The sequence below is a fragment of the Streptomyces sp. NPDC015220 genome (genome assembly GCF_043079345.1).
Classification (GTDB): domain Bacteria; phylum Actinomycetota; class Actinomycetes; order Streptomycetales; family Streptomycetaceae; genus Streptomyces.
In genome coordinates this window covers 1-57,671 of the sequence record NZ_JBIBUK010000027.1, presented here as the reverse complement: position 1 = coordinate 57,671, position 57,671 = coordinate 1, and the positions used below count along the sequence as shown (strand labels likewise).

The following is a 57,671-nucleotide window of genomic DNA, read 5'->3' as shown; positions in this document are numbered from 1 at the left end:
GCGGACCGGAGTTGCAGGTGCGCGAAGCTGCCGTTCGAAGGTCGCACCGAGGGCATCGTACCCGTGGGGACGCCGCCCGCCGTAGGGTGCCGCAGGGGGCGTTCGGCGAGGCGGGAGCAGAGGGGGCGCACCCCTCGTGGTCACCCACTGTGAGCGAACGGCGTCACATGGCGTCCGGAAAACGGACCGAGGGCAGAACGAAGCCCCCGGTCACGGGGGAACAACCGGGGGCTTCGCGTCTGCGGGCGGTCCTCGACGACCGCACATTGAGAACGTAAGACCTGTACGGCCCCCGGGTCAAGCAGAGTTGGGCCACTGTGCCGTGTTCCCCGACGGGGATCTTCACGAGTTCAGCACTTTGCCGACGGCCCATCACGGTGAGTGACTTTCCGGTCGGTCTCCCGGGTCACGGCAGGCCCTGGCAGCACCTCGTACCCCGCTGCCGTCTGCCGCACCAGGAGATCGGCGAAGGGCCGGGACGGGTCGGCGGCGAAGTGCCGACGTTCCGCCGCCACCCACCCGGTCCAGAACTCCCGCTGCTCCGCTCCGTCCCGGGCCCGTCCCCGCGCCCAGGACTCCTCGCGCGGCAGTTCCATCCACAGCAGCCGCGCCAGGTGCGGGCGCAGTGCCCGGCGGCCGGCCCCGACGCCCTCGACGAGGATCACGGGTGCGGGCGGCAGCGCGCGCGGGCGGCCGAAGCGCCGGGTGCGCCAGTCGTAGGGGGAGTAGTGTGCGCTCGCGCCGCGGGCGAGCGGCTCGATCACCTCAGTGAGCAGCCGGCCGTCCCAGGCGAACAGCTCCTCGTGGCTCGCGACGTCGTCCAGGCGCAGCACGGGGGCGCCGTCGAGTGCCGCTGCCAGCCGCGCGGTGAACGTGGACTTCCCGGAGCCCGCGTGCCCGTCGACGCCGACCAGACGGGCGGGACCGCAGGACGGCGGCAGTCGGCGGAGCTGGGCGGCGAGGGCGCGGATGGCGGTTCCCGGAGTGCGTGTGCTGGGCTGGCGGCGTATATCGCGGGAACATTCTAGTGGCCGCCCGCGCGGGAGCACCCGACGGCCGGAATCGGTGCCGATTCGAACCATCCGGTGAGTGCCGTCGGCCCTGTCAATACCGGCGCCGTTCGGCCGGTGAACATGTCGAAATCGGCGTTCCGGTTGGGTCCGGTGCTGAGTAAAGTGCCTCGAGCGCAACCATGAGGTGCCGTACGGGGACGGACGGGGGAAGATGGCCGCCGGGTTGTTCGAAGGGCAGTACGTCTGGCATCCGGCGGCGGACGACCGGGTGCTCGGGAGCGTGTGCGTCGATGTCCGGGCCGGCCGCTGGGCGAGTGCCCGGGCGGCCCTCGCCGAGACCCGCGGCGACTTCCCGCTGCGGGCCCACCGCTCCCTGGTGCTGGCCTCGGAGGCGGCCGATTCCGACCTCGCCGAACGCTGGCTGGCCGAGGAGCCGGCGCCCGAGGCCGCGTTGCTGTGGGCCCGGGTGGCGGTGCTCCGGGCGCTGCGCGCGGCCGACGCCCACGACGGACGGGCCGAGCCGCTGGAGCGGATAGCGCTGTCCGCCTGCGAGCGCGCCTCCGCGACGGACCCCGCCGACCCCACGCCCTGGGTCGCCAAGCTGGCCATGGCCCGGCTGCACCGCCTGCGCGAGCCCGCGCCGCAGGGCCTGCTCACCGCACCGCCGGGGCCCTGGCGGCTGTTCGCGCACATCCTGTCCCTGGACCCGTGGCACCGCGAGGCCCACCATCGTTTTCTGGCCTTCTTCTTCACCCGGTACGGCGGCTCGGTCAACGCGGCCTGGGACGTCGCCGCCTTCCTCGGCCAGCGCGCGCCCGCCGACTCCGCGCTGCGGCTGTTGCCGCTGGTCGCCCTGGTGGAGAGCTACGATCCCGCGCGGCTGCTCGCCGACCGGGTCTGGGAGCAGCCCCAGTGGCGCTCCACCGCCCTCGCGATCCACCACAACTGGCTGCCCACGGTGGCCGGTTACCGCTTCACCCCGGTGCTCGACCTGGCCTACCTCGCGCACGCGCTGGTGCAGGCCGGGCGGGAGAGCGAGGCCCGTGAGGCCCTCGGCGCCATGGGGCCCTACGCCTCTCGGATGCCGTGGTGCGTCTTCGGCGACCCCGTCGAGCAGCTCTCCCGGGCCCGGCGCGCCTGCGGCCTGCCCGTGCCCCCGTCGCCCTGACTGCGCACGCCGCGCCGGGCCCCGACCACGCAGCCCCCACGAGAGAAAGGCCGAACCGTGTCGCAACGGAGACCCCTCCCGCGTGTCAAGACCCCCGCCGGAGCCCACCGGGCCCACGGTCGGACGGACCCGGGAGCGCTCGACGACGACGCGACCCTGCACGCCATGGGCTACCCGAGAAAACTGACCCGGCGCTTCAAGGCGTTCGACAACTTCGCGATCTCCTTCACCATCATCAATGTCCTCTCGGGTATTTTCTCGTCCTTCGGCTTCGGGATGAACGCGGGCGGTCCGCGCATTCTCGTCTTCGGCTGGATAGGCGTCTCAGTGATGGTCCTTTTCGTCGGGGCGGCCATGGCGGAAGTCGCCTCCGCCTATCCGACGAGCGGGGCGCTGTATTTCTCGGCGGGGAAACTCGCCAGACGGCACAAGGGCGCCTGGTCCTGGTTCACGGGCTGGCTGAACTTCGTCGGTCAGATCGGCGGCACCGCCGCCACCGGCTACGCGGCCGCCACCTTCGTCCAGGCCCTGGTCGCCCTGCAATGGCCGTCCTACCGGCCGACCGCCCATCAGACGGTGCTGATCACCGCGCTGATCATCGTGCTCCAGGGGCTGGCCAACACCTACACCGTCCAACTGGTCGCCGTCCTCAACCGGATCTCCGTGTGGTGGCTGCTGATCGGACTCGTGGTGATCGTGACCGCGCTGACCGTCATGCCCGACCAGCACCGCTCGGCCTCCTTCGTCACACATTTCGCGAACAACACCGGTTTCACCAGCGGGCTTTACGGCGGCATGCTCGGTCTGCTGGTCACCAGTTGGACCTTCACCGGGTTCGACGGCAGCTTCCACATGTCCGAGGAAACGGTCCGGGCGACCGTCAACGCGCCCAAGGGCATCACCCGTGCCATCGGCTGGTCCGCGCTCACCGGACTGGTCCTCATGCTCGCCCTCGTGGTCAGCATCCGTGACTACGACGGAGTGGCCCACTCGGCGGCGCCGCCCGTCCAGATCCTCATCGACGCCCTCGGCGAGGGCACCGCGAAGGCACTGCTGCTGATCGTGATCGGGGCCATGCTCTTCTGCGGCCTGGCCAACCTGACCAGCAACACCCGGCAGATCTTCGCCTTCTCCCGGGACGGCGCCATGCCCGGCTCCCGCTGGTGGCACTCGGTCTCCCCGCGCACCCGCACCCCCGTCAAGGCGGTTTGGCTCGCGGTGGCCTGCTCACTGGCCCTGGTGCTGCCCGGCTGGTGGTCGCACACGGCCTTCACCGCCATCGTCAGCGTCAACGTCGTCGGGCTCTTCCTCGCCTACGCGGTGCCGATCCTGCTCCGGCTGCGGCTCGGCGACGAGTTCCGGCCAGGCCCCTGGCACCTGGGCCGCTGGGGCCGGCCGGTCGGCGTGGTGGCGGTCACCTGGATCGTGCTCAGCAGCGTGCTGTTCATGCTGCCGCAGGCCGCGCCGCTCACCGTCGACTCCTTCAACTACGCCCCCGTCGCGCTGGCCGCGGTCCTGCTCGTGGCGACGGTGTGGTGGTTCGCCGCCGCCCGCCGCCGCTTCCAGGGACCGGTGAGCTACGGACGCCCGGACGAGGTCGCCGCGATGGACCTCATCTGACCCGCCGACCCCGGCGGCCCTGCCCGGGGCGCCCCCGCATGAGGGTCGCGGCGGTGGCGCAGGCGCAGGTCATGCCAGTGGTGGAGACCAATATTGGTGGGCGTGGCGTGTGTCGTAGTGCTGGCAGGAGCCGGTCGCCGCGGCCATAGTGGGCGCAGCGCCGTGCACGGACCCGCCATCCGCCCCGACTCGGACACCCGGGGGTCACCCACCCATGAGCAGATCCGAACAGCCGTCCCGCAGAACCGTCCTGACCGCCGCGGTGGCCCTCGCCGTGACGGGCAGTACGGCACCGGCGGCCGCCGCCGGCGCCCGGGGCGGGCGGACGACGCCCGCCCGCCCGGTCGACTACCGGGCCTGGACCACGTACACCGACTGGCGCGGCGGAGCCCTCCAGGGAACCCGAGCGGTCGCGGGAGCGCGTCCCGCCCTGGAGATCGCCGCACCGGCCGGCACCACCGGCTACACCGACCCGCACACCGGCGCCACCGCCGCCTGGGAGTACGCCACCTGGACCGGCCCGGTCCACCGGCTGCCCGTGCCGGCCACCGAGGCGATCGCCTCCTGGAACGCGCACACCCCGTCCGGCACCTGGCTCCAGGTGGAACTGCGGGGGACGTACTCCGACGGCACCGACTCCCCCTGGTACGTGATGGGCCGCTGGGCCGCCGGCGACGAGGACATCAGGCGCACCTCCGTCGACGGTCAGGGCGACGGCCGGAGCACGATCTGGACGGACACCTTCTCCGTCGACGATCCGGCCTCCGGCCTGCGCCTGGCCGCGTACCGGCTGCGGCTCACCCTGTACCGGCGGCCCGGCACCCGGCTCACTCCGACCGTCTGGCGGGCCGGCGCCATGGGCTCCGACGTCCCCGACCGCTTCACCGTCCCCGCCGTCCCGCCGGGCGGTCCGGGCTGGGAACTGGCCGTGCCCCGGTACTCGCAGGAGATCCACGCCGGTCAGTACCCCCAGTACGACAACGGCGGCGAGGCCTGGTGCAGCCCCACCTCCTCGCAGATGGTCATCGAGTACTGGGGCGGCCGGCTCACCTCCGAGCAGCTGTCCTGGGTCGACCCGTCCTACGCCGACCCGCAGGTGTGCCACGCGGCCCGCTCCACCTACGACCACCAGTACTCGGGCTGCGGCAACTGGCCGTTCAACGCGGCCTACGCGGCGACCTTCAAGGACCTCCAGGGCGTGGTCACCCGGCTCGGTTCGCTCACCGACCTGGAGACGCTGATCGCGGCCGGCATCCCGGTCATCACGTCCCAGTCCTTCCTCAGGACCGAGCTGACCGGCGCCGGTTACGGCACCTCCGGCCATCTGATGACGGTCATCGGCTTCACCGCGGACGGCGACGTCGTCGCGGGCGACCCGGCCTCGCCGAGCGACGAAGCGGTCCGGCGCGTGTACCCGCGCCGGGAGTTCGAGAACATCTGGCTCAGGACCAAGCGGTACAACGCCTCCGGTAAGGTCGCCTCCGGCAGCGGCGGCGTCTGCTACCTCTACTTCCCGGCGCATCCCGCGCCCCACCAGCGCCGGGCGCTCGCGGCGGTGGGCGTGCGCTGACCGGGGCCGGCCGCACGGGGCGCGGGCGGCGGTCGCACGCGGGCACCGGAGCCGCCGGTAGAGGGGCGGCCCTCCTGTGACCAAGCTCTCCGCCGCGCGCGCCCGCACCCGTGGCAGGGTGGACGGCGGGGCGCGGCGGAAGCGCCGCGGCGGGGGAGGCCGCCCCGCACATCCGGCCGGCCCGCCCGGCCCGTACGTCCGACCACTGCGAGAGACCATGACCGCTCACTCGGCCACCGCCCCCCACGCCCCCGCCCGTGTCCGCACCGGCGGCCCTCAGGACGACGGCGACGGCCCCAAGATCCTCGAGCACGTCCTCGGCTGGACCCTGGTGGTGGTGGTCGCGATGCTCGTCACCCAGCTCGGCCTGCTCTGACCTGACCCGTACCGGACCCGCCGTACCGCGGTCGTCCGGCCGCCGGCCGGGCACCGGGCCCGAACTGATGTCCAGTCAGCGGCGCGGGACCGGCATCCGAGGCGCTCCGCGTTCCCCGGCGGGGACCTGCGGCCGGGCGTGAGGCTTTCGGCGATCGGAGGCCCGCCGCGCCGAACTGGCGGTCGGTTGACGCCGGTCGCCCGCCGACGACCAGGACGGCGCGCTGTCCCCGGACGACGTCGTCCGGCTGGTCCGGGCCGCCCACCGCACCGTCGTCAGCCGCGGCGTCGGCTTCGGCGCCGAGGTCCACGCGGTCCGCGACGGTGTGCGCGGGGCGATCCTCGCGGCCGTCGCGGAGGGCGGCCGCGGACGTACCGCCGTCGCGTCCGCCCGCCCGCGCGGGCCCGCTCGCCCGAGTACGCGGCGCCGAGGGCGCCGCTCCCGACCGGAGCGCCCGCCCCGAACGCACCCGCCGGACCATGGACGATCCGCCGGCCGAGTCCCCGGAGGGACGCGCCGCGCGCAGCCGGTGCGCCGGGCCCGGCGCGTCCGGCCTCCGCACGCCCCCGGGACGGCCGGGCGAACCGGGTGAACCGGACAGTCGCCGCGGCCGTGGGCCGTGGTGGCCGGAGGTGTCGGCCCTTTCTTGAAGTAAGCGGTCGTTAACCGGTGACTCCATGCCTCCGATCGGGCATACTCACAGCGCACAGCCGCTGGTCAGCCGCTTCCGCGACCCGGGAGTGCGAGCATCGAGCGGCCCGAGGAAGACTCCGGCGGAGCCGCCCCACCCAAGGCGCACGTCCGCCAGTGCCCGACAGGGAGGAGAGCGTCGCCATGCCCGACCGCGCCCCGCAGCCGGTGGACCGGCAACTGCCCACGGACGAGGCCCGGGACCTGATCTCGCTCGTCCGCGACATCGCGCAGCACGAGATCGCCCCGAAAGCGGCCGAGGAGGAGGACGCCGGGCGCTTCCCGCGCGAGGTCTTCACCCTGCTCTCCCGCTCCGGACTGCTCGGCCTGCCCTACGACTCCGAGTGCGGCGGCGGCGACCAGCCGTACGAGGTCTACCTCCAGGTCCTGGAGGAACTGGCCGCGGCGCGTCTCACCGTCGGTCTCGGCGTCAGCGTGCACACCCTGGCCGCCTACGGCCTCGCCACCTACGGCACCAAGGAGCAGCGGCTCGAACACCTGCCGGCGATGCTCGGCGGCGGCCTGCTCGGCGCCTACGCCCTCTCCGAGCCGGCCTCCGGCTCCGACGCCGCCTCACTGCGCACCAAGGCGGTGCGGGACGGCGACGACTGGGTGATCACCGGTACCAAGTCCTGGATCACCCACGGCGGGATCGCCGACTTCTACACGGTCATGGCGCGCACCGGCGGCGAGGGACCGCGCGGGATCACCGCGTTCCTGGTACCCGGCGACGCCGAGGGGCTGAGCGCCGCGGCACCGGAGAGGAAGATGGGCCTCAAGGGCTCGCCGACCGCGCAGATCCACCTCGACGGAGTGCGGATCGCCGACGCCCGCAGGATCGGTGAGCAGGGACAGGGCTTCGCCATCGCGCTGTCCGCGCTCGACTCCGGACGGCTGGGCATCGCGGCGTGCGCGATCGGCGTCGCCCAGGCGGCGCTCGACGAGGCGACCGCCTACGCCACCGACCGGCGGCAGTTCGGGCGGCCGATCGCCGACTTCCAGGGCCTGCGCTTCATGCTCGCCGACATGGCGACGCAGATCGAGGCGGGCCGCGCCCTCTACCTGGCGGCGGCGAGGCTGCGCGACGCGGGCCGGCCGTTCGGGCGGCAGGCGGCGATGGCCAAGCTGTTCTGCACGGACACGGCGATGAAGGCGACCACCGACGCCGTCCAGATCCTCGGCGGATACGGCTACACCGCGGACTTCCCGGCCGAGCGCTACATGCGCGAGGCCAAGGTGCTGCAGATCGTCGAGGGCACCAACCAGATCCAGCGGATGGTCATCGCCCGTCACGTCGCGGGTCCCGAGACCCGCTGAACTGCCCGAGACCGAGGAAGGGCGCCGAGAGCCGGACCCACTCCGGGTCGTGGCGCCCCGGCAGGGTGCGGCCCCGGTCGGCCCAGGCCCGCACCAGATCACGGTAGATCGGCGGGTCCGCGGAGTGCGGCGGCACGGACGGAAACGCTGCCGCGGGCGGCGGCACGAAGATACGACGCCGACGCCCGGCCGCCGGCTCGATGGGGGTCATACCCGGGCAACGCGGCGCCGGGCGGGCAGGTCACCGGGCCACGGAATCGAGCGTGAGTCCAGCGGTGTCCGCCCCCCGCGCCCCTGGGGCCGCCTTCGGACGGCTTCCGCACCGGCCGCGCCACCGCAGGACCCGGACCGGGCCGGGACCCGGCGCGGGGCCGACCGGCCGCCGTACCCCGGTACCGCACCACGGCGGCCTGCGTGCCGTGGCGCGGGTGCGGCAGACGGAAGGAGCCGGTCAGGCGGCGTGCCGGCGCATCGCCGGCACGCGGATCGGGCGCGAGCCCGGGCCGCCGACGTGCGAGAAGGGCTGCATCCGCCAGTCGAGCCCCTGGGGGAGCGTCAACAGCAGGGCGGTGTCCTGCTCCTGGGGCTCCACGGACTCGTCGGCGGGCCGGGCCTCGGCGGCGCCGCGGCCCGTTCCGGCGCAGACCGTGAGCCCGAAGGGGTTCCACGGGGAGGCGCACAGCGCGTGCTCCGGCAGCACCTCCTCGTCCGCGAGCAGGGCGATGGGCTGCGCGCAGTCCGGGCAGATCACCCGGTACATCTCGAAGGTGTCGTAGGCGTCGAGTTCCTCGCCGTCGAAGTCGTCGGGTTCGACGCCCTCCGGCTCGGGTTCGAGGATCGGCTGCTGTCGCTTGGACACAGAACGACCAGGGCGCTTGAGACTCTGCATGGGATTCTCCCCCTAAGGCTGGGCCGTGAAGGCGCTGCGGCCTCGACCACAGCAAGCACTTCCCGTCCGCCCTCGGCGGTAATCACGAGAACATCACGGAGCGCCCGCTGAGAGTGTGGCGTTGGTCACACGACGTTCACAAGGGTCCGCGGCGACTGATTTGTCCCCCCGTGCCGCTCGCCCGCCGCTCCCGTCACCGGCCCGAACGGGACATGACCTGGGCCGCCGAGGTATCCGAGGAGATCACCGCACTGTAGGTTCTTGCGCCATGGAGGAGCTGGACCGACAAATCGTGCAGCTGCTCGTCAAGGACGGGCGGATGAGCTACACCGACCTGGGCAAGGCCACGGGCCTGTCCACGTCGGCCGTGCACCAGAGGGTGCGGCGGCTGGAGCAGCGCGGCGTCATCCGCGGCTACGCCGCGGTCGTCGACCCCGAGGCGGTGGGGCTGCCCATGACCGCCTTCATCTCGGTCAAACCCTTCGACCCGAGCGCGCCCGACGACATCGCCGACCGTCTGGCCGGCGTCCCCGAGATCGAGGCCTGCCACAGCGTGGCCGGCGACGAGAACTACATCCTCAAGGTGCGCGTGGCCACCCCGCACGAGCTGGAGGAACTCCTGGCCCGGCTGCGCACCCTGGCGGGAGTGTCGACCCGCACGACGGTGGTCCTGTCCACGCCGTACGAGGCCCGGCCGCCCCGCATCTGACCGGACGGCGCCGGCGCGGCGGCCGCCCCGGCCGCCGCGCGGTGCCGACGGGCGTCCGCCCGCCGGGGGAGCGGCTCGGGAGGATCGCTGCGCCGGGCCCGTCCCCGCCGCCCTGCCTGTCGGCCCGCTCGGGCGAGGCGGGAGACTGGTGTTTATGAGTGAGCGCACCGCCGAACCGCAGACCGTCCTTCTCCGCCGCGGCGAGGTCCACAGTCCCGCCGACCCGTTCGCGACCGCGATGGTCGTGGAGGCGGGGCAAGTCGCCTGGGTCGGCTCGGAGGGGGCGGCCGACGCCTTCGCGGACGGCGTCGACGAGGTGGTCGACCTGGACGGCGCCCTCGTCACCCCGGCGTTCACCGACGCGCACGTGCACGCCACCGCCACCGGCCTCGCGCTCACCGGTCTCGACCTGTCCGACGCCCCCTCCCTGGAGGCGGCCCTGGCCCGGGTACGGGAGTTCGCCGCCGCCCGTCCGGACGACAGGGTCCTGCTGGGCCACGGCTGGGACGCCGCCCGCTGGCCCGGCGGCCGCCCGCCGACCCGTGCGGAACTCGACGAGGCCACCGGCGGCCGCCCGCTCTACCTCAGCCGGATCGACGTGCACTCCGCGGTCGTCACCACGTCCCTGCTCGACCTGGTGCCCACCGTCCCGGGGGCCGGCGACGGCCCGTTGACCGCCGGCGCCCACCACGCGGTGCGCGCCGCCGCGTTCGGCGCGGTCACCGCCGCCCAGCGCGCCCGGGCCCAGCGGGCCGCGCTCGCCCACGCCGCCTCCCTGGGCATCGGCTCCCTGCACGAGTGCGGCGGTCCGGACATCTCCTCGGAGGACGACTTCACGGGCCTGCTGCGCCTGGCCGGCGCGGAGCCCGGCCCCCGGGTCGTCGGCTACTGGGCGGAGCAGGACGTCGACAAGGCCCGTGAACTGGGCGCGGTGGGCGCCGCCGGAGACCTGTTCGTCGACGGCTCCATCGGCTCGCACACCGCCTGCCTGCACACGCCGTACGCCGACGCCGAGCACACCGGCACCGCCTATCTGGACGCCGCCGCCGTCGCCGCCCACGTGGTCGCCTGCACCGAGGCGGGCCTGCAGGCCGGCTTCCACGCCATCGGCGACGCGGCCGTGACCGCCGTGGTCGAGGGTGTGCGCGCCGCCGCCGAGAAGGCCGGGCTCGCTCGCGTCCGCGCCGCCCGGCACCGCGTCGAGCACGCCGAGATGCTCACCCCGGAGACCGTCGCGGCCTTCGCCGAGCTGGGCCTGACGGCGTCCGTGCAACCGGCGTTCGACGCCCTGTGGGGCGGCGAGGACGGCATGTACGCGCGGCGTCTGGGCGCCGAGCGGGCCCGCACGCTGAACCCCTTCGCGGCCCTGCTGCGCACCGGCGTGCCGCTCGCCTTCGGCTCCGACAGCCCGGTCACGCCGCTGGACCCGTGGGGCACGGTCCGCGCCGCCGCCTTCCACCGCACCCCCGAGCACCGCGTCTCCGTCCGCGCCGCCTTCACCGCGCACACGCGCGGCGGCTGGCGGGCGGTAGGGCGGGACGACGCGGGCGTCCTCGTGCCCGGCGCGCCCGCGGACTACGCCGTGTGGCGCACCGACGAGCTCGTCGTGCAGGCCCCCGACGACCGGGTGGCCCGCTGGTCCACCGACCCGCGCTCCGGCACCCCGGGGCTGCCCGACCTCGCCCCGGGCCGTGACCTGCCCGTCTGCCTGCGGACCGTGGTGGGCGGCCGGACCGTCTTCGTACGGCCGGGCGAGTGATCTCCAGGGGCGGCACGGCGGCGGTCACCGCCCGCCGCCCCGTCGCGCGACCTGGGCATCCTCCGCGCCCGCCGGCCGGCGGTGGTCGCCGGGGCGGCTCGGCAGGCTGTTTGACAGGCGGCGGCGCAGGGCCGGTAGGTTCTGCCGGGTCCACCACCGGACGCCCGACCGGGGAACCTCCGTGCCCGCGTCGCAGCGCCGCTGGGTCAGGGACGGTGTGCCGCACCGGCGTCACCGTCGCTGGGAGCCAGGCTCAGCGTCCGCGTCGGCGGGGGAACGTTCCGGACGGTCGGCGAGGTGTGACCCGGGTGGGGCCCGGCCGCTCAGTAGACAACGGCTTCAGGCCGATCCGCAGCCAGCGGGTCCCAGGTCGGCCCGAAGGGCGCCGGGCCCCCACCCGCAGACCGGCGGCTCCCACGGCGCCTCGCGCGCACGCCGGTCTCCGCACATCCCAAAAGGGCGTTCTTACCCCGCTCTTGCCGAAACGACACCGCGGTACGCACGTAGCGTGGCGTCCCCGCAGGCGGTGGCCACTATGGTGGTCCTCTGCGTACGGACATGAAGGGGCAGTAGTGAACCACGGCGACGGCACCCCCGCTGCGGGTGCCCAGGAGAGGCGGTTCGGTCCGCTCGGCACGGCGTTGGTGATCATTCCGACCTACAACGAGGCGGAGAACATCAAGACGATCGTGGGCCGAGTGCGCGCGGCCGTCCCCGAGGCACACGTCCTCGTGGCCGACGACAACAGCCCCGACGGCACGGGCAAGCTCGCCGACGAGCTGGCCGCCGAGGACGAGCGGGTCCACGTACTGCACCGCAAGGGCAAGGAGGGCCTCGGCGCCGCCTATCTGGCGGGCTTCCGCTGGGGCCTGGAGCACGACTACGGCGTGCTGGTGGAGATGGACGCCGACGGCTCCCACCAGCCGGAGGAACTGCCCCGGCTGCTGACCGCGCTCAAGAGCGCCGACCTGGTGCTCGGCTCCCGCTGGGTGCCGGGCGGGCGCGTGGTGAACTGGCCCAAGTCCCGGGAGTTCATCTCCCGCGGCGGCAGCCTGTACTCGCGCCTCGCCCTCGACCTGCCGCTGCGCGACATCACCGGCGGCTACCGCGCCTTCCGCCGGGAGACGCTTCAGGGCCTGGGCCTGGACGAGGTCGCCTCGCAGGGCTACTGCTTCCAGGTCGACCTGGCCCGCCGCGCGGTGAAGGCCGGATACCACGTCGTCGAGGTTCCGATCACCTTCGTGGAGCGCGAACTCGGCGACTCCAAGATGAGCCGCGACATCCTCGTGGAGGCGCTGTGGCGGGTCACCGCCTGGGGCGCCGGCGAGAGGGTGACCAGGATCACCGGCCGGGGCGGCAAGCCGCAGGGGTAGCTCTTATCCGGTGCTGAGCCGCGCCCAGGCACACTGGAAGCATGACGACAGGCGCTCCGACCTCCCCGTACTCCGCCCGGCCACGGCGTTCCCGGCTCCGCAGGTTCCTGCCGCTGGGCCTCGCGGCCTGGCTGGTCCTGGAGATCTGGCTGCTGACTTGGGTCGCGGGCGCGGCCGGCGGGGGCACGGTCTTCCTGTTGCTGCTCGCCGCGCTCGTGCTGGGCGCGGTGGTGATCAAGCGGGCCGGCCGCCGCGCCTTCCAGAACCTCAACGAAGCGCTGCAGCGCGGTGGCACACCGTCCGCACGCCGCGGTGGCAACGGCCTCATGATGCTGGGCGGTCTGCTGCTGATGATCCCCGGCGTGATCTCGGACGCGGTGGGCCTGCTCCTGCTGCTCCCGCCGGTCCAGCGGGCCGTCGGCCGCTTCGCGGAGCGCAGGCTCCGTGCGGCCGTCCCCGACACGCTGGGCGACGCCTTCCAGCAGGTCCGCATCCACCGCCCCGACGGCAAGGTCGTTCCGGGCGAGGTGATCAGGGACGACGAGCCGGGCGGCGCGCCCCGCGAGCAGCGCCCGCCGCTGACCCGGTGAGCACGGCCGGCCCGTCCGGGGACGCCCCGCGGAAGGGCGCCGGGAGGGTGCCCGTACGAGGCCGACGGGGGCCGGACGGCGGTCCGGCCCCCGGCCGCCCGTGACGGCGCCCCGTGACCTGCCCGCGTACGCGGAACGGCGACCTCCCGCGTACGGAACGGCGGCCTCCCGAATACGGAAAGGGGAACGGGCGCCGTACGTGTATCACGTACGGCGCCCGTTCCCCACTCGCGTGCGCTGCGATCGGGCCGGAGCCCCGCGGGACTACGCGCTCTTGCGGCTGTCCCGAGGATGGACGGCGATGTTCATCGCACCGGAGCGCAGCACGGCGAGGCGCTCCTCGAGGACCTCTTCGAGCTCCTCACGGGTGCGCCGCTCCATCAGCATGTCCCAGTGCGTACGCGCCGGCTTGGCCTTCTTCTCCTCCGGACCGTCGCCGTCCACCAGGAGTGCCGGGGCCCCGCAGACCTTGCACTCCCACTCCGGCGGGATCTCCGCCTCGACCGAGAAGGGCATCTCGAACCGGTGCCCCTTCTCGCATGCGTACTCCACGGCCTGGCGCGGAGCCAAGTCGATACCGCGGTCCGTCTCGTAGCTGGTCACCACGAGGCGCGTGCCGCGAAGAGCTCGCTCACTCATGAATCGTGCCTCCCGGGCTTGTCGCCCACAGGACAGGTGTCGCTGTCGTCGTCATCCGGTCAACGTCCGGTCGGCGGTAAAGATTCCCGTTCCGATGTCCCGTTCCGGGTCATGTGTCGCCGTCGTAGCCGCAGCCTTGTCAACCAGTGCAGTACCCACCAGCGCCCGCTTTGTCACATCTGCAACCAGATGTCACCCAGCGTTTCGGCATCTTTGACGCGCAGTAACGGTACGCCTGGCAGGCCAAACGCGTACACTACCGCCCTTTCGCCTGGAGTGCTAAATCCGCTCGGAGGCCGGGCTGCCCGCGCCCCGGATCGCCCGCCCCGCCGGGACCCGTCCGAGCGGCGCGAAACCGATCGCGAGGACACCCGGGCGGGGGCTCAGACCCAGACGCCCCGCTCCTCCATGACCTTGCGCAAGGTGTCGATGTGATCGGTCATGATGCCGTCGACGCCGAGGTCCAGGAGCCGGTGCATCGGCTCCGGCTCGTTGATCGTCCACACGTGCACCTGCAGTCCGCGCGCGTGCGCCGCGCGGACGAACAACCGGTCGACCACCGGGATGCCCGACTGCGAGACCGGCACCTGCGCGGCGACGGCCGACCCGCGCAGCGCCGCGGGCGCCCCCCACGAGCGCAGCCGCAGCCCCAGCACCCCGCGCGTTCCGTACGACGTCGCCAGGCGCGGTCCGGCCAGCCGCTGGGCCCGGGCCGCACGGGCCTCGGAGAACGAGCCGACGCACACCCGCCCCCAGGCGTCCATGCGCTCGATCACCTCCAGCAGCGGCAGCAGCGCGGGCTCCGCCTTGACGTCGACGTTCCAGCGCACCTCGGGGAAGGTCTCCAGCAGCTCCTCGAAGAGCGGCACCGGCTCACGGCCCGCCACGCGCGCCTGCCGTACCCGCGCCCAGGGCAGATCCGCGATCCGGCCCGAGCCGTCGGTCACCCGGTCCAGGGTCGCGTCGTGGAAGGCGACGAGCCGGCCGTCCGCCGTGGCGTGCACATCGGTCTCGATGTACCGGTAGCCGAGGCCGACCGCGCGCCGGAACTGCGCCACGGTGTTCTCCGGGCCGTCGCCGGCCCCGCCGCGATGCGCGAACGGAATGGGCCCCGGATGGTCGAGGTACGGGTGCCGTACGAGCGTGGTCACGGACGCAGTATCACTCTTTCGGGTGACTCGATGGCAACGGCCGGGCCGCCGCCGGCCACCGCCGGAACGGCGAACAGGCGCAGGAAGACCTGGGCCAGCGGGCCGATCGACACGGCGTACAGCAGGGTGCCGACGCCGACGGTGCCGCCGAGGGCGAAACCGGTGACGACGACCGCCACCTCGACGGCCGTGCGCATCAGGCGGACCGAGCGTCCGGTGCGCCGGTGCAGCCCGGTCATCAGCCCGTCACGCGGCCCGGCCCCGAACCGGGCGGCTATGTAGAGGCCGGTGGCCGCCCCGTTGAGCACGACGCCCGCCAGCAGCAGCGGGACGCGGACGGCCAGGGCGCGCGCGTCGGGCAGCACCGCGAGGGCGCCGTCCATCGCGACGCCGACCACGAGGACGTTGGAGACCGTGCCGAGGCCGGGCCGCTGACGCAGCGGGATCCACAGCAGCAGCACCGCCGCGCCCACGGCGACCGACACGGCGCCGATGGTCAGCCCGGTGAGCTCCGCCAGGCCCTGGTGCAGCACGTTCCAGGGCTCCAGGCCGAGGCCCGCCTCGACCAGGAGCCCGGAACTGACGCCGTACAGCACGAGGCCGGCGTAGAGCTGGATCAGTCGCCGTCCGAGACGGTCCCGTTTGGACAAGGTGTCCCCCTGGTGGTGGAAGTGGCCTGGCCCATGACACCCTGTGGCTTGGGATGGAAAACCATCCAGGGCCAATTCGGGGAAGGTGGACTGGTAGTCATGGCGCAGTGGACCTCGGCGATGGGCGCCGCTCAGCTCGCCCGGCTGCTCAACTCCCAGCAGGGCCGCCCGGCGGGCCCCGGCACCCGCCGCCCGCCCGCGTACCGCGCGCTCGCCGACGGCATCCGGTTGCTCGTCCTGGAGGGCCGCCTCCCGGTGGCCGCCCGGCTGCCGGCGGAGCGGGAGCTGGCCCTGTCCCTGTCCGTCAGCCGCACCACGGTCGCCGCCGCCTACGAGGCGCTGCGCACCGAGGGCTTCCTGGAGTCCCGGCGCGGGGCGGGCAGCTGGACCGCGGTACCGGCCGGGAACCCGCTGCCCGCGAGGGGGCTCGAACCGCTGCCGCCGGAGGCGCTGGGCTCGATGATCGATCTCGGCACCGCAGCCCTGCCCGCCCCGGAGCCGTGGCTCACCCGGGCCGTGCAGGGGGCGCTGGAGGAGCTGCCGCCCTACGCCCACACGCACGGCGACTACCCGGCCGGCCTGCCCGCCCTGCGGTCGATGATCGCGGAGCGGTACACCGCGCGCGGTATCCCCACCATGGCCGAGCAGATCATGGTGACGACGGGTGCCATGGGCGCCATCGACGCCATCTGTCACCTCTTCGGCGGCCGTGGCGAGCGCATCGCCGTCGAGTCGCCGTCGTACGCCAACATCCTCCAGCTGATGCGGGAGGCGGGCGCCCGGCTGGTGCCGGTGGCGATGGCCGAGGGACTCGCCGGGTGGGACCTGGACCGCTGGCGCCAGGTGCTGCGGGAGGCCGCGCCCCGGATCGCCTACGTGGTGGCCGACTTCCACAACCCGACCGGTGCGCTCGCGGACGAGGACCAGCGGCGCCGCCTGGTGGAGGCGGCCAGGTCGGCCGGGACGGTGCTCGTCGTCGACGAGACGATGAGCGAGCTGTACCTGGAGCCGGACCTCGGGATGCCGAGGCGCGTGTGCGGCTTCGACCCGGCGGGCTCCACCGTCATCACCGTCGGCTCCGCGAGCAAGGCCTTCTGGGCCGGGATGCGCATCGGCTGGGTGCGGGCCGCGCCCGACGTGATCCGCAGCCTGGTCGCCGCCCGGGCCTACGCCGACCTCGGCACCCCCGTGCTGGAGCAGCTCGCCGTGAACTGGCTGTTCAGCACCGGCGGCTGGGAGCAGGCGGTGCAGGTGCGGCGGGGCCAGGCCCGCGACAACCGGGACGCGCTGGTCGCGGCCGTGCGGCGCGAGCTGCCCGACTGGGAGTTCGAGGTTCCGCGGGGCGGCCTCACTCTCTGGGTCCGCACGGGCGGGCTGTCGGGGTCCCGTATCGCGGAGGCGGGCGAGCGTGTGGGCGTGCGCGTGCCGTCCGGGCCGCGCTTCGGCGTCGACGGCGCCTTCGAGGGGTACGTCCGGCTGCCCTTCACCGTCGCCGGAGCCGTGGCCGAGGAGGCGGCGACGCGACTGGCGGCGGCGGCGCGGCTGGTGGAGAGCGGGGCGCCGGTCGGCGGCGAGTCGCCGCGCACCTTCGTCGCCTAGTAGCGGTCGCCGGCCCCGCTCAGGAGGGCTCGGCCACGGCCGCCTCCGTGGGGTCCGGCACGGCCTCCGTGGGCTCCGGCACGGTCTCCCCGTCCGCCGGAGTGGTCTTCGGCGGCAGGAGGTCCCGCACCGCCTTGCGCAGCGCGGCGCTCGTCGAGTCGTCGTACGGGTCGGGCGTCGCCGGCACCTGGAGCCGGTGCACCGCCCCGGTGCCCAGCCGGGCGTAGCCGCGGCCGACCGGGACGGCCGGGAGCGGCGTGGTGTGCGGCGGCGCCCCCAGCACCGCCTTGAGCTGCTCCGCCGTCGCGGGGCCCAGCACCACCCGGGCGCGCGTGTGCTGCCGCAGCGCGTCGCTGAGCGCGTCCGCGCAGTCGAACTGCTCGGCCACCACGACCGTCACGTTCACCGCGCGACCGTGTCGCAGCGGCACCTGGAGCAGCGCCTGCGGGTCCTTGCGGCCGTCCGCCGCGGCGAGGTGCGTGAACGCGGTCGGCCGGTCGAGCAGGAGCCACAGCGGACGCCTGGTGTCGTCCGGCGGCGGCTGGCCGGCCTGCCGCGCGCGGTTGACGGCGATCAGCCGGCGTTCGGTCTCGGTGGCCGCCCACTCCAGGCTCGCCAGCACCCCGGTCAGCCCGCACTCGACCGCGAGGACCCCGTCGCGGCCGGTCAGACAGGCGTACTCGCCGGTGCCCCCGCCGTCGACGATGACCAGGTCGCCGTGCTGGAGGGCCTGCAGCGCCACGGAGCGCAGCAGCGTGGAGGTGCCGCTGCCCGGCTGGCCCAGGGCCAGCAGGTGCGGCTCGGTGGAGCGCAGCCCGGTGCGCCAGACGACCGGTGGCGCGTCGCGCTGTTCCGTCCCGTAGGTGAGGGGCAGTGTGCGCTGCACCTCGCTGGGGTCGGTGAAGCCCAGCACGGTCTCGCCCGGGGCGGTGACGAAGCGCTGCGCGGGGACGCCGGTGGGCAGCGGGGCCAGTGCGGTGAAGGCGAGCTCGTTGTCCTCCTCGTTCCAGGCGAAGAGGTACTCGCGGCCGCGGCCGGCCTTGGCGGTCAGCAGGTGCTCGATGCGCGCGCGGGACTCCGGCTCGCCGTCGGTGAAGTACGCCGGGTACCGGATCAGCAGGTGGGAGACGCGGCCGGAGTCGTCGAATTCGTGGGAGAGGAAGGCCTTCTCCCACGCCCCGCCGTGCGCGTACAGCGGCGCCGGATCCTCGGCGGCGGAGAAGTACGGCACCAGGGCCTCGTAGAGCGACGCCAGGCGCTGGACGTGGGACTCGTCGGGGCCGTCCGGCTCGGACGGGGTGCGGTCCCGGCCCTGCCAGGCCGCCGCCGCCGTCACCACGACGGCGGCCAGCAGCGGACCGTACGGCATCACGGCCACGACCAGGAACAGCGAGGCCACCATGAACAACAGGGGCCCGCGCCGGTCCTTCGGGGTCTGCGCCCACCCGCGCCGGCCGGCCGCGGCGAGCCGGCGCAGCCCGCGGGCGATGGTGATCAGCGGGTGGAGGACGTCCGTGGCGCTGTCGGCCGCCGTCCGGGCCAGCTCCCGGCTCCGGGCGAGCTGCGCGCTGCCTGTGCTCAGAATGCGGGGGAGGGGGCGCCGGGCCACTGCTGCCTCCTGTGGGTACGGGCGGGCGATGGGATGCTTGTCCGGACGGCGCCGGCCGAAGGCCTCGGGCCGGGCGGCGTCAGAACCTCATACCGCCGAGCAGGCTGGCCAGGCTCTCGCCACCGGCTCTGATGCTCGGGGCGACGGCCGTGCTGGCGAGGTAGAAGCCGAACATGGTGGACACGCACGCGTGCGAGGGCTTCAGCCCGTCCTTGCGGAAGAAGACGAAGCCGATGACGCCGAACAGGACGACGCCTGAGATGGAGAGGATCATGTGAATCTCCTGGTGTCGAAGGGGGACAGTCACCCTGAGTCCTTCCAGGATCACAGCATGTATCCATATGACAAAAGGTGCAACTGAGTGAAATCCGCCTGATTTCCCTCGCCCGGCGCAGTCGACGGGCGTGGCGGTCGGACGGCCCGGCCGTGCGGGGGGAGGGCCGAAGTGATCTTCACCCCCGGCGCGCCGGGTCATGTGCCGGGTAAGCCAGTACCCTGGCGATTCACCCGTACGGCGCAGCCGAGCGCGCCGCCGTACGCTTGCTCCCCGAAGTCCCTGAGCAGTACCTCCCGGGCACCGCGCTCCCCAGCGGTGTCCGGAGCGACGAGCAGTACCCCAGCAGTCACCGAAACAGTCCCCAACGCTCGTAGTGAGAGGCGGTCCGGCCGATGAGTGAAGCCCCCGACCCCGAGGTCGTGGAGCTGGCGACCAAGATCTTCGATCTGGCCCGGCAGGGGCCGGCCGACGCCCTCGTCGCGTACGTCGACGCGGGCGTCCCGGCCAACCTCACCAATGACCGCGGCGACTCCCTCGTGATGCTCGCCGCCTACCACGGCCACGCCGACGCCGTCCGCGCCCTGCTGGCCCGCGGAGCCGACGCCGACCGCGTCAACGACCGGGGGCAGACACCCCTCGCCGGAGCGGTCTTCAAGGACGAGCGGGACGTCATCGAGGCCCTGCTGGAGGCCGGCGCGGACCCGTCCGCGGGCACCCCGTCGGCCCTGGACACGGCCCGCATGTTCGGCCGGACCGAGCTGCTCCGCCTGTTCGGCGAGCAGTGACACCACGGGCCGTGAGCAGCTGAAACGGCCCGCTGACCAGGAACGACACACACAACGGGGGAGGCGGTACGGGGCCGCCGGAAATTTCGGTCGCGGCAGCGCAGACGCCGGGTCATCATGACGTCGTGGTTCACGGACACGACGGATGGGCAGGTGTTGCCGCACCGCGTGGACCGTGATGCGGTCCGCATGGGCCACCGACGAGAGGCAGAGGAAGATGGTCTACAGCAAGCAAGAGACGGCGGGCGCTCCGACGTGTTGTCACGCGGCCAGGTAGTGCGTGTTCCCCGGTTGCGTCGACGCTTGATGTGAGGCTGTTTCCCATGTTCGATCCGGTCATAGCGCCCAGCGGCACGCTGCTCGGCCTGCTCCAGCGGGGCCGCGGCGACGGCACACTCCACGCGCTCACCGCGCCGCGCACCGAGGCGCTCGCGGCACTCGACCACTGCGTGCTGCGCGACCCGCGCCACGACTGGCAGGTGGAGAACCGCTCCCTCTACTACGCCCGTCTCTACCTCGACCTGAACGGCGAACTGGACGCGATCGAGGCGCACCTCTTCGACCCCGAGGACGCCCTCGACACCGACGAGTCCCGCACCGGACTCGCCCTCGCCGTCCTCGGGCACCTCGCCTCCTACGGCAGACGGGACGCGCTCGCCCTGCTGCGCGGATACGCCGCCCGCGGCTCCAACTGGGCGTGGGCGCTCGACGAACTGGCGCTGCGCGACGACGACGCCGGGCTGCGCGCCCTCGCCGCACCCGTCCTCGCCCGCTTCACCACCGACGCCGAGGGCGAGGCCGAACTGGCCGCCGCCGTGCGCGACGCCTTCGAGCCGCGGCCGTGGCGGCTGTGGGCCGAGGACCCGCGCGAGTCGATCGCCACGCGGGTGCGCGCCGCCCACGAGGCCGGCTGCTTCGACCGCTGGCAGCGGCAGATGCGCCCCACCGGACCCCGCCCGGGCTGGAGCGTGCAAGCCGTGTTCGACTGGGCCCAGCAGGGCCTGGACCGCGGTGCCGCCCTCCACGTCCCGGCCGCCCGCTGTCTCACCGCCGTGGCCGGCCCCGAGGACCGGCCCGAGATCCTCCGGGCCGCCCGGAGCGGGCTCGACGGCGCCCGCTGCACCGCCCTGCGCTACCTCGCCGACGGCAACGACCCCGACATCCTCGGCCTGATCGAGTCGGCGGTGTCCGACGGCTCGGCCGTCGTGGTCGAGGCCGCCGTGGACGCCTTCGAACGCATGCGCAGTGTCGCGGCCGTCGACCGGGCCCGCGGCTGGGCCGGCCGCCCCGACCGGCTGGGTGCGGCCGCCGGACGCATGCTGGCCTGCCGCGGCGGAGCCCGGGACCGCGAACTCGTCCTCGCCGCCCTGCGGGAGGCCGTGCGGGCCGAGGGACCCGACGCCGCCACCCTGTGGACCCTGGTCGACGGCGCCGGACGCCTCGGCATCGGCTGCGCCGCGCCCGTCCTGCGCCACGTCTACCGCGAGACCGCCTCCTCCCAGCTCCGCCATCGCGCCGCCCGCGCGCTGGCCGCCACCGATCCCTCCTTCGCCGCCGGGTTCGCCGTCGAGTGCCTGTGGGACTGCGAGGAGAGCACCCGCGAACTCGCCGCCCGGTACGCCGAGACCGGCGACACCAGGGTCGTCGAGCAACTGCGCCGGCTCGCCGCCGACCCGGCCGAGGAGGCCGAGGTGCAGACCGCCGTGCGCAGCCGGATCGGGCCGGACGCGCCCGCCGTGTGAACACCGGTGGCCCGCGGGCCGGGAGCGCGTGGTCCGCGGGCCCGCCCGGCCGGACCGCCCCGACGGCCAGGGGGCGTTCCGTGCCGGGAGGGACCGACGTCCGTGTTCCCCGTCGGGTGCGCCGCGCACCCGGGGCCTGCCGGACCCGGCCGGCGCACCGCCCACGCCCTCGACGTCCGTACGGCGTACCCGTGCTCACGCGTCGTCCGCCCCACCGGGTCCGCCGACCGTGAGTGCGCGCCGGCCGGCGCGCGATGTCGTGTGCGCGCGGCGGGACCGGCGAGTGGGGGCACGCGCGCGTGCCGCCCGCTTCGGCCGGACCGGCTCCGTGATGGCCTTCCTCGCCGCCCGCCGCCCGCCGCCCGCCGCCCGCCGCCCGCCGCCCGCCGCCCGCCGCGTTCCGGTCCCGACCGGCGGTGCCCCGAGCGCCCGGCGCCCCGAGCGCCCGGCGGCTCTCAGCGGCGCCGCACCGTCACGAAGCGGACCGGGGTGCCCGGGGCCGCCTGGGCGGCCGCCGGGAGGTCGGCGGCGCGGACCACTCCGACCACCGGGTAGCCCCCCGTGGTCGGGTGGTCGGCGAGGAAGACCACCGGGCGGCCGTCGGGCGGGACCTGGACCGCGCCCAGGACCATCCCCTCGCTGGGCAGTTCGCCGGGCCGGGCCCGCTCCAGAGCGGGTCCCTCGGTGCGCAGGCCGATGCGGTTGCTCGCCGACGACACCCGGTACCGACGCGTGGTGAGGACCCGCAGGGCCCGCGCCGTGAACCAGTCGTCGCGCGGTCCGAGGACGACGCGCAGCACCAGCTCGGCCGGCGGTCGCGGCTGCGGGGCGACGTCCACCCGCGCGCAGGGCCCGGCCGGCCGCCCCACCGGGAGCACCATGCCGTCGGCGAGCGGCGCGGGGCCGAGCCCGGACAGCAGGTCGGTGGCGCGGCTGCCCAGCACCGGCTCGACGGCGATCCCGCCGGCGACGGCGACGTAGCCGCGTACCCCGTGGACGGCCGCGCCCACCTCCAGCAGCGCCCCCGCCGGGACCCGTACCGGCGCTCCCCAGGCGGCCGGTCGGCCGTCCAGCGAGACCGGGCAGGGCGCGCCCCCGACCGCCACGACCACCTCGGAACGGGGGCGCAGCGCGCAGCCGTTGAGCGTGGTCTCCAGGACGGCGGCCCCGCGCGGGTTGCCGACCAGCCGGTTGACCAGCGCGGCGGCGGGCGCGTCCAGCGTTCCGGAGCGGGGCACCCCGAGATGCGCGTACCCGGGACGTCCCTCGTCCTGGACGGTGGTCAGCGCCCCGGCGCGTACGACGGCGAGCGCACGGTCCGTCACGGCGCCTCCACCGGCCCTTCCCGCCCCGCCGGTCGGGCCGGCTCCCCGGGCCCCCGCCGCCCCGGCGATCCCGGCCCGCCCTCCTCCTCCGGCTCCTTTGCCCCGGGCCCCGGCGGCTCCTGGGGGACGAAGCGCACACGCGTGCCCGGGGACAGCAGTGCGGCGGGCACGCGCGCGTGGTCCCACAGCACCGCGTCGGTGGTGCCGATCAGCTGCCAGCCGCCCGGCGACGAGCGCGGGTAGACGCCCGTGTACGGCCCCGCCAGCGCCACCGCGCCGGCCGGGACCGAGGTGCGCGGGGTGGCGCGGCGCGGCACATGACGGCACTTCGGCAGGCCGGTGAGGTAGCCGAAGCCGGGCGCGAACCCGCAGAAGGCGACCCGGAACTCGGTCGCCGCGTGGATGCGGGCGACCTCCCGCTCGGCGACGCCCCAGTGCCCGGCCACGACGGCGAGGTCCGGGCCGTCGTAGCGCACCGGCAGTTCCACCACCCGCTCCTCCTGCGGCGGTGCGGGCGGCACCCGCCAGGCGGCCAGTTCGCGGGCCACCCGGTCCGGTTCCGCGAGGCCGTCCAGGAGGACCGTGCGGGCCGCCGGCACGACCTCCTCCACCGTCAGCAGGCCCTCGGCGCGGCGGCGCAGCAGCTCCGCGTGCAGGGCCTGCGCCTCCTCACCGGAGGAGACCTCCACGAGCAGCGCGCCCGCGCCGGCCGGCAGCACCCTCACGCGAAGGCCTCCACCCGTACGCCCGCCGCCACCAGGCGTTCCCGCACCCGCCGGGCCAGCTCCACCGCACCCGGCGTGTCCCCGTGCAGGCACAGCGAGCGGGCCGCGACCTCGATGGGCGACCCGTCGTGCGAGAGGACCGTCCCCGAGCGTGCCAGGCCCACCGAACGCTCCACGACCGCCTCCGGATCGGCGATCACCGCGCCGTCCTGGCCGCGCGGCACGAGCGTGCCCTCGTCGGTGTAGGCCCGGTCCGCGAACGCCTCCGTGACCGCCGGCAGTCCGGCCTTCGCGGCCAGTTCCAGCAGCCTCGAGCCGGGCAGTCCGAGCACCGGCAGCGCGGCGTCGGCGAGCAGCACCCCCTCGACGACCGCGCCCGCCTGCTCCTCGTCGCGCACCACCCGGTTGTAGAGGGCGCCGTGCGGCTTGACGTACGACACGCGGGTGCCGGCCGCCCGGGCGAAGACCTGCAGGGCGCCGATCTGGTAGGCGACCTCGGCCGCCAGTTCGGCGGGCGGCACGTCCATCGCGCGCCGCCCGAACCCGGCGAGGTCCCGGTAGGAGACCTGCGCGCCGATCCGCACGCCCCGTTCGGCCGCCAGTCGGCACACCCGCCGCATGGTGACCGCGTCCCCGGCGTGGAAGCCGCACGCCACGTTGGCGCTGGTGACGACGGACAGCAACTGCTCGTCGTCGGTCAGCCGCCAGCGGCCGAAGCCCTCACCGAGGTCGGCGTTCAGGTCGATCGAGGTCATGGATGGCTCGCGTTTCTCCTCAGGCCACGCGGTACTGCTCGTCGCGGGCGTCGGTCAGGAACATCTGCCCCGGTGCGTGGGTGATGGCGAACGGCGGCCGGGAGGCCATCACCGCCGCCTGCGGGGTCACCCCGCACGCCCAGAACACCGGGATGTCGTCCGGCTCGGCGTCCACCGGGTCGCCGAAGTCGGGGCGGCCGAGGTCGGCGATGCCCAGACCGGACGGGTCGCCGCAGTGCACCGGGCCGCCGTGCACCGCAGGGAGCAGGCTGCTCTCCCGGATCGCCGCCGACAGGTGCTCGGGCGGCACCGGACGCATGGACACGACCATCGGACCGTGGAGCCGGCCGGCCGGCCGGCACTGGCGGCCCGTCACGTACATCGGCACGTTGCGGCCCTGCTCGACGTGGCGGATCGGGACGCCCGCCGACACCAGGGCCCACTCGAAGGTGAAGCTGCAGCCGATCAGGAACGTCACCAGGTCATCGCGCCACTGACCGCGCACATCGGTCGGCTCCGCCACCAGCTCGCCGTGCCGCCACACCCGGTACCTCGGCAGATCGGTGCGCAGGTCCGCGCCCTGTGCGAGGACGGTCGAGGACGAACCGGCGTCGGTCACGTCGAGGACCGGGCAGGGCTTCGGATTGCGCTGACAGAACAGCAGCATGTCGTACGCCCAGTCGGCCGGAACGGAGATCAGGTTCACCTGGGTGTGCCCCGCGGCCACCCCGGCCGTGGGGCCCGTCAGCCCCTCCCGGAAGCGCTCCCGGGCCGCGCGGGGGCTCCACGCGTGCGCCCGCTCGTCGACGAGGGCCACCGGGCGGTCGCCCGCGGGCGTCCCCGGGCGGCCGTCGGTGCCGGCGCCGGTGCCGGAACGCTCCCCGGCGCCGGCCCCGGTCCGGTGCTGCGCGGGGGGCTCGGGGCGGTGGTGGGGGAGGGCCGCGGGGCGGTGGTCCGCGGCGGCCGGAAGGCGGTGGTCGTCCGTGGCGTCCGTGCTGCTCATGCGAGTTCCCTCCCGCGGGTCTCGGGCAGTCCCAGCAGCGCCAGGGCCGCGATGCCGTAGCCGATCGCCCCGAAGACCAGTGCGCCGCCCACACCCCAGCCGTCGGCCAGGAAGCCCACCAGGGTGGGGAAGACGGCGCCCACGGCGCGGCCGGTGTTGTACGTGAAGCCCTGACCGGTGCCGCGCAGCGCCGTCGGGTACAGCTCGCTCAGGTAGGAGCCGAAGCCGCTGAAGATCGCCGACATGCAGAAGCCGAGCGGGAAGCCCAGCACCAGGAGCAGGGTGCCGGCGCCGCTCGGGATGTGGGCGTACACCAGGACGCAGACGGCCGACAGCAGCGCGAAGAGCCAGATGTTGCGCCGCCGGCCCAGCCGGTCGGTGAGGTGACCGCCGGTCAGGTAGCCGGCGAAGGCGCCCGAGATCAGGAACGTCAGGTACGCGCCCGTCCCGACCACCGACAGCCCCCGCTCCGACTTCAGGTACGTCGGCACCCAGGTCGCCAGCGTGTAGTAGCCGCCCTGCACACCGGTGGAGAGCAGGCTCGCGCAGAGCGTGGTGCGCAGCAGGCCCGGCGACCCGGCCGTGCCCGGCCTGAAGAGGGCCGCGAACGAGCCCCGCTCCGCGCTCTGTTCCCGCGCCGCCGTAGCCTCCGGCGCGTCGTGCACGCGGCGCCGCATCCACACCACCAGCAGCGCCGGCAGCGCGCCGGTCCAGAACATCACGCGCCAGGCCCAGTCGTCGTCGGCGACGGAGAACACCAGTGTGTAGACCACCGCGGCGAGCGCCCACCCGACGGCCCAGGAGCTCTGGACCGCGCCGAGGGTGCGGCCCCGGTGCCGCGCGCTCGCGTACTCGGCGACCAGGACCGCGCCGACGGCCCACTCGCCGCCGAATCCGAGGCCCTGCAGGGCGCGGAAGACCAGCAGCGTCCCGTAGTCGGGCGCGAAGCCGCAGGCGACCGTGAACACCGCGTACGTGACCACCGTGATCATCAGCGCGCGGACCCGGCCGATCCGGTCCGCGACCACGCCGGCCACGGCGCCGCCGATCGCCGAGACGACCAGGGTGACCGTGGTGAACAGGCCGGTCCGGCCGCTGTCCAGGTCGAAGTACGCGGCCAGCGCGACCATGCTCAGCGGCAGCGTGAAGTAGTCGTAGGAATCCAGCGCATAGCCGCCGAACGCGCCCGCGAAGGCCCGGCGGCCACGCGGGTCCAGCGCTCGCAGCCAGCCCAGCGTGCCGTCGTCGACGGCGTGTTCGGCGGGTCCGGCCCGGCGGTCTGATGCCAGGGCCTTCGGTGGAGGGGGCGTGCTCATGGGCACCTCGCAGATGAGGGACGGAGGGTGCTGGGAGTGAGCCGTGCCGTGCCGTGCGGTGCTGTGTCGTGCCGTGCCGTGCCGTGCGGTGCTGTGCCGTGCGGTGCTGTGCGGTGCGGTTTCGCGCCGTGCGCGGGCCGCGGTTCCGCGCCGACGTCGTGCGGGGACGGAGCGGTGCCGTGCGCAGCAAGGTAGAGGATCGTTGAACGATCCTTCAATACCCCTGTTGTCTCGTCCTCGTGTCTGCGGTTGAATTCCGGGCATGGCAGAGCAGCCGGCGCCACTGGCCGACGACCGTGCCCTGCTGGGCCGCACCAGCACGGCCGAGCGGGTCTCGGACATCCTCAGAAGCCGCATCGCCGAGGGCTACTTCCCGCCCGGCACCCGGCTGTCGGAGGACAGCATCGGCGGGGCGCTCGGCGTCTCCCGCAACACCCTGCGCGAGGCGTTCCGCCTGCTCACGCACGAGCGGCTGCTCGTCCACGAGTTGAACCGCGGGGTCTTCGTGCGGGTGCTGGCCGTGGAGGACGTCGAGGACATCTACCGCACCCGCCGTCTCGTCGAGTGCGCCGTCGTACGGGGCCTCGGCGAGCCGCCGTACGCGCTGGCCGGCCTGGCCGGCGCCGTCGCCGAGGGCCGGCGGTCCGCGCGCGAGGGCGACTGGAAAGGGCTGGGCACCGCCAACATCCACTTCCACCGTGAACTGGTCGCGCTCGCGGGCAGCGACCGCACCGACGAACTGATGCGCAGCGTCTTCGCCGAACTGCGCCTCGCCTTCCACGTCGTGGACGACCCGAGGAGACTGCACGAGCCCTACCTCAGCCGCAACGAGCAGATCCTGGGGGCCCTTTCGGCGGGGCGGCGGCGCGAGGCGGAGGAACTGCTCGCCGTCTACCTCGACGACTCCCTGGCGAAGGTCGTCGAGGTGTACCGGCGACGGGTGGGCGAGGAGGCATAGCCGCCCGGACCGCCCGGACCGCCCGGACCGCCCGGACCGCCCGGACCGCCCGGACCGCCCCGACCACCCGGACTTCCCGGCCCTCCCCGACCGCCCGGCCCGACGGGCGAGTCGGGCGCGCCGGCCATCCCGGACGCGCCGCGCTCACCGGCGTGACGGTCGCACGTACCGGCGTGCCGTGCGTACCGGCCGTGCGTACCGGTGTGACGGCCGCGCGGGCCGGTGCGGCGGCTGCCGGGCGTCCGCGGGGCCGAGGGCGACGGCCGCCGTCGCGGCGCCCGCGGCAGCGGGTCCGGAAGTGGCCGCGGCGGCGCTTCCGGCGGCGCCGGGCAGGACGGCCGCTGCCGCTGCCGCTGCCGCTGTCGCGGAGGCGGGGGAGGGGCAACGGAGGCGGGGCAGGGGCGGTGGCGGGCCGTGCCGCCGGGGGTGCGTCTGTGCCGTTTGGGTCGTTGTCGGACCGAGGACCTAGTCTGTGCACCGTGACTTCGCCTGCATCGACGGACAGCGTTCCGCCCCAGCTCAGCGCGGGGCCGCGCCCCGCCACGGGCCCGGCCGCCGACGAGGGGCTGGCGCGGCGGCTGCGCGCGCTCGCCTGCACGGCGCCGCTGCACGACCTCGACGCCCGCAAGGCGAACCTCGCGGGCGAGTACTCGGTGTACGGCATGGCGGAGATCGCACTCGCCGGTATCGACCTCGTCACACTGAACATGGACTTCGACACCGGCGCCGACCACGACCAGATCGTGGCCCGGCTCGTCCCGCGCGTCGCCGCCCAGGCCCCGCGAAGGCCGGCCGCCGAGCACGAGCGGGTGGCGCGCTGGGTCCTGGAGAACCTGATCAACGTCGGCAGCGTCGACCGCGGCTTCCGCGCGGTGTACGGCACCTTCGCCCCGGACGGCACGTATGTGCGCCGGGACTACGACTTCAAGCTGATCGAGGAGGTGCCGGGCCCCGGCGGCAGCGTCTACCTGCGCACCACGGACGAGGCGGTCAACGTCCTCGTGGGCGCCCTCGACACCGACGTCACCAGCGCCCAGATCGCCGCCGAGGTCAAGCTCGAGGTGCTCATCAACCGCGGTCGCCTCGCCGACGCCCAGCTCGCCGCCGAGCAGGCGCGCTACCGGACCGTGCAGTACTCCGAGACCCTGCGCCGGGCCCTGGAGGCCACCCGCCGCAACGTCCGCGCGGTGGACTGGCTGAGCGCCGTACCGGACATGATCGCCGAGGCCCTGGACCACGTCGCCGACCGGTACCGGCACGAGAACGCGATCCTGACCAACATCCGCAAGGCACGTGACGAGACCGAGGAGCCCGAGCACAAACGGCGCGCCGCCGAGCTCGTCGACATCGTCAAGGACTGCATCCGCAGGCACACGCAGTTGCAGTCCCGGCTGCTGGAGGCCGGCCCCCTCTTCCGCGCCGAACAGGACCGGCAGGCCTTCGCCACCCCCCTGACCACCTCCGGCACGGACCTCTACGGCCATCTGCTCGCCCCCGCGCTCCCGTTGCCGCTGGAGCAGGCGATCCGGGTCACGGACGCCTTCTTCGCGCACGGGACCGGGCTGCGCACGCCGGTGTCCGTCCGGGTCGGGGACCTCGTCGACATCCTGCTGACGCCGCCCGTGGAGCGCGAGCACCTCGGTGCCGAGATGCCCGAACCGGACCTGATCGCCACGCCGGACGACAGCCGGTTCAGCGAGGAGCAGCTGGCCGCCGCCATGGAGCTGCTCGACCTGCCGGCCGACGCGCCGCGGCGGCTGTCGGGGCTGCTCGCCGAGGCCCGCCGCGGGGACGCCGACCTCCCGTACCTGGTCGCGCTGCTCGCCGTGCACGCGGCCAGCCCGCCGGTCGGCACCGCCTACCGGCAGGGCGAGGAGAAGCTCCTGTTCGCCGTGGACGACGGCACCGAGCTGGACGACCCCGAGTTCGGCGGCGCCGACCTCATCGTCGGCACGGCGCTGCTGGACGCGGCCGGGATGGCCGCCGACCGGACGGAGGCGGCGTGAGCCCCCGCCGGAGCCGAGGCGGCGTGAGCCCCGGCCGGAGCCGCACCCCGGACCGGACCGGCGCCCCCGCACCGGCCGGCCCGCCCCCGCAAGCCGGCCCGCGACCACACATCGGCCCGCCGACACAGGGCGGCACACACGCACCAGACCGCGGCCGCGCGCAGCACCGCGACCGTGAGCACCACCGCGACAAGGAGTCCCGACCGTGACCGAGCACGTCGACCGGAGTGAGCCGGAAGCCGGCGGCACGCCCACCGCTGCCGGCGTCACGCCCGCCGACGCAGCCGACGCGGCCCGGCTCGTCGCCTTCGGACTGCAGCCCAAGCTTCAGCCCGCGCGGGACCAGGAATACGCCGAGCTGCTGCGCCGCCACCGCGAGGACCCGGCCTTCGCCCGGCTCGCGGACGCGGTCGCCGCCGGGCTCGGGCTGGTCGTCCTGGAGGTGTCGCCGCGCGCGGGGATGGCGGTGACCGCCGCCGAGGACTCTGTGTTCGCCGTCCGCATGGGCGACTACGCGCGTCGTGCCGCCGCCGACTCCGGCGACCGTTTCCTGCACGGACTCGCCCACCTCGCCGCGGCCGCACTGGCCTTCCCGCGGCCCGAGGACCTCGCCGACGACGGCTACATCGGACGCGTCACCGTCAACGGCGTCGACGCCTTCGTCCGCCAGGCCTGCCGCCGTCTGGAGGAGCGCGCCGAGGAACGGGGCGAGAACACCGACCCGGCCACCGACGCGCCGGGCCTGGAAGCCGCCTGGCGGATCTGGGCCAGGCGCAGCGCGACCGGCGCCACCAAGGACGCGCGGCGTCCCGCCGCCTCGACCACCGGCATCGTGGCGAAGGCCCTGGCCTTCCTCACCGACTCCGGCTTCCTCCAGCGCACGGGCGAGGAGAGCGGCGGCACCTACCGCACCACGGCCCGCTACCAGCTCCAGGTGCGCGACATGGCGGGCGGCGCCGCCATGGCCGAACTCCTCGACCTGGGCGTCGTTCCCGTCACCGACGGCACGCCGAGCCTGCTGCCCGCCGAGGAGAGCGACGACCTGGAACTGGTGGCCGACGCCGGGCTGCCGTTCCACGCGCCCACCCAGTCCTGAACCCTCCGAACTGCACGAAGACTGACGAGAGTCCGCCATGTACGAGCTGTCCCGGGTCCGCCTCTACTCCATCGGGCCCGCCGGTGCGCGCTACGCCGACACCGTGCTTGACCTGCGGGGAGTGGGCGAACCGGTGCCCGATCCCGCGCCCATGCAGGCGGAGTTCTTCCAGGACGAGCCGGTCGGCCCGCCACGCCGCCCCGCGCCCGCCGGAGTGCTCTTCCTGGAGAACGGCGGCGGCAAGTCGGTCCTGCTCAAGCTGATCTTCTCCGTGATGCTGCCCGGCCACCGCAACACCCTCGGCGGCGCCAGCTCCGGTGTGCTGCGCAAGTTCCTGCTCGCCGACGACTGCGGCCACGTGGCGCTGGAGTGGCAGCACGTGCAGACCGGCGAGTGCGTGGTCGTGGGCAAGGCGAGCGAGTGGCGCGGCCGCCAGGTCTCCAACGACCCCCGCAAGTTCGCCGAGGCCTGGTACTCCTTCCGGCCCGGCCCGGGCCTCACCCTGGACAACCTCCCGGTCGCCGAGGCCACCGCCGTACGACCGCCCGCCGAGGGCGTCTCGGGCGCCCGGGGCCGGCGCCGCACCATGAAGGGCTTCAGGGACGCGCTCACCGAGGCGGGCAAGGTCTACCCGCACCTGGAGGTGCACTGGGAGGAGATCCACGACCGGTGGATCGAACACCTCGGCGACCTCGGTCTCGACCCCGAACTCTTCCGCTACCAGCGGGAGATGAACGCCGACGAGGGCGAGGCGGCGGGCCTGTTCGCGGTGAAGAAGGACTCCGACTTCACCGACCTGCTGCTGCGCGCCGTCACCGACACCCGCGACACCGACGGACTCGCCGATCTGGTCAGCGGCTTCGGCGACAAGCTGGGCCGGCGCTCCGAGCTGATCGCCGAACGCGACTTCACCGCCGGGTCGGTCGACCTGCTCGGCCGGATCGTCGAAGCCGCCCAGGCCCGCACCCGCGCCCGCGACATCCACACCGGAGCCGAACGCCGCACGCGCACGCTGGCCCGACGGCTCTCCGCCCGGGCGGTGCGCGAACGGGTACGGGCCGCGGACCTCGCCCAGCGCGTCACCGCGGCGGCCCACGCCGTCACCCACTCCGAGGGCGGCCGCGAGCGCAGCGCGCTGATCGCCGCCGAACTCGCCTACCGGCACGCCTCGCTGGCGCTGGCCGCCGCCGAGAAGTCCGCCGCCGCGCAGAAGCGGGAGCTCGCCGACGCGCGCACGCTGCACTCCGCCTGGCAGGCGGCCGAGGCCGTGCTGCGCCACCGTGCCGCCGCGGACCGCGTCACCCGGGTCGCCGCCGCGATCCAGGAGGCCGAACGGGACGCCGCCCCGGCCCTCGCCGCGCGGGCCAAGGCGGCCGTGGACCTCGTACGGGCCCTGCACGCCGCCGCGGAGCGAGCCGAAGCCCTCGCCAACGAGGGCGAGGAACGGTCCGCGCTGTTGCAGGAGGCCGGCGAGACGGCGCACCGGGACGCCACCGCGGCCGCCACCGAGGCGCAGCGGGCCCGCAGCGAGGCGGGCCACCTGCGCCAGCGGCTGACCGAGGTCGAGCAGGAGACCGCCGAGGCGGTGCGCGCCGGCTGGCTGGACGACAGCGCACCCGACGCCGACCCGGCGCGCGCGGCCCTGGCCGCCAGCGACGCCGAGAAGACCGCCGTCGCAGCCTGGGACCAGGCCCGCGAGATCTCCCGCAAGGCCACGGAACACGCCCGCGAGGCCGCCTCGGCCGAGTCCCGCGCGGAACTCACCGCGGCCCGCGCCGCCGACGCCTTCGCCGCGGCACAGCGCGGGTACGAGGCCGAGCGGCGCACCGCCGACGCACTGGCCGGGGAGGAACGGCTCGCCGAACTGCTGAGCCTGCCGGGCGCCGCCCCGGCGGCGCGGCCCGGAGTGCCGGCCCCGCGGTCGGGGGCCGACGACACGTCGGGCGGCGCCGGGAGCACGACGGCCGGCGGGGCCACGCGCGGCCGGACGGGCGGGTCCGGCGGCATCGCGCGCCCCCGCTCCGAGGGCCCCCTCACGGCGGAGGACCTGGACCGTTTCGCCGAAGAACTGCGTGAACTCCTCGACACCGCGGTCTCCTCCGCCGAGCGCCACCTGTTCGAACTGCGCACCGCCGCCGCCGACGACGCGCGCATCCTCGGCGCGCTCGGCGACGGCGGTCTGCTGCCGCCCGGCCCCGACGTCCTGGCCACCGTCGAGTTCCTCGGCGAACACGGCATCCCGGCGCTGCCCGGCTGGCGCTACCTCGCCCAGGCCGTCGACCCGGCCGACCACACGCGGGTGCTCGCCGCCCGCCCCGAACTGGTCGACGGTGTGATCATCACCGACCCGGGCACGCACGCCCGGGCCCGCGAGGTTCTGGCCGAGGCGGCCCTGCTGCCCCGGTCGGCCGTGGCCGTCGGCACCGCCGCGGCGCTCCTCGCCCCCACCCCGGCCGCGGACTCCACGGCGGCCGACGTCTTCCTCGTACCGCCGAACCCGGCCATGCACGACGAGTTCGCCGCCGACGAGGAGCGCCAGGCGCTGCGCGCCCGGGCGACCGAGCGCGACGAGGAGATCCACCGCCTCGCCGCCCGGCTCGGCAAGGACCGCGAGCTGGCCGCCCGGCTCGCCTCCTGGCGCGCCGGCTGCCCCGCCGGGCGGCTCGTCGAACTGGCCGGCGCGGCCCGCGACGCCCACACGTTCGCCGAGGAGGCCGAGGCCGAGCTGGCCGGGGCACGGACCGAGCGCGCCGAGGCCGAGGAGACCGCCGCCGAGGCCGCACAGGTGCGCGACGAACGGCAGGAGGCCGCGCAGCGGGCCCGCCGTGCCGCCGACGCCCTCGCCGGGCTCGCCTTCCGGCTGCGCGAGCGTGCCGGCTGGCAGGTCAGGCTGCGCGAACTCGCCGACGAGGCCACCGAGTCCGAGGCCCGCGCCCAGGCCTGCCTGGAACGTGCCCGGGCGGCGGACGAGGACCGGCGCGCCGCGCAGCGCGCCGCCGACGACGCCCGCCGGACCGCTCGCGCGCTGCGCGCCGAGCGCTCCGAGATCGCCGGCGCCCCCGACGACGTGCCCGAGGCCGACGGCGACGAGCCCAAGGCGTCCCTGCCCGCCCTCCGTGAGGCCTACCGGGCCGCCTCCCAGGTGTACGAGAAGGTCGGCGTCGGCGCCGACCTGCGCGCCGAACAGGCGCGCGCGGAGAGCGACGAGAGCGCGGCCCGTGCCGAACTGGACCGGCTCAGCAACAAGGTCCGCACCCGGGCCGAACAGCTGCTCCAGGCGCCGGACGGCTCCGACGGTCCGTCCCGGCAGGCCGCCGCGGCACGGGCCGAGGAATTGGTGCAGCTCCTGGAGACCCGCATGTCCTCCGCGAGCGAACAGCTCGGTCGGCTGCGCGGCGAGGCCGAGCGCCTCGCCCCCGAGGACGGCGAGGCGCACACCCAACTGCCCGGGGAACTGCTCCCGCGCGACGCCGAGCACGCGCAGGCCCTGCTGCGCACCGCCACCGCCGAACTCGCCTCTCGCGCCGAGGCGTTGAGCCAGGCCCGGGAGGCTCACGCCGAGCTGCTGGCGGACCACCGCGCCGCCGAGGACGCGGCGGGCGGCTTCGACGAGATCGCCGCCATGCTCCGCGACCTGCTGCGCGAGCACACGTCGGAGGAGGAGCAGGAGGAGCCGGAGCCGTACCCGGGAAGCCCGGAGGCGGCCCGGCAGGCCGCCGCCGAGGCCCGCCGCTCGCTGCGCGGCTGCGCCGCGGACCTGTCCGCCGCCGAGGCCGCCGTGCGCGAGGCCGGCGACGTCCTCGTCCGGCACGCCAACTCCACCCGCTACGAACAGGTACGCACCCCCGCCCGGCAGCAGATCCGCGAGCTTCCCGCCTCAGCCCTGCCCGAGCACGCCCAGAAGTGGGCCGACGCGTTCGCGCCCCGGCTGCGGGTCCTCACCGACGAACTGGCGCAGCTGGAGCGCAACCGCGACTCGATCGTGGACCGGCTGCGCGGCCTCGTGGAGTCCGCCCTCGCCACGCTCCGGTCCGCCCAGCGCCTCTCCCGGCTTCCCGAGGGTCTCGGCGAGTGGTCCGGGCAGGAGTTCCTGCGCATCCGTTTCGAGGAGCCCGACCAGGCGACGCTCACCGAGCGGCTGGGCGAGGTCATCGACGAGGCCACCCGGGCCGCCGTGAAGAAGAACTCCGACCTGCGCCGCGACGGCATGTCCCTGCTGCTGCGCGGGGTGGCCGCCGCGCTCCAGCCCAGGGGCGTCGCCGTGGAGATCCTCAAGCCGGACGCGGTGCTGCGCGCCGAACGCGTCCCGGTCGGACAGATGGGCGACGTCTTCTCCGGCGGACAACTGCTCACCGCGGCCATCGCCCTGTACTGCACCATGGCGGCCCTCCGGAGCAACGACCGGGGCCGCGAAAGGCACCGCCACGCGGGCACGCTGTTCCTGGACAACCCCATCGGCCGCGCCAACGCCACGTATCTGCTGGAACTCCAGCGGGCCGTGTCCGACGCGCTCGGTGTCCAGCTCCTCTACACCACCGGCCTGTTCGACACGACGGCGCTGGCGGAGTTCCCGCTGGTCATCCGGCTGCGCAACGACGCGGACCTGAGGGCCGGACTGAAGTACATCAGCGTGGAGGAGCACCTGAGGCCGGGGCTGCCGCGTCAGACGCCCACCGGAGAAGCCGGGCACAGCGAGATCACGGCGACCCGGATGTTCCGGAAACCGGCGCCGAGCACCCCGTAGCCGCGGGGCGGGGCACCGCGGGCCGGTGACGGCCACTCGTGCGGTTCCCCGCCCCCGTGCGCAGGCTCCGTACGCGCCCGGCGGCGCGCCGGGCGACAGACCCTACGGGTGCGAGAGCTGTCCCGCGCCGCCCCGTCGGCGAGTTCGCTCCTGCGTGCGCTCGGCCGCCCGCTCCTCCCGCCGGCTCCGGCGCCGCTCGCGCCGCAGGGCCCGCGCCGTGCTGTTCGGCGCCGAGACCACGCCGTCGCGCTGGTTCCACACCTGGCGGGTCACCCACACGTCGAGCGCCGCCCAGGTGGCCACCACCGTGCTGGCCACGCCGCTGAGAACCATGGGGAAGGCCAGCCAGGAGCCGGCCATGGTGCACAGGAACGCCACCACGGCCTGTATGAGCGTCACGGCGATGATCAGCACCGCACGCACCGCCGCCTCACGCACGGGATCCGGCAGCCGCCGCCGCCGTGCGGGCTCCTCGATCCACAACGGCCGGTAGTAGGGCTGCTCGGCCCGATCACCGCCGTACGCAGCCGCCGGCCGCCCGCGGGTCCGCCCGGCGACGCCCCCGACCTCCGGAGTGTCGTATTCCGGTGCCGTCGACGTCCGCCGTGCCGCCGTCGCCCCCGTCGTACCGCTGCCGGCGGCCCTCTCGCGCCGCTCCGCCGTGTTCATCAACCTGTCACTCCCCACCGCCACCAGACCGCTCGCCCCGGCGTCCGAAGAACCGGCTCCCCAGTGGGCTGCCCGGCTTGCGCTGCTTTACGCCGCCCGGGTGCGGGACGCGGCTCCAGTGGCCCATTCCGCCCCCATGTCCCATGAAGAAGGACGAACAAGACGGCGTGAAGATTCCCGGGAGACGAAAGATATCGGCCAACCGGCCGGGCCGCCCGGCCCGTTCCGGCGCGTCCGCCACCTCCGTATTCCGGGCAGCCATCTCCCGCCATGCCCGGACAACTCGCCATCTCTCGCCGTCGGAGCGGAACTTCGGCTTCCGTTCGCTTCTTCGAGTTCCCTGTGAGTCGGTAGTAGGCTCGCGCCGTTTGTTGACGCACATGCGCACCCCCGGCCGGCGGGGGTCGAGCTGGGGGAGGCCATGCGCTTTCGCGGGAAGTCCATCCGCCGGAAGATCGTGGCGCTGCTTCTCGTGCCGCTGCTGTCCCTGACCGCGATCTGGGCCTTCGCCACCGTACTCACCGGACGGCAGGCGACCCAGCTGTTCAACGCCTCCTCCGTGGTGGAGAAGATCGCCTATCCCACCGAGGAGGCCGTCCGCGCCCTCCAGCAGGAGCGCCGCCAGACCCTCGTCCACCTGGCCGATCCGCGCGCCGCCGACGGGACGGCCGCCCTTCGGCGCAGCCGGAGCGCCACCGACGAGGCCATCGCCGAACTCCGCCGCAACGCGACGGACCCGGACGTCCGCGACGCGACGGGCGCCGGCACCGACGGGCGGCTGGCCGCCGCACTGGACGCCTTCGACGGCATCGGCCCGCTGCGGCGCAGCGTCGAGGACGGCACCGTCCGCCGTGCCCAGGCGCTCGACCTCTACAACCGCCTGGTCGACCCCTGCTACGTCCTGCTCACCAACCTCCACGTCGTCGACGACGTGAACCTGGACAAGCAGTACCGGGCCCTGGTCAACCTCTCGCGGGCCCGCGAGCTCCTCTCCCGCGAGGACGCGCTGCTCGGCTCCTCCCTGGTCGTCGGCGCGCTCACCCGCGACGAGAGCCGGGACATCGCCGGACTCGTGGCACAGCGGTCCCTGTTGTACGACGTCAGCCTGCCGCTGCTGCCGGCCGCCGAACGCGGCCGCTACCAGCGCTTCTGGGCGAACGCCGTCTCCGCGCCGCTGCGCGTGGCCGAACAGGCCACCGCCTCGACCGTGTCCGGCGTGCCCAGCGGGGTGACCGCCAGGAGCTGGGACACCGCCGCCGGCGCTGCCCTGAGCCGTCTCGGCACCCTCGACGACCGGGCCAACGACCGCTACCAGGACCGCGTCCGGCCCGTCGCGATACGTGTCATCCTCCAGGCCGCCGTCGCGGGCGTCCTCGGCCTGATCGCCGTGCTCCTCTCCCTCTTCCTGTCCGTGCGCATCGGTCGCGGACTCATCCGCGACCTGCGGCAGCTGCGCCTGGAGGCCCACGAGGCGTCCGGCGTCCGCCTGCCCGGCGTGATGCGCCGCCTGTCGGCCGGGGAACAGGTCGACGTGGAGACCGAGGTGCCACGCCTCGAATACGACAGGAACGAGATCGGCGAGGTCGGCCAGGCCCTCAACACCCTGCAACGGGCCGCCGTCGAGGCCGCGGTGAAACAGGCCGAACTGCGGGCCGGCGTCTCCGAGGTCTTCGTCAACCTCGCCCGCCGCAGCCAGGTCCTGCTGCACAAGCAGCTCACCCTCCTCGACACCATGGAACGCCGGACCGAGGACACCGAGGAACTCGCCGACCTCTTCCGCCTCGACCACCTGACCACCCGCATGCGCCGGCACGCCGAGGGCCTGGTGATCCTCTCCGGCGCCGCCCCGTCCCGGCAGTGGCGCAAACCCGTGCAGCTGATGGACGTCGTACGCGCCGCCGTCGCCGAGGTCGAGGACTACGAACGCGTGGAGGTCCGCCGGCTGCCACGCGTCGCCCTCACCGGCCCCGCCGTCGCCGACCTCACCCATCTGATCGCCGAACTCCTGGAGAACGCGACGGTGTTCTCCCCGCCGCACACCGCGGTGCAGGTGGTCGGCGAGCACGTCGCCAACGGTTTCACGCTGGAGATCCACGACCGCGGACTGGGCATGTCCGCCGAGTCGTTGCTGGACGCCAATCTCCGGCTCGCCGAGACGCCCGAGTTCGAACTCTCCGACACCGACCGGCTCGGACTGTTCGTGATCAGCCGGCTCGCCCAGCGGCAGCACGTCCGCGTCTCGCTCCAGCCGTCCCCGTACGGTGGCACCACCGCGGTCGTCTTCCTCCCCGACGCGCTGCTCACGGACGACGTCCCCGACACCAACGGCGTCGGGTTCCGCCTGGACAGGGAGCCGGCCGGCCGGGAGGACAAGCACCGGAGCGCCCTGTCCCCGACGGCCGGACAGCTCCCGGGCCTGCCGGTCTCGGTGCTGGACGGGCCGGTGGAGCTGGAGGCGCCGGTCGGCCTGGGCGCCCTCGAGGCGTTCCCGGGCGCGCTCGACGACGAGGACGGCGAACGCGGCGGACTGTTCCGGACACGTCGCTCCCCGGCCCGGCCGCAGACGGACGAGGCGATGCCCCACCACTTCGCCGAACAGCGGCCGGGCGGCGCGCCGCAGGCCCCGCAGGAGCGCGCCGGCGCGGACGACGACAACGGTCCGGTACCGCTGCCCCGGCGCCGGACGCCCAAGCTGGTCAGCTCCCACGGGCGTCCGGTCACCGGACAGCGGGCCCGGCGGGACAGGAAGGACGGCACGGCCGCGGCCGGCCCCGGCCGGCCGGAACCGGACCCCGCGGCCCCGCCGCCGACGCGCCGCCGAGGCGGGACGCCTCCGGGACCGGCAGCCGACGCGGCGGACCGCGCCACCGGCCCGACCGGCCACCCCGCGGCGGCCCGGGCCGACGGCACGACGACGCGGCAGCCGCCCGCCCTGCCGCAGCGCACCCGCAGGGCCGCGCTCGCCGCCGGCCGTACCGACGGCACGGGCACGGACGACTCGGGCACGGACGACTCGGGCACGGACGGCACAGGTACGGCCGAAGCGCCCGGCTCCCCGGCCCCCGACGGTGCGCTGCCCCGCCGGGTGCGGCAGGCGAGCCTCGCACCGCAGCTCAAGAAGACTCCCGCGCGGCGCGCCGGGGACGGGATGGACCCCGCCGACCGGGACGCCGACGAGGTGCGCAGCCGGATGGCCTCGCTGCAGCGGGGCTGGCGGCGCGGCCGTGAGGAGAACGCCGCGGGCGACGACGCCCGCGACGGCACCACAGCACAAGGAACGACAGAGGGGGACGGTCGATGACCGCACCGAAGGCGACGAGCCGCACCGCGACCGACAAGAGGCAGCTCAACTGGCTCCTCGACGACCTCGTGGACCGGGTCGCGAGCATCCGCAAGGCCGTCGTGCTCTCCGGGGACGGACTGGCGACCGGCGTGTCCAAGGAACTGACCCGGGAGGACAGCGAACACCTGGCAGCCGTCGCCTCCGGCTTCCACAGCCTCGCCAAGGGCGTGGGCCGGCACTTCGAGGCCGGCAGCGTCCGGCAGACCGTGGTCGAACTGGACGACGCCTTCCTGTTCGTGACCGCCGCCGGCGACGGCAGCTGTCTGGCCGTTCTGTCCGACGCCGACTCCGACGTCGGCCAGGTCGCCTACGAGATGACGCTCCTCGTCAAGCGGGTCGGTGTGCATCTGGGCGCCGCTCCGCGCACCGACCTGCCCTCCGGCGGGTAGTGGGATGACATGAGTGGAGACGGTCAGGCAGGAAGCCACTGGTTCGACGACGACGCCGGACCGGTGGTCCGCCCGTACGCCATGACGCGGGGCCGCACCAGCCATGCGGCCCAGCACCGCCTCGACCTGATCGCGGTCGTCGTCACGGAGCCCCACGTGGACGATCCGGAGGTGGACCACTCGCTCTCCCCGGAACACGTGGACATCGTCGAACTGTGCCGAGCCACCCCGCAGTCGGTCGCCGAGCTCGCCGCGGAACTCGATCTGCCCGTCGGCGTCGTGCGGGTCCTCATCGGCGACCTCGTCGACGAGGAGTACGTCCACGTGAGCCGTCCGGTGCCGCCGGCCGAGCTGCCGGACGAGAGTATCCTGCGCGACGTGATCAACGGCCTGCGGGCGCTGTGAGCGGCGCGGAAGCGGAGTAGCGACGTGACCGGCTGGCAGTTCTGGGTCGACCGGGGCGGCACCTTCACGGACGTCGTCGCGCGACGCCCCGACGGCCGCCTGCTCACCCGCAAGCTGCTGTCCGACGACCCCGCCCGGTACGCCGACGCGGCCGTCGCCGGAGTCCGGGAACTGCTCGCCGGGTCCGCCGAACCCGTCGAGTCCGTCCGCATGGGCACCACGGTGGCCACCAACGCGCTGCTGGAACGACGAGGAGAGCGCACCCTCCTCGTCGTCACCCGCGGCTTCCGTGACGCCCTGCGCATCGCCTACCAGAACCGACCGCACATCTTCGCCCGCCGCATCGATCTGCCCGAACTGCTGCACGAACGCGTCGTCGAGGTGGACGAGCGCATCGCCGCCGACGGCACCGTCCTGCGCGCCCCCGACCTGGACTCCCTCGCCGTCTCCCTGCAAGAGGCGTACGACGACGGGATCCGCGCGGTCGCCGTGCTCTGCCTGCACAGTCATCTGCACCCCGCGCACGAACGCGCCGTCGGTGAGCTGGCCGCGCGCATCGGCTTCCCGCAGATCTCGCTGTCCAGCGAGGTCAGCCCGCTGATGAAACTCGTCCCGCGCGGGGACACCGCCGTGGCCGACGCCTACCTCTCGCCCGTGCTGCGCCGCTACGTGCGGCACGTCGCCGACGACCTGCGCGGCGTACGGCTGATGTTCATGCAGTCCAACGGCGGGCTCACCGAAGCCGGACGGTTCCGGGGCAAGGACGCCGTCCTGTCCGGGCCGGCCGGCGGCATCGTCGGCATGGCCCGCATGTCCGCACTCGCCGGGTACGAACGGGTCATCGGCTTCGACATGGGCGGCACCTCCACCGACGTCTCCCACTTCGCGGGCGCGTACGAGCGTGCCTCCACCACACTGATCGCGGGCGTCCGGCTGCGGGCGCCCATGCTGGACATCCACACGGTGGCCGCCGGCGGCGGCTCCGTCCTGCACTTCGACGGCTCCCGGTACCGGGTCGGACCCGACTCGGCCGGAGCCCGTCCGGGACCGGCCTGCTACCGGGGCGGCGGACCGCTCACCGTCACCGACGCCAACGTCATGCTCGGCCGCATCCAGCCGGACCACTTCCCGGCGGTCTTCGGACCCGGCGGCGACCAGCCCCTCGACCGGGAACTCGTCCGCGAGCGCTTCACCGCCCGCGCCCGCCGGATCCGCGAGCGGACCGGCGACGACCGCACGCCCGAGCAGGTCGCCGAGGGCTATCTGCGGATCGCCGTCGCCAACATCGCCGGCGCCGTCAAGCGCATCTCCGTGCAGAAGGGGCACGACGTCACCCGCTACGCCCTCACTACCTTCGGCGGTGCGGGCGGCCAGCACGCGTGCATGGTCGCCGACTCGCTCGGCATCCGCACCGTCCTCGTCCCGCCCATGGCGGGCCTGCTGTCCGCGCTCGGCATCGGCCTCGCCGACACCACGGCCATGCGCGAACAATCCGTCGAAGCACCACTGGAACCGTCCGCCATGCCGGGCGTCACCAGGACCGCCGACGACCTGGAGGCCGCCGCCCGCGCCGAACTGCGCGCCGAGGACGTCCCCGAGGAGCAGGTCCGCGTCAGCCGGCGCGCCCGGCTCCGCTACGACGGCACGGACACCACCCTCACCGTCGAGCTCACCGAGCCCGGCGCCATGAAGCGCGCCTTCGAAGAACTCCACCGCCGCACGTACTCCTTCACGCTCCGGCGCCCCGTCGTGGTCGAAGCCCTCTCCGTGGAAGCCACCGGCATCACCCGGCCCCCCGATCTCTCCGCCCTCGCCCCGTACCGGCCCGCCCGCGCGGGCCGGCCCGCCGCCCCGGTCGCCGTCCGGCTGCACACCGGCGGCGCCTGGCGGGACGTACCGCTGCGCCACCGCGAGGACCTGCCCCCCGGCGGCGCCGTCACCGGCCCGGCGATCATCACCGAGCCCGGCGCGACGACCGTCGTCGACGACGGCTGGCGGGCAACGGCCACCGACGACGGGCACCTGCTGGTGGAACGCACCGCGATCACGCGGAGCTCCGATGTCGGCACGGAGGTCGACCCGGTGCTGCTCGAGGTGTTCAACAACCTCTTCATGTCCATCGCCGAGCAGATGGGCGCCCGGCTGCGGTCCACCGCCCAGTCGGTCAACATCAAGGAACGCCTCGACTTCTCCTGCGCCCTGTTCGACCCGGACGGGAACCTGGTGGCCAACGCCCCGCACATCCCCGTCCACCTGGGCTCGATGGGCACCAGCGTCAAGGAGGTCGTCCGGCGCCGCGGCGCCCGGATGCGGCCGGGCGACACCTACGCGGTAAACGACCCGTACCACGGCGGCACACACCTGCCGGACATCACCGTCATCACCCCGGTCTTCGGCACCGGGGACACCCACGGTGACCGGGTCCTCTTCCACGTCGCCTCGCGCGGCCACCACGCCGAGATCGGCGGCATCGCCCCGGGCTCCATGCCCGCGCACAGCCGCACCATCGACGAGGAGGGCGTGCTCCTCGACAACTGGCTGCTCGCCGAGGACGGCCACCTGCACGAGAAGGAGACCCACCGCCTCCTGACCTCGGGTCCGTACCCGTCGCGCGATCCCGACACCAACCTCGCCGACCTGCGCGCCCAGATCGCCGCCAACCAGAAGGGCGTCGACGAGATCGCCCGCATGATCGGGGAGTTCGGCCTCGACGCCGTCCAGGCCTACATGCGGCACGTGCAGGACAACGCCGAGGAGGCCGTCCGCCGGGTCATCGACGTCCTGGACGACGGCGAGTGCGCCTACGAGACCGACTCGGGCGCCGTGATCCGCGTCCGGGTCCGGGTGGACCGTGCGCGGCGGTCGGCGACGATCGACTTCACCGGGACCGCGCCGCAGTCGGCCACCAACCTCAACGCGCCGCTCTCCGTCGTCGACGCCGCCGTCCTGTACGTCTTCCGCACCCTGGTCGCCGACGACATCCCGCTCAACGACGGTTGCCTGCGCCCCCTGCGGATCGTCGTCCCGGCCGGCTCCATGCTCAGCCCCGCACCACCGGCCGCCGTCGTCGCGGGCAACGTCGAGACCTCCCAGGCACTCACCGGCGCCCTGTACGCGGCGCTCGGCGTCCAGGCGGAGGGTTCCGGGACGATGAACAACATCACCTTCGGCAACGAGCGCCACCAGTACTACGAGACCGTCGCCTCGGGCTCCGGAGCGGGCGACGGCTTCCCCGGCGCGAGCGCCGTGCAGACCCACATGACCAACTCCCGGCTCACCGACCCGGAAGTCCTGGAGTGGCGGCTGCCGGTGCGGCTGGAGGAGTTCGGGCTGCGGCACGGCAGCGGTGGCGCCGGCCGCTGGCCCGGCGGCGACGGCGCGGTCCGCCGCATCCGGTTCCTCGAACCCATGACCGTCTCCATCCTGTCCCAGCACCGCAGGATCCCGCCGTACGGCATGTCCGGCGGCGGGCCCGGGGCGTTGGGCACGGGCCGGGTGGAGCGTGCGGACGGCACGGTCGTCCACCTCGGCGGAAGCGACACCGCGGACGTCGGCCCCGGCGACGTGCTCGTCGTCGAGACCCCCGGCGGCGGTGGCTACGGACCACCGCCGTCCGACCCATCGAGCAGGAGAAGTGATCGATGATCTTCGGGCGTTCCCAGCGCGGCAAGCCCCCGGTCGAGCCCGTCACGCTCAAGATCCTGGTGGCCGGCGGCTTCGGCGTGGGCAAGACGACCCTCGTCGGCGCGGTCAGCGAGATCAGGCCGCTGCGCACCGAGGAGCTGCTCACCGAGGCGGGCCGTCCGGTCGACGACCTCAGCGGGGTGGAGGGCAAGCACACCACCACGGTGGCCATGGACTTCGGCCGCATCACGCTGCGCGAGGACCTGGTGCTGTACCTCTTCGGCACTCCCGGCCAGGAGCGGTTCTGGTTCATGTGGGACGAACTGTCCGAGGGCGCGCTCGGCGCCGTCGTGCTCGCCGACACACGCCGCCTGGAGGACTCCTTCGCCGCGATCGACTACTTCGAGCGGCGCTCCATCCCCTTCCTCGTCGGCGTCAACTGCTTCGAGGGCGCCGCCCGCTACCCGGCGGAGGACGTCCGCCGGGCCCTCGACCTCGACGCCGGCGTCCCGGTGCTGCTGTGCGACGCCCGCGACCGCGAGTCGGTCAAGGAGGTGCTCGTCGGGGTCGTCCGGCACGCGAGGGCGCACACCGCGGACCGCCGCAGGACCGTCACCACCTGACGGGCCACCGGCGGTCGCGGCGGTGCGGCCGCCGTCGCCGCCGAGCCGTCCGCACGCCCCGTGCCGCCGCCGGCCCGGGGCCGGAGCCGTGGCCCCGCGGCACACGCGGGACACGGCCGCGGCGCGCGCCCGCCCCATGCCGTGCCGCACGCGCGCGTGGGGCACCAAGCGGTCGGCGCGCCTGCCGCCGTACCGCGGTCCGCGGGCCGTACGGCCGGAACACGCTCCTCACGAGAGGTCCTGGTCCTCGCCCTCCAGCCAGCCGAGGCTCCGCTCCACTGCCTTGCGCCAGTCGCGGTGCCGGCGGTCGCGGACCGAGGCATCCATCGAGGGGGTCCACTCGGCGTCCTTCCGCCAGTGCGACTTGAGCTCGTCGAGGTCGTTCCACACACCGGTGGCGAGCCCCGCCGCGTAGGCCGCGCCCAGGCAGGTGGTCTCGGAGACCTCGGGGCGGATCACCGGGACGTCCAGCACGTCCGCCTGGTGCTGCATGAGCAGGTCGTTCTTCGTCATGCCGCCGTCGACCTTCAGGGTCGTCAGCCGCACCCCGGAGTCCTGGTACATCGCGTCCACCACCTCGCGCGTCTGCCAGCTGGTCGCCTCCAGCACCGCCCGCGCGAGGTGGGCCTTGGTGACGTAGCGGGTGAGGCCGGTGATCACTCCGCGCGCGTCCGAACGCCAGTACGGTGCGAACAGGCCGGAGAAGGCGGGCACGATGTACGCGCCGCCGTTGTCCTCGACACTCGCCGCCAACGGCTCGATCTCGTCCGCCGTGCGGATGATGCCGAGCTGGTCGCGGAACCACTGCACCAGCGCGCCCGTGACGGCGATGGCTCCCTCCAGGCAGTAGACCGGCGCCTCGCCACCGATCCTGTACCCCACGGTGGTGAGCAGACCGTTCTTCGAGGGCACCGGCCGGCCGCCGGTGTTCAGCAGCAGGAAGCTGCCGGTGCCGTAGGTGTTCTTGGCGTCCCCCACCTCGTAGCAGGCCTGTCCGAACACGGCCGCCTGCTGGTCGCCCAGGGCAGAGGCCACCGGCACGCCCGCCAACTGCCCCACGGCCTTCCCGTACACCTCGGAGGAGGACCTGATCTCCGGCAGGACGGCCTCGGGAACGTTCATGGCGGACAGGAGCGACCGCTCCCACTGGAGGGTCTTGAGGTCCATCAGCATGGTGCGGCCGGCGTTGGTGACGTCGGTGACGTGTCGTCCGCCGTCCGTGCCGCCGGTCAGATTCCAGATCAGCCAGGAGTCGATGGTGCCGAAGGCGATCTCCCCGCGCTCGGCCCGCTCGCGCAGGCCGGGGACGTCGTCCAGCAGCCAGGCCGCCTTCGGCCCGGAGAAGTAGCCGGCGAGCGGCAGGCCGGTCTGCCCGCGGAAACGATCCTGCCCGTCGGAGCCGCCCAGCTCGTCGCAGAGCGCCGCGGTGCGGGTGTCCTGCCAGACGATCGCGTTGTGCACCGGCTTGCCGGTCGCCCGGTCCCACAGGACGGTCGTCTCCCGCTGGTTGGTGATGCCGAGGGCGCTGATCTGATCGGCGCGCAGCCCGGCCTTGGCCGTCGCGCCCGCGACCACTGCCTGCACCTTCGACCAGATCTCGGTGGCGTCGTGCTCCACCCAGCCCGGCCTGGGGAAGATCTGGCGGTGTTCGCGCTGGTCGACGGAGACGATGGAGCCGCTGTGGTCGAAGACGATGCAGCGGCTCGAAGTGGTGCCCTGGTCGATCGCGGCCACGTACTTCTCGGCGTTGTCCGTCATGGCTGCCCCCTGGTGACGAGGGTCGGAGGGCGTTCCAGGCCGACGCCCACGAGCGCCCCCGCGACCGGCGGAAACGGTGTGCGGGCCCGGGCCGCGGGTCCGGTGGGGCGCACGGCCGGATCTCCGGGGGCGGCGACGGAGAGGAGGCCGAGGCCCGGGGCCGGCGGGGCTCCGGGATCCCACTGGTGTCATTTTGTCCTACACCGAGGGCAATCTGCGCGGGATGAGCCGGGGCCCGGACCCGTCGGCCGGGCGCGGCGAGACCGGCCCGCCCGGTGTCCGGGAGACCGCCCGCGCCACCGACGCTCCCGCGCCGACCCGGGAGACGACGGGTCTCACGGCGATCGTCGAGGGCATCGTCCTGCTCGGCCGGTCCGCACCCGGCGACGCCCCGCGGAACCTCGGCCGCCGAGCGGGCCGCACACCATCCGCGGCCGCGTCCGGCGGACCGGCGCCGAGCGTGCCGCCGTCGCGGCCGGACCGCCTCCCTCACCCGGCCTGGCCGACCGGCGCCGTCCGCCCGCGGCGGATCTCGTGGCCCGCCCGGCCCGCCCGCCCGACGACCCAGCCGGCCCCGCGCAGGGCCTTCGCGGCCTGCTTCAGCGGTACCAGACAGGCGGCCGCCCGCCGGTGGTCGGGCACGCTGCCCGCCGCGCAGACGACCGTGGCCAGGGAGAGGGTGACCGGACGGCCACCCGCCGACCAGGGCGCGTCCAGCACCTGGGCGGCCAGCGGATCAAGCGCCTCCGGATCCGCCAGCACCAGGAAGTCGTCACCGCCGATGTGCGCCACCCGGGTGGTCCCGGTCGCCGCGCGCCGCAGCGCCCGCCCCACGGAGCGGATCAACTCGTCACCCGCCGCGAACCCGGCACCGTCGTTGACCCGCTTGAAGTGGTCGATGTCCAGCCAGCTCAGGCTGAACGCGCGTCCTTCGCCGATCCACCGGTCCACCTCGCCCGTGACGGCGTCCGAGCCGGGCAGCCGGGTCAGGGGGTTGAGTCCCGCCGCCTCCTCGACCCGGGACTCGGCCAGCGCCCGTACGAGGTCGTCCGGCCGCACCACGCCCACGCACCGCCCATGCCGGTCGACGACCGCGACATCGTCCGAGGTGCGGTCCCGGCCGCCGGTCGCCACCACGTCCAGCACCTCCCAGGCCGAGGCGTCCAGGGGCACCGTGCGCGGCGGGTCGCCCAGCCTGGCGGCCGGCCGGTCGGCGTACAGGGCATGGCCGAAGCGCCCGGACATCAGCAGCAGGAAACGCGAGCGCTGCAGCGAGCGCAGCGGCGTCCCCCGGGCGTCCACGAGCAGGACGCCCGACACGTCGGGCGACCCGGTCAGCAGCGCCCGCACCCGGCCCGCCGGGACGTCGGCCGGCAGCAGGGCGGCAGGACGCAGGAACTCCCGCACCGACGGTCCCGAGCGCGGCGTCGGCACGGTCTCGGGGGCGCGCGGCGGGACGTACACGTCCGCGGCGGGCAGCCGGGCGGGCGGCGCGAACAGCTCGCCCTGCGCCAGCTGCGCGCCGGCCGACAGCGCCACCGCGCACTGCCGTTCCGTCTCGACGCCCTCCACGGCCAGCAGCGCCCCCAGTTGTTCGCACAGCGTGCGCATCGCCCGCACCGCCGCCGGCCGTGCCAGCAGCGAGGCGTCGAGCTTCATCAGGTCCGGGGCGAGGTCGGTGAGCAGCCGCAACGGCACGTCCCCGTCGCCGACGCCGTCCGCACCGATCCGGAAACCCTGCCCGCGCACCACGGCGACCGCTTCCATCAGCGCCCGCTGGGGCACGTGCGTGTACGGCGGCACCACGTCGATCGTCACCTCCCACGGCAGCCGCCCCACCGCCCGGACGGCGTCGTGCAGCGGACCGAGGCCACCGAGGTCGGCGAGCGTGCCGGCGAACACGTTGAGGTGCAGGGGCAGCAGGGTCTCCGCGCGGGCCGCCGCGCGGAGCGCGGACACCGCCAGCCGGGCGTCGAGCCCGGGATCGCGGCGGGCCTCGGCCAGGACGTCGCCGGTCTCCGGCCGGGCCAGGACCTCCAGGGCCGTGACCCCGCCGGTGGCCAGATTGACCACTGGCTGGAAGGCGAAGCGCAGGGTATCCGTCCAGTAACGCACGGGAGCATGATGGCCCCGCCCGCGTACGCCGGGGCCGAGTTCATGAGGTGTTCACGCAGGATCCCCGGCCGGTCACACCGCGTATGCGAAAGGAATTCCGGTTCCCCCGCGCGGCCGTCGTCGCCGCCCTTCCCCTCGTCTCCCGGAAGTCCCTCCCAGTGGGCGGCGGGCGCCGAGCCGTCCGACCGAAGACGGTCACCTTTCGATCGGATACAGTCCGCGCGTGTCCGAAAATCAGCATCCGACCGCCAACTGCGCAGCCGGTTCCCACTGTTCGAGTTGCGGAGCGCCCTACGGAGAGGGCATCTCCGGCTGGCCCCGCACCTGCCCGGCCTGCGGGACCGCGGCCTACCGCAACCCGCTGCCGGTCGCGGTGGCCCTCCAGCCCGTCTACGACACCGAGGGCACCGCCCTGGTCGTGATCACCCGGGCCATCGCCCCCGCGCGCGGGGGCACCGCGCTGCCGGGCGGCTACCTGGACGACCGTGAGGACTGGCGGCACGCCGTGGTCCGTGAACTCAGGGAGGAGACGGGCATCGACGCGGCGAGCCGCGACGTGCGGCTCATCGACGCCATGAGCGCGCCCGACGGCCACCTGCTGCTCTTCGGCCTGCTCCCGGAACGCCCGGCCGAGGCCCTGCCGCAGCCGGTGGCCACGGCCGAGACCTCGGGCCGGCACCTGCTGCGCGGGCCCGAGGAACTCGCGTTCCCGCTGCACACCCTGGCCGTACGCGCCTGGTTCGAGGGCCGGTATGTCTGAGCTCAGCCCGCGGCCGTTCCACGCACCCGCACCGGGCGGGACGGCACGCCCGTACCGTCCTCCCGCTCGCACTCCACGACCACCCGCCGGCCCTGCCGACGCACCGCATAGCGCTCGAACTCCGGTTCGTCCCAGCCGTCGCCGGAGTCCGGCACCACCAGCCCGCCCCCGGCCCGCCCCGGGGCGGGCGCCCACACCTCCAGCTCCACGGCCCCCTGGTCTCCCAGTACGGGAATCACGGCGCCCGCACGCGCGAACACCGGAATCCGCGCCTGCGGAGCGTCGACGAGCACCTGTCCCGGCCCCTCGTACGCCCGCCCCGTCGCCGTGTCGTACCAGCGGCCCCGCGGCAGCCGCACCACCCGCCGTTCCACCCCGGGCTCCAGCACCGGCGCCACCAGCAGGCCGTCGCCGAGCAGGAACGCGTCCTCGCAGTCGCGCAGGGCACGGTCCTCCGGCGCGCCCCACCACACCGGCCGGACATAGGGCGCCCCCGTACGCCGCGCCAGATGCGCCAGTGTGACGAAGTACGGCAGCAGACGCCGGCGCTCGACGAGCGCCGCCCGCGCGTGCCGCAGCACCTCCGCTCCGAACTCCCACGGCTCCCGGTGCCCCGCCCGCGGGCCCGCGTGCGTCCGGAACAGCGGCAGGTACGAGGCCAACTGGAACCAGCGCAGATACAGCTCCGGCGAGGGAGCGCCGTCCAACCCGCCGACGTCCGGTCCCGAATAGGGCACCCCGGACAGACCCAGCCCCAGCACCAGCGACAGCGACGCCCGCAGCCCCGGCCAGCCCGTGGCCACGTCGCCCGACCATGCCCCGCCGTAGCGCTGCATCCCGGCCCAGCCCGAACGGGAGAGGACGAACGGCCTCTCCCCGGGCTCCAGTTCGCACAACCCCTCGTACCCGGCCCGGGCCATGCACAGCCCGTACACGTTGTGCGCCTCGCGATGGTCGCCGCCCCGGCCCTCCAGACAGTGGCGGGCGGACCGGGGCAGCGTCGTCTCGCCGAAGGCCGCGAAGGAGGTCGGCTCGTTCATGTCGTGCCAGAAGCCGGCGAACCCCTGCGCCAGCCGCTCCTCGTGGAGCCCGCCCCACCACCGCCGCACCCGCGGGTGCGTGAAGTCCGGGAAGACCGCCTCCCCGGGCCGGCCGACGCCCCGCACGAGACCGCCCGGGACGTCCCGCACGAAGGCGTCCCCGGCCGCGCCGGCCCGGTACACGGCGTTGTCCGGCGTGGCGCGCACCGCGGGATCGACGATCGACACCAGCCGGATCCCGTCCCGGCGCAGCTCCTCGGCCAGCACCGGCAGCTTGGGGAAGCGGTCCTGGTCGACGGTGAACACCTGGTGGGCGTCGAAGTGGTCGCTGTCCAGGTGGACGGCGTCCAGGGGCAGACCGTTCTCGTGATGGCCCGCGACGATCCGCCGCATCTCCTGCTCGCCGCCGAAACCCGACCGGGCGTGGTGGTGGCCGAGGGCCCAGGCCGGCGGCAGCGCCGCCGCCCCGGTGAGCGAGGCCCAGGCGTGCGCCACGCGCGCGGGAGTGCCGACGACCACCCAGCAGCGCAGCGGCCCTCCGTCCATCCTGAGCTCACTCGTCCCCGCCCGGTCATGATCCGAGCCGGCGCCCTCCACGCCCTCCCGCAGCGTGACGGCGCCGTCCCAGGAGTTGTCGTGGAACACCAGGTGCGTGCCCGCGTCCGCGACGACCAACTGGACGGGCATGGTGATGTACAGCGGGTCGTCATCGGGCCCGAACGCGCGACCGGGATCGGTGTTCCACAGGCGGTAGGTGCCGTCGCGCAGCCGTGGCCCCGACGCCCGCCCGCCCAGGCCGAAGAACCGGGCGTCGGCGGCCACCTCCGAGCGCTGCGTCCAGCGCGCGGGACCGCCGCCGGCCGTCGGCTCCCACCACCGCGGCGGCAGGTCTCGGCGCAGCGGTACGCCACCCGGCGTGCACACCTCCACCGCGCCGTGCCGCGAGACGGTGACCGTGACCCGCTCGGCCACCACCCGCCAGCCGCCCTCCTTGTCCGGCTCCAGCACCGCACGGGGGTCCGGCTCCGGACAGGGGCCGGCGAGCGCGTACGACGGCTCGGGACCCGCACCGTCCCAGCCCCAGAAGACGGCGCCGTTCACGGCCACCAGAACGCGCAGCTCCGAGCGGCTGAACCGCACGACACCGCCCCCCGGCCCGGGCCGCGCGTCGCGCACCACGCCGGGCACCCGCGCGCGTTCGGCCCCCCGGGCCGGCAGGCCCTTCGCATCGGCGCGCCGCCTGCGCCAGGCGGCCCGTACGGTACGCAGCCCCTGGGCCGCCCCCGAAGAACCGACCGCCTTCACCGAACACACCAGGTCACGAGCTTCCATGCCGCTCACCCTGCCATCGACGGGACGGCGCGGGTGTGTCGTTCAACTGCCGTTCACCCAGGCCCGGGCCACATCTTCACGCCACGGACTATGTGGGGCGAGCCCTGGTGCGGGAGTCGATCACGTGGCATCGTCCCTGTCAGCCGCGTCACGCGCACACCCCAGCACGTGCGCGGACCGACGCACACGACGCGCACAGTCCGGGAGCCGCCATGTCGACCGTGAACCCCCTGCCGCTCTGGCAGCCCGATCCGCAGCGGATCGCCCAGGCACAGATCACGAAGTTCCAGGCCTGGGCGGCCGAGCACCACGGAGCGCCGGCCCAGGGCGGATACCCGGCCCTGCACCGCTGGTCCGTCGAACAGCTGGAAGCCTTCTGGCAAGCGGTCACCGAGTGGTTCGACGTACGCTTCTCGACCCCGTACACCCGGGTGCTGGGCGACCGTTCGATGCCGGGGGCCCAGTGGTTCCCGGGCGCGACCCTGAACTACGCCGAACACGCGCTGCGCGCGGCCGGGGCCCGCGCGGACGAGCCCGCCCTCCTGCACATCGACGAGACGCACGAACCGCACCCCGTGACCTGGTCCGAGCTGCGCCGCCAGGTGGGCTCCCTGGCGGCCGAACTCCGTGCCCTCGGTGTGCGCCCGGGGGACCGCGTCAGCGGCTACCTGCCGAACATCCCCCAGGCCGTCGTCGCCCTGCTGGCCACGGCCGCCGTGGGCGCCGTCTGGACGTCCTGCGCCCCCGACTTCGGCGCCCGCAGCGTCCTGGACCGCTTCCAGCAGGTGGAACCGGTCGTCCTCTTCACCGTCGACGGATACCGCTACGGCGGCAAGGAGCACGACCGCCGCGACGTCGTCGCCCGGCTGCGCGAGGAACTGCCCACCCTGCGCGCCGTCGTGCACATCCCCCTGCTCGGCACCGCGGCCCCCGAGGGCGCGCTGGAGTGGGTGACCCTGACCTCCGCCGACGTGGAGCCCGTCTTCGAACAGGTGCCGTTCGACCACCCCCTGTGGGTGCTCTACTCCTCGGGCACCACCGGTCTGCCCAAGGCGATCGTGCAGTCCCAGGGCGGCATCCTGGTCGAGCACCTCAAGCAGATCGGCCTGCACTGCGACCTCGGTCCGGCGGACCGGTTCTTCTGGTACACGTCGACCGGCTGGATGATGTGGAACTTCCTCGTCTCCGGACTGCTGACCGGTACGACGGTCGTGCTGTACGACGGCAGCCCCGGCCACCCCGACACCGGCGCCCAGTGGCGGGTCGCCGAACGCACCGGAGCCACCCTGTTCGGCACCTCCGCGGCGTACGTCATGGCCTGCCGCAAGGCCGAGGTGCACCCGGCCCGCGACTTCGACCTGTCCACGGTCCGGTGCGTCGCCACCACCGGTTCGCCACTGCCGCCCGACGGCTTCCGCTGGCTGCGCGACGAGGTCCGCGACGACCTGTGGATCGCCTCCGTCAGCGGCGGCACCGACGTGTGCTCCTGCTTCGCGGGAGCCGTACCGACCCTCCCGGTCCACATCGGCGAACTGCAGGCGCCCTGCCTCGGCACGGACCTGCGGTCCTGGGACCCGGACGGCGCACCGCTCGTCGACGAGGTCGGCGAACTCGTGGTCACCAACCCCATGCCGTCGATGCCGATCCAGTTCTGGAACGACCCGGACGGCAGCCGCTACCACGACAGCTACTTCGCCATGTACCCCGGCGTGTGGCGGCACGGGGACTGGATCACACTCACCTCCCGCGGCTCGGTGGTCATCCACGGCCGCTCCGACTCCACGCTCAACCGCCAGGGCGTGCGGATGGGGTCCGCCGACATCTACGAAGCCGTCGAAAAACTTCCCGAGATCAAGGAAAGCCTCGTCATCGGCGTCGAACAGCCCGACGGCGGCTACTGGATGCCCCTCTTCGTCCACCTGACCCCCGGCGCCGCCCTCGACGACGCGCTCCTGGACCGGATCAAGCGGACCATCCGGGAACAGCTCTCGCCGCGCCACGTCCCGGACGAGGTCGTCGAGGTACCGGGCATCCCGCACACCCTCACCGGCAAGCGCATCGAGGTCCCGGTCAAACGCCTTCTCCAGGGCACCCCCCTGGAGAAGGCCGTCAACCCCGGCTCCGTCGACGACCTCGACCTCCTGCGGTTCTACGAGGACCTGGCCCGCAAGCGCGCCTGAGCAGGCCGCTCGGCCACCGCGGCCGGCCCCGGACCCCCGCCGAGCACGGCGGCGACGTCCGGGGCCGGCCGTGCCGTCGACGGAGATCCGCACGCCCGGCTGCGAGGACAGCCGGAACCGCCCGCCCGACGCCGCTCACCCGGGCCCCCGCCGCCCCCGGCTCCCGCGCGCCGCGCCCGGACCCGGTCCGCACCGTCGCGGCACCGGCCCCCTCACCGTCACCGCGACCACGGCCCCGCCGGTGTCCGGCGCCGGCGACGCGCCCACCTGTCTCGACCAGCACCGCACCGTCCGCGAACGCCGCGCCCGCCCCGTTGTCAGTGCCCCCGGTTACTGTGAGTGAGCATTGATCGACCCCTGCGCGCAGGGGGCAACACCATGGGGGAAGACATGGCGCACACCGACGACCACACGATGCGACGCGTCCTGCGCCGGGAGATCGCCGGCACCATCGGCCTGCTCACCGACGAACAGGACTTCCGCGCCATGCGGCGCTACCGCAGCTTCACCTTCGACGACCACACCACCTACCTCCAGCAGGTCGAAGCACTCCTCAGGACCAGGGCCGCGCTGGGCGGACACACCACGGTGGCCCTCTTCGACCCCGAGGAATACGCCGAGTACTGCGCGGACACCGGCCTCGAACCCGACGCCCCGGCCAGCCGCGCCCGCTTCACCGCCGAGATCGGGACCACCGGAGCGACCCTCCCCTACGACGGCCGGCCCCTGGCCGAACTCGTCCCGGCCCTCGTCGACGAGGCCGTCCGCCAGGCCACCTGGGAGTACGCCTCCACACTTCTCACCCGTCTGGGTCCCTGCGCCACCTGCGGGGAGGACATGGGCCGCGCCGCCTTCGCCAGGGCCGCGGGCCTTCTCGCCCGCATCCTCGACACGGCCCCACCGGGCAGCCGGCACCTGGTGTGCAGCGCCTCGACCACGCCGGAATCCCTGGTCGCCGTCCTCCACGCGGACGACGAGGAGGGCGGTGTCACCCGGCTGGAAGAGGCCGAGGCCCTCGAATTCACCACGGTCCTGGCCCTCGGCATCGCCACCCGCAGCCCCGGCGGCCTCGTCATGCGCACCACCGCGACGGGCGTCCCCGACCGGGTGTACGGATGGCGGCTGCGCGCCGACGGCCTGGAGCCCCTCACCGCGGGCGAGGTCTTCGACGCCTACTGCACCGACGCGGAATCGGGCGACCTCATCGCACCGGAATCCGGCGTCGACTACTGCGTCCCGCCCGACCTCGGCGAGGAAGGGCCGGAGCCGCGGCACCGGCACTGAACGCGCGAAGGGGCGCCTCACCTGCGGGTGAAGCGCCCCTCGCAGGCCGGCCGGGGAAGGGCCGGCGGCCGGATCACTCCCCGGACAGCACTGCCTGAGCGGCCTGCCGGGCCTCCTCGGCGCTGTCCGCCGCGCGCGCCGCCGCCGCCGCACGCTCGCACTGCGCCAGCGTGTACTTGGCCAGCGTCGCCCGGACATAGGGCAGCGAAGCCGCACCCATCGAAAGGGAGGTGACACCGAGACCGGTCAGCACACACGCGAGCAGCGGGTCCGAGGCGGCCTCACCGCAGACACCACAGCTCTTGCCCTCGGCCCCGGCCGCCTCTGCCGCCATCGCGACCAGGTCCAGCAGCGCTGGCTGCCACGGGTCCTGGAGCCGGGACACCGCGCCCACCTGCCGGTCGGCGGCGAAGGTGTACTGCGCGAGGTCGTTGGTACCCAGCGACAGGAACTCGACCTCCCGCAGCACCGAGCGCGCCCGCAGCGCGGCGGACGGGATCTCGACCATCGCGCCGAACTTCGCGTGCAGCCCCGCCGCGCGGCAGGCGTCCGCGAAGGCCTTGGCGTCCGCCCGGTCCGCCACCATGGGAGCCATGACCTCGAGGTGGACCGGCAGTCCCTCGGCCGCCTTGGCGAGCGCCGTCAGCTGCGTGCGGAGCACCTCCGGGTGGTCGAGCAGCGTCCGCAGACCGCGTACGCCGAGGGCGGGGTTCGGCTCGTCGGCCGGCGTCAGGAAGTCGAGCGGCTTGTCCGCGCCCGCGTCCAGCACCCGCACGACGACACGGCCCTCGGGGAAGGCCTCCAGCACCTGCCGGTAGGCCTCGACCTGCTTCTCCTCGGACGGCGCGTTCTCGTTGTCGTCCAGGAAGAGGAACTCGGTCCGGAAGAGGCCCACGCCCTCCGCCCCGGCCTCGACCGCCGCCGCCACGTCCGCGGGACCGCCGATGTTGGCGAGCAGCGGCATCCGGTGCCCGTCGGAGGTGGCGCCCGGGCCCGTCGACTCGGCCAGCGCGGCCTTCCGCTCGGCGGCCGCGGCCTCGAGCTCGGCCTTCTTCTCGTCCCCGGGGTTGACGAAGATCTCACCGGTGCTGCCGTCCACGGCGATCACCGTGCCCTCGGCCAGCTCGCCGGCGCCGGGCAGCGCGACGACGGCCGGCACCCCGAGCGCCCGCGCCAGGATCGCGCTGTGGCTCGTCGGCCCGCCCTCCTCGGTGACGAAGCCCAGGACGAGCGTCGGGTCCAGCAGCGCCGTGTCGGCGGGCGCCAGGTCACGGGCGACCAGGACGTACGGCCGGTCGCTGTCCGGCACACCCGGCATGGGTACCCCGAGCAGGCGCGCGACGATGCGGTTCCGCACGTCGTCGAGGTCGGCCACCCGGCCGGCGAGGTACTCGCCCGCACCGGCCAGCAGATCCCGGTAGGCGGCGAAGGCGTCGTAGACGGCGCGCTCGGCGGTGCTGCCGACGGCGATGCGCCGGTCCACGTCCGCGATCAGCTCGGGGTCCTGCGCCATCAGGGCCTGCGCCTCGAGCACCGCCTGGGCCTCGCCCCCCGCCAGATTGCCGCGCGCCGTCAGGTCGGCCGCCACAGCCTCCACGGCCTGCCGGGCCCGCCCCTGCTCGCGCTCCGCCTCCTGTGCCGGTATCTGCTTGGCGGGCGGTTCCAGCACCGCCGTGCCCATGTGGCGAACCTCGCCGATCGCCACCCCGTGGCTCACGCCGACGCCTCGCAGCGTTGTGTCCATCTCACCCGTCTCCGTTAGTGCGGCGGCTGCGCCGCCGCGGTGGTCGTTCTGGTCGCCGTGCCGCGCACGGCGGTGTGTCACTCCCAGGCGAACAGGCTGTCGCCGGCCTTCACATCGCCGCTGTCACGGAGATCGGAGAGGGATTCGGCGGTGGCCTCGAGGGCCACGACCGGGCAGACGGGGGACTTGCCGGCGGTCTCGACGGCGGCGGGGTTCCAGCGCACCACGGCCTGGCCGCGCGTCACCCTGTCGCCCTTGGCGACGAGCAGCTCGAAGCCCTCGCCGTTGAGCTGCACGGTGTCGATGCCGAGGTGGGTGAGCACCCCGTGCCCCTGGTCGTCGACCACGACGAACGCGTGGGGGTGCAGCGAGACGATGACACCGTCCACGGGCGCGACCGCTTCGGAGGGCTCACGTACGGGGTCGATCGCGGTGCCCGGGCCGACCATGGCGCCGGAGAAGACCGGATCCGGCACGGCGGCGAGTCCGATGGCGCGTCCGGCGAGCGGGGACGTCACGGTGGTCATGGGAAGCCTCCCAGGGGTGGAGATTCGATGGGCCGCCAGTGCTTGTCCCGGACGGCGCACTGTGCAGCAGGGTATGTCACGGTAAGTACCGGTTCCGGGCGAGAGCTTACGACAGCTCCGATTGGTGGTCTAGACCACCAAACCAATGGATTTGCACCCGCTCGGGCGACCCATGTAGAGTCTTACTCCTGCCGGGGACGAGCGACGTGAACAGCGTGCCCGCCCGGTAGCACCCAACTTGTCAGAGACAGATCCTATCTCGGGATCGCCTTCCGCATGTCTGCGGGACGGTGGTCAGGGGGACCGGAAAAGCCTGATAGAGTTTGGATCACCGAAGGGAAGCGCCCGGAGGAAAGCCCGAGAGGGTGAGTACGAAGGAAGCGTCCGTTCCTTGAGAACTCAACAGCGTGCCAAAAGTCAACGC

The 57,671-nt window shown here is 74.4% G+C and carries 42 protein-coding genes and 1 pseudogene; 24 read left to right on the top strand and 19 right to left on the bottom strand.

What is annotated here, in order from left to right:
- Positions 1–350: 350 nt before the first annotated feature.
- Positions 351–1,082 carry a uridine kinase gene (locus ACF061_RS34070; protein WP_392270880.1) on the bottom strand — a complete coding sequence of 244 codons (732 nt, stop codon included), beginning with the start codon at positions 1,080–1,082 and terminating at the stop codon, positions 351–353.
- 142 nt (positions 1,083–1,224) lie between these two features.
- Between ACF061_RS34070 and ACF061_RS34065 the strand changes: the two genes are divergently transcribed.
- The 5 genes from ACF061_RS34065 (at position 1,225) to ACF061_RS34045 (ending at position 7,754) form a co-directional block, all read left to right on the top strand.
- Complete coding sequence (locus ACF061_RS34065) at positions 1,225–2,181, top strand: hypothetical protein (protein WP_392270879.1); 957 nt, start codon at positions 1,225–1,227, stop codon at positions 2,179–2,181.
- A 165-nt stretch (positions 2,182–2,346) separates the two neighbouring features.
- On the top strand, positions 2,347–3,801 hold the full coding sequence (locus ACF061_RS34060; RefSeq protein ID WP_392270878.1) for an amino acid permease: 1,455 nt from the start codon (positions 2,347–2,349) through the stop codon (positions 3,799–3,801).
- Between the two features lie 214 nt (positions 3,802–4,015).
- Positions 4,016–5,371, top strand: a complete 1,356-nt coding sequence (locus tag ACF061_RS34055; protein WP_392270877.1) for a peptidase C39 family protein — start codon at positions 4,016–4,018, stop codon at positions 5,369–5,371.
- A gap of 217 nt (positions 5,372–5,588) precedes the next feature.
- Positions 5,589–5,747 carry an SCO1431 family membrane protein gene (locus ACF061_RS34050; RefSeq protein ID WP_392270876.1) on the top strand — a complete coding sequence of 53 codons (159 nt, stop codon included), beginning with the start codon at positions 5,589–5,591 and terminating at the stop codon, positions 5,745–5,747.
- A gap of 834 nt (positions 5,748–6,581) precedes the next feature.
- On the top strand, positions 6,582–7,754 hold the full coding sequence (locus ACF061_RS34045) for an acyl-CoA dehydrogenase family protein (protein ID WP_392270875.1): 1,173 nt from the start codon (positions 6,582–6,584) through the stop codon (positions 7,752–7,754).
- On the opposite strand, the gene ACF061_RS34040 is transcribed toward ACF061_RS34045, so the two are convergent.
- On the bottom strand, positions 7,717–7,965 hold the full coding sequence (locus ACF061_RS34040; protein ID WP_392270874.1) for a hypothetical protein: 249 nt from the start codon (positions 7,963–7,965) through the stop codon (positions 7,717–7,719). The genes ACF061_RS34045 and ACF061_RS34040 overlap by 38 nt on opposite strands.
- A 240-nt stretch (positions 7,966–8,205) precedes the next feature.
- On the bottom strand, positions 8,206–8,643 hold the full coding sequence (locus ACF061_RS34035) for a hypothetical protein (RefSeq protein WP_392270873.1): 438 nt from the start codon (positions 8,641–8,643) through the stop codon (positions 8,206–8,208).
- Positions 8,644–8,911: 268 nt separating this feature from the next.
- On the opposite strand from ACF061_RS34035, the gene ACF061_RS34030 reads away from it, so the two are divergent.
- From ACF061_RS34030 to fxsA, 4 genes are all read left to right on the top strand, one after another.
- Positions 8,912–9,352 (top strand): Lrp/AsnC family transcriptional regulator, encoded by a 441-nt coding sequence (locus ACF061_RS34030; RefSeq protein ID WP_121888443.1) that lies wholly within the window; start codon positions 8,912–8,914, stop codon positions 9,350–9,352.
- A 154-nt stretch (positions 9,353–9,506) separates the two neighbouring features.
- Entirely contained in the window at positions 9,507–11,111 is a 1,605-nt protein-coding gene (locus ACF061_RS34025; protein WP_392270872.1) for an amidohydrolase, read from the top strand.
- A 572-nt stretch (positions 11,112–11,683) separates the two neighbouring features.
- Positions 11,684–12,484, top strand: coding sequence for a polyprenol monophosphomannose synthase (locus ACF061_RS34020; protein WP_392270871.1), 801 nt, complete (start codon positions 11,684–11,686; stop codon positions 12,482–12,484).
- A gap of 41 nt (positions 12,485–12,525) precedes the next feature.
- Positions 12,526–13,074 (top strand): FxsA family membrane protein, encoded by a 549-nt coding sequence (gene fxsA, locus ACF061_RS34015; protein WP_392270870.1) that lies wholly within the window; start codon positions 12,526–12,528, stop codon positions 13,072–13,074.
- 264 nt (positions 13,075–13,338) lie between these two features.
- On the opposite strand, the gene ACF061_RS34010 is transcribed toward fxsA, so the two are convergent.
- The 3 genes from ACF061_RS34010 to ACF061_RS34000 all read right to left on the bottom strand — a co-directional run bounded on the left by ACF061_RS34010 (position 13,339) and on the right by ACF061_RS34000 (position 15,514).
- The gene (locus ACF061_RS34010; protein ID WP_009187548.1) at positions 13,339–13,713 is read right to left on the bottom strand and encodes an RNA polymerase-binding protein RbpA; all 375 of its coding nucleotides are present in this window, start codon (positions 13,711–13,713) and stop codon (positions 13,339–13,341) included.
- A gap of 383 nt (positions 13,714–14,096) precedes the next feature.
- The gene (locus tag ACF061_RS34005; RefSeq protein WP_392270869.1) at positions 14,097–14,864 is read right to left on the bottom strand and encodes a glycerophosphodiester phosphodiesterase; all 768 of its coding nucleotides are present in this window, start codon (positions 14,862–14,864) and stop codon (positions 14,097–14,099) included.
- Positions 14,861–15,514 (bottom strand): YitT family protein, encoded by a 654-nt coding sequence (locus tag ACF061_RS34000; protein WP_392270868.1) that lies wholly within the window; start codon positions 15,512–15,514, stop codon positions 14,861–14,863. The genes ACF061_RS34005 and ACF061_RS34000 overlap by 4 nt, the downstream gene beginning before the upstream one ends.
- Before the next feature lie 99 nt (positions 15,515–15,613).
- Here ACF061_RS34000 and ACF061_RS33995 point away from each other — a divergent pair, with 99 nt between their 5' ends.
- The gene (locus ACF061_RS33995; protein WP_392270867.1) at positions 15,614–17,113 is read left to right on the top strand and encodes a PLP-dependent aminotransferase family protein; all 1,500 of its coding nucleotides are present in this window, start codon (positions 15,614–15,616) and stop codon (positions 17,111–17,113) included.
- A 19-nt stretch (positions 17,114–17,132) separates the two neighbouring features.
- Here ACF061_RS33995 and ACF061_RS33990 read toward each other — a convergent pair whose 3' ends face one another.
- Together ACF061_RS33990 and ACF061_RS33985 are read right to left on the bottom strand one after the other, a co-directional pair.
- Positions 17,133–18,722: a hypothetical protein gene (locus ACF061_RS33990; protein WP_392270866.1), complete on the bottom strand. Its 1,590-nt coding sequence runs from the start codon at positions 18,720–18,722 to the stop codon at positions 17,133–17,135.
- A 79-nt stretch (positions 18,723–18,801) separates the two neighbouring features.
- Positions 18,802–18,996, bottom strand: coding sequence for a hypothetical protein (locus tag ACF061_RS33985; RefSeq protein ID WP_392270865.1), 195 nt, complete (start codon positions 18,994–18,996; stop codon positions 18,802–18,804).
- A gap of 395 nt (positions 18,997–19,391) precedes the next feature.
- Between ACF061_RS33985 and ACF061_RS33980 the strand changes: the two genes are divergently transcribed.
- Together ACF061_RS33980 and ACF061_RS33975 are read left to right on the top strand one after the other, a co-directional pair.
- On the top strand, positions 19,392–19,784 hold the full coding sequence (locus ACF061_RS33980; RefSeq protein WP_392270864.1) for an ankyrin repeat domain-containing protein: 393 nt from the start codon (positions 19,392–19,394) through the stop codon (positions 19,782–19,784).
- A 323-nt stretch (positions 19,785–20,107) separates the two neighbouring features.
- Positions 20,108–21,526, top strand: a complete 1,419-nt coding sequence (locus tag ACF061_RS33975) for a HEAT repeat domain-containing protein (RefSeq protein WP_392270863.1) — start codon at positions 20,108–20,110, stop codon at positions 21,524–21,526.
- A gap of 455 nt (positions 21,527–21,981) precedes the next feature.
- Here ACF061_RS33975 and ACF061_RS33970 read toward each other — a convergent pair whose 3' ends face one another.
- Genes ACF061_RS33970 through ACF061_RS33950 form a run of 5 tightly spaced genes read right to left on the bottom strand, consistent with a single transcriptional unit; the run spans position 21,982 to position 26,650 of the window.
- A complete protein-coding gene (locus tag ACF061_RS33970) occupies positions 21,982–22,851 on the bottom strand; it encodes a biotin-dependent carboxyltransferase family protein (protein WP_392270862.1) in 870 nt (289 codons plus the stop codon).
- Complete coding sequence (pxpB, locus tag ACF061_RS33965; protein ID WP_392270861.1) at positions 22,848–23,576, bottom strand: 5-oxoprolinase subunit PxpB; 729 nt, start codon at positions 23,574–23,576, stop codon at positions 22,848–22,850. Before pxpB ends, ACF061_RS33970 begins: the two co-directional genes overlap by 4 nt.
- A complete protein-coding gene (locus ACF061_RS33960) occupies positions 23,573–24,331 on the bottom strand; it encodes a LamB/YcsF family protein (RefSeq protein WP_392270860.1) in 759 nt (252 codons plus the stop codon). Before ACF061_RS33960 ends, pxpB begins: the two co-directional genes overlap by 4 nt.
- Before the next feature lie 19 nt (positions 24,332–24,350).
- Positions 24,351–25,334 (bottom strand): putative hydro-lyase, encoded by a 984-nt coding sequence (locus ACF061_RS33955; RefSeq protein ID WP_392270859.1) that lies wholly within the window; start codon positions 25,332–25,334, stop codon positions 24,351–24,353.
- Positions 25,331–26,650: an MFS transporter gene (locus ACF061_RS33950; protein ID WP_392270858.1), complete on the bottom strand. Its 1,320-nt coding sequence runs from the start codon at positions 26,648–26,650 to the stop codon at positions 25,331–25,333. The genes ACF061_RS33955 and ACF061_RS33950 overlap by 4 nt, the downstream gene beginning before the upstream one ends.
- A 262-nt stretch (positions 26,651–26,912) precedes the next feature.
- Between ACF061_RS33950 and ACF061_RS33945 the strand changes: the two genes are divergently transcribed.
- From ACF061_RS33945 to ACF061_RS33930, 4 genes are all read left to right on the top strand, one after another.
- Positions 26,913–27,608, top strand: a complete 696-nt coding sequence (locus ACF061_RS33945; protein WP_392270857.1) for a GntR family transcriptional regulator — start codon at positions 26,913–26,915, stop codon at positions 27,606–27,608.
- A 479-nt stretch (positions 27,609–28,087) separates the two neighbouring features.
- Positions 28,088–29,614 carry a hypothetical protein gene (locus ACF061_RS33940; RefSeq protein ID WP_392270856.1) on the top strand — a complete coding sequence of 509 codons (1,527 nt, stop codon included), beginning with the start codon at positions 28,088–28,090 and terminating at the stop codon, positions 29,612–29,614.
- Between the two features lie 205 nt (positions 29,615–29,819).
- Entirely contained in the window at positions 29,820–30,710 is an 891-nt protein-coding gene (locus tag ACF061_RS33935; RefSeq protein ID WP_392270855.1) for a hypothetical protein, read from the top strand.
- A gap of 37 nt (positions 30,711–30,747) precedes the next feature.
- The gene (locus ACF061_RS33930; protein ID WP_392270854.1) at positions 30,748–35,454 is read left to right on the top strand and encodes a hypothetical protein; all 4,707 of its coding nucleotides are present in this window, start codon (positions 30,748–30,750) and stop codon (positions 35,452–35,454) included.
- 102 nt (positions 35,455–35,556) lie between these two features.
- Here ACF061_RS33930 and ACF061_RS33925 read toward each other — a convergent pair whose 3' ends face one another.
- The gene (locus tag ACF061_RS33925) at positions 35,557–36,123 is read right to left on the bottom strand and encodes a hypothetical protein (protein WP_392270853.1); all 567 of its coding nucleotides are present in this window, start codon (positions 36,121–36,123) and stop codon (positions 35,557–35,559) included.
- Positions 36,124–36,544: 421 nt separating this feature from the next.
- Between ACF061_RS33925 and ACF061_RS33920 the strand changes: the two genes are divergently transcribed.
- The 5 genes and pseudogenes from ACF061_RS33920 to ACF061_RS33900 all read left to right on the top strand — a co-directional run bounded on the left by ACF061_RS33920 (position 36,545) and on the right by ACF061_RS33900 (position 44,507).
- Positions 36,545–39,424 carry a nitrate- and nitrite sensing domain-containing protein gene (locus ACF061_RS33920; protein WP_392270852.1) on the top strand — a complete coding sequence of 960 codons (2,880 nt, stop codon included), beginning with the start codon at positions 36,545–36,547 and terminating at the stop codon, positions 39,422–39,424.
- Positions 39,421–39,855 carry a roadblock/LC7 domain-containing protein gene (locus tag ACF061_RS33915; protein WP_392270851.1) on the top strand — a complete coding sequence of 145 codons (435 nt, stop codon included), beginning with the start codon at positions 39,421–39,423 and terminating at the stop codon, positions 39,853–39,855. The genes ACF061_RS33920 and ACF061_RS33915 overlap by 4 nt, the downstream gene beginning before the upstream one ends.
- A 9-nt stretch (positions 39,856–39,864) precedes the next feature.
- Positions 39,865–40,260 (top strand): DUF742 domain-containing protein, encoded by a 396-nt coding sequence (locus tag ACF061_RS33910; protein ID WP_392270850.1) that lies wholly within the window; start codon positions 39,865–39,867, stop codon positions 40,258–40,260.
- 24 nt (positions 40,261–40,284) lie between these two features.
- Positions 40,285–43,918: pseudogene (locus ACF061_RS33905) on the top strand (hydantoinase B/oxoprolinase family protein); the annotation flags it as partial.
- On the top strand, positions 43,902–44,507 hold the full coding sequence (locus tag ACF061_RS33900; protein WP_392270919.1) for an ATP/GTP-binding protein: 606 nt from the start codon (positions 43,902–43,904) through the stop codon (positions 44,505–44,507). The pseudogene ACF061_RS33905 and the gene ACF061_RS33900, both read left to right, overlap by 17 nt.
- A 228-nt stretch (positions 44,508–44,735) precedes the next feature.
- Here the strand turns inward: ACF061_RS33900 and glpK are convergent, their stop codons facing one another.
- Together glpK and ACF061_RS33890 are read right to left on the bottom strand one after the other, a co-directional pair.
- Positions 44,736–46,265 carry a glycerol kinase GlpK gene (gene glpK, locus ACF061_RS33895; protein ID WP_392270849.1) on the bottom strand — a complete coding sequence of 510 codons (1,530 nt, stop codon included), beginning with the start codon at positions 46,263–46,265 and terminating at the stop codon, positions 44,736–44,738.
- Between the two features lie 489 nt (positions 46,266–46,754).
- Positions 46,755–48,380 carry an EAL domain-containing protein gene (locus ACF061_RS33890; protein ID WP_392270848.1) on the bottom strand — a complete coding sequence of 542 codons (1,626 nt, stop codon included), beginning with the start codon at positions 48,378–48,380 and terminating at the stop codon, positions 46,755–46,757.
- Positions 48,381–48,603: 223 nt separating this feature from the next.
- Here ACF061_RS33890 and ACF061_RS33885 point away from each other — a divergent pair, with 223 nt between their 5' ends.
- A complete protein-coding gene (locus ACF061_RS33885) occupies positions 48,604–49,140 on the top strand; it encodes an NUDIX domain-containing protein (RefSeq protein WP_392270847.1) in 537 nt (178 codons plus the stop codon).
- Positions 49,141–49,142: 2 nt separating this feature from the next.
- Here the strand turns inward: ACF061_RS33885 and ACF061_RS33880 are convergent, their stop codons facing one another.
- Positions 49,143–51,512 carry a glycoside hydrolase family 31 protein gene (locus tag ACF061_RS33880; RefSeq protein ID WP_392270846.1) on the bottom strand — a complete coding sequence of 790 codons (2,370 nt, stop codon included), beginning with the start codon at positions 51,510–51,512 and terminating at the stop codon, positions 49,143–49,145.
- Between the two features lie 212 nt (positions 51,513–51,724).
- On the opposite strand from ACF061_RS33880, the gene ACF061_RS33875 reads away from it, so the two are divergent.
- Positions 51,725–53,692, top strand: a complete 1,968-nt coding sequence (locus ACF061_RS33875; protein WP_392270845.1) for an acetoacetate--CoA ligase — start codon at positions 51,725–51,727, stop codon at positions 53,690–53,692.
- Between the two features lie 390 nt (positions 53,693–54,082).
- A complete protein-coding gene (locus ACF061_RS33870) occupies positions 54,083–54,976 on the top strand; it encodes a hypothetical protein (RefSeq protein ID WP_392270844.1) in 894 nt (297 codons plus the stop codon).
- A 73-nt stretch (positions 54,977–55,049) separates the two neighbouring features.
- Here the strand turns inward: ACF061_RS33870 and ptsP are convergent, their stop codons facing one another.
- A complete protein-coding gene (gene ptsP, locus ACF061_RS33865) occupies positions 55,050–56,720 on the bottom strand; it encodes a phosphoenolpyruvate--protein phosphotransferase (RefSeq protein WP_392270843.1) in 1,671 nt (556 codons plus the stop codon).
- Positions 56,721–56,797: 77 nt separating this feature from the next.
- Positions 56,798–57,247 carry a PTS glucose transporter subunit IIA gene (locus tag ACF061_RS33860; RefSeq protein WP_392270842.1) on the bottom strand — a complete coding sequence of 150 codons (450 nt, stop codon included), beginning with the start codon at positions 57,245–57,247 and terminating at the stop codon, positions 56,798–56,800.
- Positions 57,248–57,671: the final 424 nt, after the last annotated feature.

Coding starts and splice junctions, on each gene's coding strand:
- ACF061_RS34025 (WP_392270872.1), top strand. CDS start 9,507: ATGAGTGAGCGCACCGCCGAACCGCAGACCGTCCTTCTCCGCCGCGGC.
- ACF061_RS34035 (WP_392270873.1), bottom strand. CDS start 8,643: ATGCAGAGTCTCAAGCGCCCTGGTCGTTCTGTGTCCAAGCGACAGCAG.
- ACF061_RS34045 (WP_392270875.1), top strand. CDS start 6,582: ATGCCCGACCGCGCCCCGCAGCCGGTGGACCGGCAACTGCCCACGGAC.
- ptsP (WP_392270843.1), bottom strand. CDS start 56,720: ATGGACACAACGCTGCGAGGCGTCGGCGTGAGCCACGGGGTGGCGATC.
- ACF061_RS34060 (WP_392270878.1), top strand. CDS start 2,347: ATGGGCTACCCGAGAAAACTGACCCGGCGCTTCAAGGCGTTCGACAAC.
- ACF061_RS33880 (WP_392270846.1), bottom strand. CDS start 51,512: ATGGAAGCTCGTGACCTGGTGTGTTCGGTGAAGGCGGTCGGTTCTTCG.
- ACF061_RS34010 (WP_009187548.1), bottom strand. CDS start 13,713: ATGAGTGAGCGAGCTCTTCGCGGCACGCGCCTCGTGGTGACCAGCTAC.
- ACF061_RS33945 (WP_392270857.1), top strand. CDS start 26,913: ATGGCAGAGCAGCCGGCGCCACTGGCCGACGACCGTGCCCTGCTGGGC.
- ACF061_RS33995 (WP_392270867.1), top strand. CDS start 15,614: ATGGCGCAGTGGACCTCGGCGATGGGCGCCGCTCAGCTCGCCCGGCTG.
- ACF061_RS33960 (WP_392270860.1), bottom strand. CDS start 24,331: ATGACCTCGATCGACCTGAACGCCGACCTCGGTGAGGGCTTCGGCCGC.
- ACF061_RS34050 (WP_392270876.1), top strand. CDS start 5,589: ATGACCGCTCACTCGGCCACCGCCCCCCACGCCCCCGCCCGTGTCCGC.
- ACF061_RS34065 (WP_392270879.1), top strand. CDS start 1,225: ATGGCCGCCGGGTTGTTCGAAGGGCAGTACGTCTGGCATCCGGCGGCG.
- ACF061_RS33875 (WP_392270845.1), top strand. CDS start 51,725: ATGTCGACCGTGAACCCCCTGCCGCTCTGGCAGCCCGATCCGCAGCGG.
- ACF061_RS33930 (WP_392270854.1), top strand. CDS start 30,748: ATGTACGAGCTGTCCCGGGTCCGCCTCTACTCCATCGGGCCCGCCGGT.
- ACF061_RS34055 (WP_392270877.1), top strand. CDS start 4,016: ATGAGCAGATCCGAACAGCCGTCCCGCAGAACCGTCCTGACCGCCGCG.
- ACF061_RS33860 (WP_392270842.1), bottom strand. CDS start 57,247: ATGACCACCGTGACGTCCCCGCTCGCCGGACGCGCCATCGGACTCGCC.
- ACF061_RS33985 (WP_392270865.1), bottom strand. CDS start 18,996: ATGATCCTCTCCATCTCAGGCGTCGTCCTGTTCGGCGTCATCGGCTTC.
- ACF061_RS34030 (WP_121888443.1), top strand. CDS start 8,912: ATGGAGGAGCTGGACCGACAAATCGTGCAGCTGCTCGTCAAGGACGGG.
- ACF061_RS34040 (WP_392270874.1), bottom strand. CDS start 7,965: ATGACCCCCATCGAGCCGGCGGCCGGGCGTCGGCGTCGTATCTTCGTG.
- ACF061_RS33870 (WP_392270844.1), top strand. CDS start 54,083: ATGGCGCACACCGACGACCACACGATGCGACGCGTCCTGCGCCGGGAG.
- ACF061_RS33920 (WP_392270852.1), top strand. CDS start 36,545: ATGCGCTTTCGCGGGAAGTCCATCCGCCGGAAGATCGTGGCGCTGCTT.
- ACF061_RS34070 (WP_392270880.1), bottom strand. CDS start 1,082: ATGGTTCGAATCGGCACCGATTCCGGCCGTCGGGTGCTCCCGCGCGGG.
- ACF061_RS33915 (WP_392270851.1), top strand. CDS start 39,421: ATGACCGCACCGAAGGCGACGAGCCGCACCGCGACCGACAAGAGGCAG.
- ACF061_RS33910 (WP_392270850.1), top strand. CDS start 39,865: ATGAGTGGAGACGGTCAGGCAGGAAGCCACTGGTTCGACGACGACGCC.
- ACF061_RS33955 (WP_392270859.1), bottom strand. CDS start 25,334: ATGAGCAGCACGGACGCCACGGACGACCACCGCCTTCCGGCCGCCGCG.
- ACF061_RS33900 (WP_392270919.1), top strand. CDS start 43,902: ATGATCTTCGGGCGTTCCCAGCGCGGCAAGCCCCCGGTCGAGCCCGTC.
- ACF061_RS33950 (WP_392270858.1), bottom strand. CDS start 26,650: ATGAGCACGCCCCCTCCACCGAAGGCCCTGGCATCAGACCGCCGGGCC.
- ACF061_RS33980 (WP_392270864.1), top strand. CDS start 19,392: ATGAGTGAAGCCCCCGACCCCGAGGTCGTGGAGCTGGCGACCAAGATC.
- fxsA (WP_392270870.1), top strand. CDS start 12,526: ATGACGACAGGCGCTCCGACCTCCCCGTACTCCGCCCGGCCACGGCGT.
- ACF061_RS33925 (WP_392270853.1), bottom strand. CDS start 36,123: ATGAACACGGCGGAGCGGCGCGAGAGGGCCGCCGGCAGCGGTACGACG.
- glpK (WP_392270849.1), bottom strand. CDS start 46,265: ATGACGGACAACGCCGAGAAGTACGTGGCCGCGATCGACCAGGGCACC.
- ACF061_RS33975 (WP_392270863.1), top strand. CDS start 20,108: ATGTTCGATCCGGTCATAGCGCCCAGCGGCACGCTGCTCGGCCTGCTC.